This is a genomic window from Streptomyces sp. CG 926 (assembly GCF_003148825.1).
Taxonomy (GTDB): domain Bacteria; phylum Actinomycetota; class Actinomycetes; order Streptomycetales; family Streptomycetaceae; genus Streptomyces.
In genome coordinates this window covers 55,504-112,655 of record NZ_QGGZ01000017.1, presented here as the reverse complement: position 1 = coordinate 112,655, position 57,152 = coordinate 55,504, and the positions used below count along the sequence as shown (strand labels likewise).

46 protein-coding genes, 1 pseudogene and 2 CRISPR repeat arrays (2 of these 49 only partly in view) are annotated in these 57,152 nt (G+C 71.6%); of the genes and pseudogenes, 24 read left to right on the top strand and 23 right to left on the bottom strand.

Features of this window, described 5'->3' with window-relative positions; translation table 11 throughout:
• Positions 1 to 565: the 3' portion of an HAD family hydrolase gene (locus tag BCL76_RS34650; protein ID WP_109783350.1), read on the top strand. Its footprint begins 101 nt before the window's first position; only the last 565 of its 666 coding nucleotides appear in the window; the start codon falls outside the window, past its left edge; the stop codon is at positions 563 to 565.
• 3 nt (positions 566 to 568) lie between these two features.
• Here the strand turns inward: BCL76_RS34650 and BCL76_RS34645 are convergent, their stop codons facing one another.
• The 3 genes from BCL76_RS34645 to BCL76_RS34635 all read right to left on the bottom strand — a co-directional run bounded on the left by BCL76_RS34645 (position 569) and on the right by BCL76_RS34635 (position 3,822).
• Positions 569 to 1,303, bottom strand: a complete 735-nt coding sequence (locus BCL76_RS34645) for a hypothetical protein (protein WP_109783349.1) — start codon at positions 1,301 to 1,303, stop codon at positions 569 to 571.
• Between the two features lie 132 nt (positions 1,304 to 1,435).
• A complete protein-coding gene (locus BCL76_RS34640) occupies positions 1,436 to 2,263 on the bottom strand; it encodes an IclR family transcriptional regulator domain-containing protein (protein WP_258310088.1) in 828 nt (275 codons plus the stop codon).
• 980 nt (positions 2,264 to 3,243) lie between these two features.
• On the bottom strand, positions 3,244 to 3,822 hold the full coding sequence (locus BCL76_RS34635; RefSeq protein ID WP_109783348.1) for an RNA polymerase sigma factor: 579 nt from the start codon (positions 3,820 to 3,822) through the stop codon (positions 3,244 to 3,246).
• A 625-nt stretch (positions 3,823 to 4,447) separates the two neighbouring features.
• Between BCL76_RS34635 and BCL76_RS34630 the strand changes: the two genes are divergently transcribed.
• Positions 4,448 to 6,340, top strand: a complete 1,893-nt coding sequence (locus tag BCL76_RS34630; protein ID WP_109783347.1) for a hypothetical protein — start codon at positions 4,448 to 4,450, stop codon at positions 6,338 to 6,340.
• A gap of 64 nt (positions 6,341 to 6,404) precedes the next feature.
• A complete protein-coding gene (locus BCL76_RS34625) occupies positions 6,405 to 7,625 on the top strand; it encodes an FAD-dependent monooxygenase (protein ID WP_109783346.1) in 1,221 nt (406 codons plus the stop codon).
• Between the two features lie 147 nt (positions 7,626 to 7,772).
• Here BCL76_RS34625 and BCL76_RS34620 read toward each other — a convergent pair whose 3' ends face one another.
• Positions 7,773 to 8,405, bottom strand: a complete 633-nt coding sequence (locus BCL76_RS34620) for a hypothetical protein (protein WP_109783345.1) — start codon at positions 8,403 to 8,405, stop codon at positions 7,773 to 7,775.
• A 138-nt stretch (positions 8,406 to 8,543) separates the two neighbouring features.
• Here BCL76_RS34620 and BCL76_RS34615 point away from each other — a divergent pair, with 138 nt between their 5' ends.
• Both BCL76_RS34615 and BCL76_RS34610 read left to right on the top strand, forming a co-directional pair.
• The gene (locus BCL76_RS34615; protein WP_109783344.1) at positions 8,544 to 9,221 is read left to right on the top strand and encodes a response regulator transcription factor; all 678 of its coding nucleotides are present in this window, start codon (positions 8,544 to 8,546) and stop codon (positions 9,219 to 9,221) included.
• A gap of 148 nt (positions 9,222 to 9,369) precedes the next feature.
• Positions 9,370 to 10,755 carry a sensor histidine kinase gene (locus BCL76_RS34610; RefSeq protein WP_109783385.1) on the top strand — a complete coding sequence of 462 codons (1,386 nt, stop codon included), beginning with the start codon at positions 9,370 to 9,372 and terminating at the stop codon, positions 10,753 to 10,755.
• A 66-nt stretch (positions 10,756 to 10,821) separates the two neighbouring features.
• Here BCL76_RS34610 and BCL76_RS34605 read toward each other — a convergent pair whose 3' ends face one another.
• Positions 10,822 to 11,703 (bottom strand): thermonuclease family protein, encoded by an 882-nt coding sequence (locus BCL76_RS34605; protein ID WP_309136878.1) that lies wholly within the window; start codon positions 11,701 to 11,703, stop codon positions 10,822 to 10,824.
• A 680-nt stretch (positions 11,704 to 12,383) separates the two neighbouring features.
• Between BCL76_RS34605 and fusA the strand changes: the two genes are divergently transcribed.
• From fusA to BCL76_RS34575, 6 genes are all read left to right on the top strand, one after another.
• Positions 12,384 to 14,459, top strand: a complete 2,076-nt coding sequence (fusA, locus tag BCL76_RS34600; RefSeq protein WP_109783342.1) for an elongation factor G — start codon at positions 12,384 to 12,386, stop codon at positions 14,457 to 14,459.
• 116 nt (positions 14,460 to 14,575) lie between these two features.
• On the top strand, positions 14,576 to 15,118 hold the full coding sequence (locus BCL76_RS34595) for an FABP family protein (protein ID WP_109783341.1): 543 nt from the start codon (positions 14,576 to 14,578) through the stop codon (positions 15,116 to 15,118).
• Positions 15,119 to 15,304: 186 nt separating this feature from the next.
• Complete coding sequence (locus tag BCL76_RS34590) at positions 15,305 to 16,099, top strand: polysaccharide deacetylase family protein (RefSeq protein WP_258310079.1); 795 nt, start codon at positions 15,305 to 15,307, stop codon at positions 16,097 to 16,099.
• 94 nt (positions 16,100 to 16,193) lie between these two features.
• Positions 16,194 to 17,090, top strand: a complete 897-nt coding sequence (locus BCL76_RS34585) for a sigma-70 family RNA polymerase sigma factor (RefSeq protein ID WP_109783340.1) — start codon at positions 16,194 to 16,196, stop codon at positions 17,088 to 17,090.
• 857 nt (positions 17,091 to 17,947) lie between these two features.
• Entirely contained in the window at positions 17,948 to 19,954 is a 2,007-nt protein-coding gene (locus tag BCL76_RS34580; RefSeq protein ID WP_258310078.1) for an RICIN domain-containing protein, read from the top strand.
• A 115-nt stretch (positions 19,955 to 20,069) separates the two neighbouring features.
• Positions 20,070 to 20,711, top strand: a complete 642-nt coding sequence (locus BCL76_RS34575) for a hypothetical protein (RefSeq protein ID WP_109783339.1) — start codon at positions 20,070 to 20,072, stop codon at positions 20,709 to 20,711.
• Positions 20,712 to 20,777: 66 nt separating this feature from the next.
• Here BCL76_RS34575 and BCL76_RS34570 read toward each other — a convergent pair whose 3' ends face one another.
• A complete protein-coding gene (locus BCL76_RS34570) occupies positions 20,778 to 21,674 on the bottom strand; it encodes an ATP-grasp domain-containing protein (protein ID WP_109783338.1) in 897 nt (298 codons plus the stop codon).
• Between the two features lie 162 nt (positions 21,675 to 21,836).
• On the opposite strand from BCL76_RS34570, the gene BCL76_RS34565 reads away from it, so the two are divergent.
• Positions 21,837 to 22,829 (top strand): endonuclease/exonuclease/phosphatase family protein, encoded by a 993-nt coding sequence (locus BCL76_RS34565; RefSeq protein WP_258310077.1) that lies wholly within the window; start codon positions 21,837 to 21,839, stop codon positions 22,827 to 22,829.
• Here the strand turns inward: BCL76_RS34565 and BCL76_RS34560 are convergent.
• The 6 genes from BCL76_RS34560 to BCL76_RS34535 form a co-directional block, all read right to left on the bottom strand.
• Entirely contained in the window at positions 22,824 to 23,792 is a 969-nt protein-coding gene (locus tag BCL76_RS34560; protein WP_109783336.1) for an NAD(P)-dependent alcohol dehydrogenase, read from the bottom strand. The genes BCL76_RS34565 and BCL76_RS34560 overlap by 6 nt on opposite strands.
• The gene (locus tag BCL76_RS34555) at positions 23,789 to 24,022 is read right to left on the bottom strand and encodes a helix-turn-helix transcriptional regulator (protein ID WP_109783335.1); all 234 of its coding nucleotides are present in this window, start codon (positions 24,020 to 24,022) and stop codon (positions 23,789 to 23,791) included. Before BCL76_RS34555 ends, BCL76_RS34560 begins: the two co-directional genes overlap by 4 nt.
• Positions 24,016 to 24,444, bottom strand: a complete 429-nt coding sequence (locus BCL76_RS34550) for a hypothetical protein (protein ID WP_181382862.1) — start codon at positions 24,442 to 24,444, stop codon at positions 24,016 to 24,018. Before BCL76_RS34550 ends, BCL76_RS34555 begins: the two co-directional genes overlap by 7 nt.
• Positions 24,445 to 24,635: 191 nt before the next feature.
• A complete protein-coding gene (locus tag BCL76_RS34545; protein WP_109783334.1) occupies positions 24,636 to 25,379 on the bottom strand; it encodes an SOS response-associated peptidase in 744 nt (247 codons plus the stop codon).
• 37 nt (positions 25,380 to 25,416) lie between these two features.
• Positions 25,417 to 27,432, bottom strand: a complete 2,016-nt coding sequence (locus tag BCL76_RS34540) for a helix-turn-helix domain-containing protein (protein ID WP_109783381.1) — start codon at positions 27,430 to 27,432, stop codon at positions 25,417 to 25,419.
• Between the two features lie 84 nt (positions 27,433 to 27,516).
• Complete coding sequence (locus BCL76_RS34535) at positions 27,517 to 28,911, bottom strand: MFS transporter (RefSeq protein ID WP_109783333.1); 1,395 nt, start codon at positions 28,909 to 28,911, stop codon at positions 27,517 to 27,519.
• A gap of 172 nt (positions 28,912 to 29,083) precedes the next feature.
• A CRISPR array of direct repeats spans positions 29,084 to 29,784; the repeat unit is 29 nt; unit sequence GGGTTCATCCCCGCAGGCGCGGGGAGCAG.
• 1,008 nt (positions 29,785 to 30,792) lie between these two features.
• Here BCL76_RS34535 and casA point away from each other — a divergent pair.
• Genes casA through cas2e form a run of 7 tightly spaced genes read left to right on the top strand, consistent with a single transcriptional unit; the run spans position 30,793 to position 39,998 of the window.
• Positions 30,793 to 35,304, top strand: coding sequence for a type I-E CRISPR-associated protein Cse1/CasA (casA, locus tag BCL76_RS34530; protein ID WP_109783332.1), 4,512 nt, complete (start codon positions 30,793 to 30,795; stop codon positions 35,302 to 35,304).
• Complete coding sequence (gene casB, locus BCL76_RS34525; RefSeq protein WP_109783331.1) at positions 35,301 to 36,032, top strand: type I-E CRISPR-associated protein Cse2/CasB; 732 nt, start codon at positions 35,301 to 35,303, stop codon at positions 36,030 to 36,032. The genes casA and casB overlap by 4 nt, the downstream gene beginning before the upstream one ends.
• Positions 36,029 to 37,228 carry a type I-E CRISPR-associated protein Cas7/Cse4/CasC gene (gene cas7e, locus BCL76_RS34520; RefSeq protein ID WP_109783330.1) on the top strand — a complete coding sequence of 400 codons (1,200 nt, stop codon included), beginning with the start codon at positions 36,029 to 36,031 and terminating at the stop codon, positions 37,226 to 37,228. The genes casB and cas7e overlap by 4 nt, the downstream gene beginning before the upstream one ends.
• Positions 37,225 to 37,980 (top strand): type I-E CRISPR-associated protein Cas5/CasD, encoded by a 756-nt coding sequence (cas5e, locus tag BCL76_RS34515; RefSeq protein ID WP_109783329.1) that lies wholly within the window; start codon positions 37,225 to 37,227, stop codon positions 37,978 to 37,980. The genes cas7e and cas5e overlap by 4 nt, the downstream gene beginning before the upstream one ends.
• Positions 37,980 to 38,684, top strand: a complete 705-nt coding sequence (gene cas6e, locus BCL76_RS34510; RefSeq protein ID WP_109783328.1) for a type I-E CRISPR-associated protein Cas6/Cse3/CasE — start codon at positions 37,980 to 37,982, stop codon at positions 38,682 to 38,684. Before cas5e ends, cas6e begins: the two co-directional genes overlap by 1 nt.
• 4 nt (positions 38,685 to 38,688) lie before the next feature.
• The gene (cas1e, locus tag BCL76_RS34505; protein ID WP_109783327.1) at positions 38,689 to 39,654 is read left to right on the top strand and encodes a type I-E CRISPR-associated endonuclease Cas1e; all 966 of its coding nucleotides are present in this window, start codon (positions 38,689 to 38,691) and stop codon (positions 39,652 to 39,654) included.
• Entirely contained in the window at positions 39,651 to 39,998 is a 348-nt protein-coding gene (gene cas2e, locus BCL76_RS34500) for a type I-E CRISPR-associated endoribonuclease Cas2e (protein ID WP_030764188.1), read from the top strand. The genes cas1e and cas2e overlap by 4 nt, the downstream gene beginning before the upstream one ends.
• 83 nt (positions 39,999 to 40,081) lie before the next feature.
• A CRISPR array of direct repeats spans positions 40,082 to 42,555; the repeat unit is 29 nt; unit sequence CTGCTCCCCGCACCCGCGGGGGTGTTCCC.
• Positions 42,556 to 43,061: 506 nt separating this feature from the next.
• Here cas2e and BCL76_RS34495 read toward each other — a convergent pair.
• Positions 43,062 to 43,502: a hypothetical protein gene (locus BCL76_RS34495; RefSeq protein ID WP_146228488.1), complete on the bottom strand. Its 441-nt coding sequence runs from the start codon at positions 43,500 to 43,502 to the stop codon at positions 43,062 to 43,064.
• A gap of 1,255 nt (positions 43,503 to 44,757) precedes the next feature.
• Here BCL76_RS34495 and BCL76_RS39290 point away from each other — a divergent pair.
• The 3 genes from BCL76_RS39290 (at position 44,758) to BCL76_RS34480 (ending at position 46,405) form a co-directional block, all read left to right on the top strand.
• Positions 44,758 to 44,904, top strand: a complete 147-nt coding sequence (locus BCL76_RS39290; RefSeq protein WP_181382861.1) for a hypothetical protein — start codon at positions 44,758 to 44,760, stop codon at positions 44,902 to 44,904.
• A gap of 197 nt (positions 44,905 to 45,101) precedes the next feature.
• Positions 45,102 to 45,983, top strand: coding sequence for an MEDS domain-containing protein (locus BCL76_RS34485; RefSeq protein WP_109783324.1), 882 nt, complete (start codon positions 45,102 to 45,104; stop codon positions 45,981 to 45,983).
• The gene (locus BCL76_RS34480) at positions 45,980 to 46,405 is read left to right on the top strand and encodes an ATP-binding protein (RefSeq protein ID WP_109783323.1); all 426 of its coding nucleotides are present in this window, start codon (positions 45,980 to 45,982) and stop codon (positions 46,403 to 46,405) included. The genes BCL76_RS34485 and BCL76_RS34480 overlap by 4 nt, the downstream gene beginning before the upstream one ends.
• 321 nt (positions 46,406 to 46,726) lie before the next feature.
• Here the strand turns inward: BCL76_RS34480 and BCL76_RS34475 are convergent, their stop codons facing one another.
• The 3 genes from BCL76_RS34475 to BCL76_RS34465 form a co-directional block, all read right to left on the bottom strand.
• Entirely contained in the window at positions 46,727 to 47,137 is a 411-nt protein-coding gene (locus tag BCL76_RS34475; RefSeq protein ID WP_109783322.1) for an STAS domain-containing protein, read from the bottom strand.
• Complete coding sequence (locus BCL76_RS34470) at positions 47,134 to 48,144, bottom strand: cobalamin B12-binding domain-containing protein (protein WP_258310087.1); 1,011 nt, start codon at positions 48,142 to 48,144, stop codon at positions 47,134 to 47,136. The genes BCL76_RS34475 and BCL76_RS34470 overlap by 4 nt, the downstream gene beginning before the upstream one ends.
• An 89-nt stretch (positions 48,145 to 48,233) precedes the next feature.
• The gene (locus BCL76_RS34465) at positions 48,234 to 49,883 is read right to left on the bottom strand and encodes a PP2C family protein-serine/threonine phosphatase (protein ID WP_109783320.1); all 1,650 of its coding nucleotides are present in this window, start codon (positions 49,881 to 49,883) and stop codon (positions 48,234 to 48,236) included.
• A gap of 236 nt (positions 49,884 to 50,119) precedes the next feature.
• On the opposite strand from BCL76_RS34465, the gene BCL76_RS34460 reads away from it, so the two are divergent.
• Together BCL76_RS34460 and BCL76_RS34455 are read left to right on the top strand one after the other, a co-directional pair.
• Positions 50,120 to 50,467: an STAS domain-containing protein gene (locus tag BCL76_RS34460; protein ID WP_109783319.1), complete on the top strand. Its 348-nt coding sequence runs from the start codon at positions 50,120 to 50,122 to the stop codon at positions 50,465 to 50,467.
• Positions 50,464 to 50,916 carry an ATP-binding protein gene (locus BCL76_RS34455; protein WP_109783318.1) on the top strand — a complete coding sequence of 151 codons (453 nt, stop codon included), beginning with the start codon at positions 50,464 to 50,466 and terminating at the stop codon, positions 50,914 to 50,916. Before BCL76_RS34460 ends, BCL76_RS34455 begins: the two co-directional genes overlap by 4 nt.
• Before the next feature lie 12 nt (positions 50,917 to 50,928).
• On the opposite strand, the gene BCL76_RS34450 is transcribed toward BCL76_RS34455, so the two are convergent.
• The 7 genes and pseudogenes from BCL76_RS34450 to BCL76_RS34420 all read right to left on the bottom strand — a co-directional run.
• Positions 50,929 to 52,221, bottom strand: coding sequence for a phospholipase D-like domain-containing protein (locus BCL76_RS34450; RefSeq protein WP_109783317.1), 1,293 nt, complete (start codon positions 52,219 to 52,221; stop codon positions 50,929 to 50,931).
• 153 nt (positions 52,222 to 52,374) lie between these two features.
• Entirely contained in the window at positions 52,375 to 52,743 is a 369-nt protein-coding gene (locus tag BCL76_RS34445; RefSeq protein WP_109783316.1) for an STAS domain-containing protein, read from the bottom strand.
• 58 nt (positions 52,744 to 52,801) lie between these two features.
• Positions 52,802 to 53,260, bottom strand: a complete 459-nt coding sequence (locus BCL76_RS34440; protein ID WP_109783315.1) for a response regulator — start codon at positions 53,258 to 53,260, stop codon at positions 52,802 to 52,804.
• Positions 53,260 to 54,813, bottom strand: a complete 1,554-nt coding sequence (locus BCL76_RS34435) for a sensor histidine kinase (RefSeq protein ID WP_441350758.1) — start codon at positions 54,811 to 54,813, stop codon at positions 53,260 to 53,262. Before BCL76_RS34435 ends, BCL76_RS34440 begins: the two co-directional genes overlap by 1 nt.
• Positions 54,814 to 54,917: 104 nt before the next feature.
• The gene (locus tag BCL76_RS34430) at positions 54,918 to 56,213 is read right to left on the bottom strand and encodes a PP2C family protein-serine/threonine phosphatase (RefSeq protein ID WP_109783313.1); all 1,296 of its coding nucleotides are present in this window, start codon (positions 56,211 to 56,213) and stop codon (positions 54,918 to 54,920) included.
• Between the two features lie 352 nt (positions 56,214 to 56,565).
• A pseudogene (locus BCL76_RS34425) lies at positions 56,566 to 57,030 on the bottom strand (MarR family winged helix-turn-helix transcriptional regulator); the annotation flags it as partial.
• Between the two features lie 46 nt (positions 57,031 to 57,076).
• On the bottom strand, positions 57,077 to 57,152 hold the end of the coding sequence (locus BCL76_RS34420) for a PP2C family protein-serine/threonine phosphatase (protein WP_109783311.1). It continues 1,106 nt past the right edge of the window; only the last 76 of its 1,182 coding nucleotides appear in the window; the start codon falls outside the window, past its right edge; the stop codon is at positions 57,077 to 57,079.

The window sequence follows — 57,152 nt, the reverse complement described above, 5'->3', positions numbered from 1 at the left end:
GGGCTGGCCGCTCACCGAGGACGAGGTCCTGGAGCGCTTCGTCGGGCGCTCCAGCGCCTCCATCCACGAGGACATCGCGCTCCGGGTCGGGGACGAGACGGCCGGCGTCTGGCGGGAGCTCTTCGAGCAGCGGCACCGCGAGGCGGTGGACGCCGGGTTGTCCGCCGTCGAGGGGCTGCCCGAGGCGCTCGCCGCGATCACCCTGCCGACCTGCGTCGCCTCCAGCGGCTCGCACGAGAAGATGCGTCACACCCTCGGCCGCACCGGCCTCTACGGGCACTTCGAGGGCCGCATCTACAGCGCCACCGAGGTCCGCCGCGGCAAGCCGGCCCCGGACCTGTTCCTGTACGCCGCGCAGCGGATGGGCGTCGACCCGGCGGCGTGCGTGGTGGTCGAGGACAGCCGCCCCGGTGTCGAGGCCGCCCGCGCCGCCGGCATGCGGGCCTTCGGCTACGCGGGTGGACCGACCCGGGCGGAACGGCTCGAGGGCGCCGGCACCGTCGTCTTCCACGACATGCGCGACCTGCCCGGCCTCATCGCCGCGGGCACGGCGAGCACTTCGTAGGCGTCAGGCGAGCGCGTTCTGGGCCAAGGCGGTCATGACGGCCAGGGTCTTGGTCTCGCCGAATGGCGGCGGGGTGATGTCGCGTTCCCGCAGGGCCTGTTCGAGCCGTGCCTGGATCTCGGCGGCGTCGGCGATGTCCGACCGCACCGAGACCTCCAGGAAGCGCAGGCCGTCGTCGGTGCGCCATTCCTCGATCGCCACGCTGCCGGGCAGCTCGTCCCAGTCCTGCTTCCACTTCACGGCGCGTACGGGGCCGAGCGCCGTCAGGTCGGCGAGGTCGGCCTCGGTCAGCCCGGCCGCGTCCAGGAGGTCCCGCTGCTGCTCGACGAGCCGCAGTTCGGGCGGGCCGCCCTCGGCCTCCAGCGAGGCCGACAGGACCGGCGTGAACGCCGGGCCGGTCCGGTCCTCCTCGATCCTGAACTCCCAGTCCGCGCCCTCCCTCGCCTGCCGCCAGGGCACGGGCAGCACCGGACAAGGACGCAGTTTGACGGTCAGGTCGGTGTCCCGCTCGGCTGCGTGTCCCTCGTCGTCCCGGCGCAGGCGCAGGATGACGCCGCGCTCCAGCAGGGGCAGGGTCACCGTGCCGTCCGCCGCCCGCCGCGGCCCGTCCCAGAAATGGATGGCGCGCCGGTGCCCCTCGTCCCGGTCGAGATCCAGCGCGTCGAAGGCGGCCTTCGCCTCGACCCCGGCGAAGCTGATCTTGATTTCGGCGGCCGTGGCCGTCGGGAACTCCGGCATGGTGCCGTTATCCCACGCGGGGCGCGGGCCCGCATCCCGCGCGGCGCGCGTCCGTGGGTGGCGAAGGGGCCCACCGCACCCGGGTGCGGTGGGCCCCTCCCCTGCGTGACCTCGCCGGGTCCTGTACGAGTCCTAGGCGGTCGGCGACAGGATGGTGTCCTCCGGCCGACGGACCGTGGACGGGGTGCTGCCGGCGACGATCAGGGCCAGTAAGACCGCGGCCGCCTCGCTCTGCAGGATCCGGGCGGCCTGCTTCAGCCGACCGGGGTCGGGGACCGGGATGGACAGGGCCACGCATTCCGCGTTGGGGCCCGCGGTGATCGGGACCGCCGCGCACACCGTGCCGATGGCGTACTCCTGCAGGTCGAGGAGCGGAGCGTTCGGCGGGCGGTCGTCGAGCTGGTGGAAGAGGTCCTGCTGGCCGGTGAGGGTGTGGGGGGTGAACCGGGTGAGTCGGTGGCGGGCGAGGTGGTCCTTCCGGTCGTCGTAGTCGAGTTGGGTGAGGAGCGCCTTGCCCACGGCCGAGGCGTGGGCGGCGACCCGGAAGTCGACCCACTCCTCGACCACGGGTGCGGCTGGGCCGTCGACGTACTGGGTGATGGCGACCTCGCCGTCGGTGTAGCGGGCGACGTAGACGGCGGCGCCGACGGCGTCCCGCACCCAGGCGAGGGTCTCGCGCAGGTGTCCGCGCCCTTCTCCGGTCGCCGATTCGGGTAGCAGAAGGGCGTTGCCGGCGACGTACGCGTCCGGTCCGATCGGGGTGGCGAGGTTGGCGCGGATCAGCTGCTCCGTGGCCCGGGCGAGGACCAGTTGCGGCAGCGCCGTCTCCCGGGCGATCTGGGTCAGGTTGACGCCCCCCGAATATCGGTTGACGACTTCCAGCACGCGCAGTGCCTGGTGGACGGATTCCAACGGGGCCGGCGCCGGGCGGCCTTCGGGGGTCTTCCGGGCGGCGTGGATCAGGTGCGGCTGTTTCAGTGCTTCGAGGGCCCAGGCGTTCGCCTGGTCCGTCAGGTGCAGGGGGTTGAGGCGGGCGTGCTGGGCGACGGCGACCGCCACCTGGGGGCCGGGGGTGACGATCTCCCCCAGGTCGGGGTGCTCCTTGCGGGGGCGTGCCAGGAGCGCCTGGCGCAGCCGTACGGGGAGCCGGCACGGGGGCCGACCGGCGCCTCCGGGTCCGGTGGTGAGGGCGGTGAGGTCCTGGGTGGTGATGGGTGGGGTGGTCCAGATGACCGAGGCTCCGAGGGCCTCTTCCAGGTGTTCGGGGAGTTGGGGCAGGGGCGGGTGATGCTCTTCCGGGGGCAAGGTCCGGGCCTGGTGCTTCCAGTGGCGGGCGGTCACGACCTCGGCGCGGGCGAGGTGGAGGAGGTAGAGGCAGTGGGCGGCGGTCCGTGAGCCCGCCCCGGCCGCGTACTGGAACCAGAACTGGGCGCCCTCCATCCGGTCGGCCAGGTGGAGCAGGCAGCCGAACAGCAGGGCCGAGTCGGCGCCGTGGGGCCAGGAGCCGACGTCGAGCGCGAGTTCGGCGAAGGCCCGGCTCTCCACGAGGCACCAGGCGAGGTCGTCCAGCCCCCGGGCGGCGCGCACGTGGCAGGCGGCGTCCAGGACGAGGTCGTCGGCGGCCGCCACGGGTGCGAAAGCGGACCCGAAGGACGACCCGAAAGAGGACCCGAACGGAGAGCCGAACGCGGGCCCGAAGGCGAAGGCGAAGGGGGATGTGGATGTGGATGTGGCCTGCCCCCGCGGTGGCGGGGTCGCGGCGCCGGGGGGGCCGGTCGTGCCGGTCGCCGAGCGGGCGCGGTCGGCGACGATCCGGCGGGCGATCCGACGACGGGCCGCGCCCTCGTCGTATCCGGCGTATTCCTCCGCGAGTACCGACGCGTCCGCAAGGGCCGCGTCCAGTTCGCACAGCGGCATGTCGCGGTGGCGGGGCATGTCGCTCACTGGTCCTTCTCCTCTCCGGGGATCCATTCCACCCCGAGCTTGCGGGACAGGGTTCGGCGTGCGCCGCGGATGTGCGAGCGGACCGTCGCGGGGGTGATCCCCATCATCCGGGCGACCGTGTCGGAGTCGTTGCCCAGCAGGAAGGCCAGCAGCACCACGTCGTACTGCCGCTCGGACAGTCCCGCGATCGCCGCGTACAGCCCGAGCTTCGACTCCAGCAGTTCCAGCCGTTCTCTGGAGGAACGGCGCAGGGCTGCGAACCAGGCCGTCTCCACCATGGCCACCTGCCGGCCCAGGGCCGCCAGCCGTCTTGCGACGTGCTCGCGCAGCACCGCCCAGGCGAAGCCGTGGAGGCTCGCCTCCTTCAGGGCCTGGCGCCACACCTTCAGCAGGAAGGTGAACACGTCGTCGACGACTTCCTCGGCGTCCTTGGGGTTTCCCAGCTGCAGGTGGGCGTAGCGCAGGTAGGCACGGTGCTGCTGGGAGTGGAAAGCGGTGAAGTCCACCGGTAGGACGCCGGCCAGTTCGCTGGAGACCGCCTGGTCCCCCGATGGATCGAATTCGCCTTCGCTCATACGCTCCCCCCCAGCTGTTCGTCGCCGCACGCGGGGGCGGCGGGGACCTCATGGTGGCGGGCGCGGGGAGCGGCACGGCGGCCGGCGGATGGTCCGCCGGTTCCCGTCCGTACCCCCGCACCCGGTAGGCGCATGGGCGCCCTGAACACATCGATGACGAGAGGACGGACAGTGATCACTAACAGCGCGAGGGCGGCCGTCTCGGCAACATTCACGTCGGCGCGGAACCTTTCAAGTGGATCATGAGCAACGGCGGCGTGCCTACCCCCGAACCGGCAGCCGTGGAGCACCAGGCGCTCCCATCACCACCCCATCGGAAAGCCGGCCCGATCGTGCAAGGCGGTCCCTGAAATTCTTTCGGAGCAAGCGCATCCGCACAGTCGCGCGCCCCGGTCCGCCCGCGCGCGCCCCGGCGTGCCCGCCGAGCGCCGCTTCCGCCGGCATGCGCCCGAACGGGCCCACTCCGCTGTTTCTGTCACACGATCGGATGTCGCTGCGGCCCGATCCGGTGGGACACGTCCCGACTCCCCTCCTCCCGGTGCCGGATGCCTGCAAGGTGGGTCCAGCTTTCGGCGCCCCGGCCCCTGGGCCCCGCGCGCCCGTCGAGGAGGAAGGGGCTGTACAGATGGCGTTCGCGAGGACCTTGCTGCCCGGCGTGCTCTGCCTGGCACTGACCGGTGCGCCCGCCGCGCTCCCGCACGCGGCGGCGGCCGTGCCCTACGACGGCCAGGCCGACCACGAGAGCGCGCTGTTCGGCCTGAAGGCGACGAACAACGCGGCGGCCCAGGAGTTCACGGTGGACAGCACCCGGCTCTCCCGGGTGAGCGTCTGGCTGGGCAGCGGGGCGGCGACGGGAACCGTGACCGCGCAGGTCCGCCGGGACCGCGCGGACGCGGGGTCGGTGATCGCCTCGACGACCCTGGACCTCGCGGCGCTCGGCGGCGCCGGCGCCGGCTGGGTCGAATTCCCGCTGAGCGCCGCCGTCACGGCGGGCGACACCTACTACCTGCACCTCCAGGCGAGCACCACGGAGAGCGGGCCGATCGCCTGGTACGGCACCACGCGCGCGGTGCCCGGCTCGTCGACCAGCTGGAACTACGACAGGGCGTACTGGGGTGGCTGGCACGCGTACACCTCCCGGCTCGCCTTCCACATCGATCCCACCGGCAGCGAGCGCTGCGGCGAGACCGAGCCCTGCTACGTACCGACCTCGGCCCTCGCCGCCCGGACATCGGGGTTGCTGACCAACCGGGTCGCCACCGAGGCCGTCCTGCCCTCCTTCGCCGTGGGCGCCTCCTACGTCGAGGGGAGCAACGTGCTGCGCCTGCCCTCCGGCCGGTGGCGGTACCTGCCCGACGGGGCCTCGGCGTCGACGGTGGTCGAGGCGGACGACCCGGGCGCGCTGGCGCAGGTCGAGGAGAGCCGCGCGTGGCTGGCGGCGGGCAGGGTGCCGGGGGCCACAGCCGCGCAGCGGGAAGCGTCGCGGCGCGCCCTGCTGTCGATGCGGGCGCTGCTGAAGCCCAACGGGGCCTTCGCGGCGGCGTGGGCGCCGGCGTGGGAGTACTCCTGGCCCCGCGACGGGGCGTTCGCGGCGGCCGCCTTCGCCGCCACCGGGCACGACGAGGAGGCGTACCGGATCCTGGGCTACGACGCGCTCACCCAACGGGCCGACGGGACCTGGGAGGCCCGTACCGAGCTGGACGGCAGCGGGCCGCCGGACGCGCGGAAGTGGCAGCTGGACGGCAACGGCTGGGTGCCCTGGGCGACTTGGCAGTGGTACCAGGCGGCGCCGGCCGACGGAAGGGACGAGCGGCTGCGCGCGCTCTACCCGATGGTGCGCGAGGCGGCCGACCACGCCGCTCGCTCCCTGGGCCCGGACGGGCTGCCTCCGGCGTCCCCGGACTACTGGGAACTGGACACGACGACGGCCAACATCGGGACCGCGGCTCCCCTGCTGGCCGGGCTCAACGCGGCGGCCGACCTGGCCGCGCGGCTGGGGACGACCGCGGACGCGGAGCGCTGGGGGGAGGCGGCCCGGCGGCTGTCCGCGGCGATCGCCACCTCCTTCGCCCCGTTGGGGTACCAGCGGACCGTCGACGGCGAGCACGGCCGCGACAGCGCGGTGGCGTTCATGGCGCCCCCGTTCAACGCCGCCCCGGCCGGTCTCGGCGAGGCGCTGGACTCCACCTACCGGGCGCTGCTGCTCCCGAACGGCGGCGTATCGCCCGGCAACGACCCCTCCTTCAGCTGGGGTTCGTACGCGTGGACGGCCAGCACCTCCTTCTTCGCGCTCGCCTGGGCCGGTACGGGTGAGCCGGCGAAGGCGGGCCGGGTGCTGGACTGGGTGCTGTCGAAGCGGAACGGGCTGGGCGAGCTCCCCGAAACGGTGAACGGGGCCGGCCTGCCGTCCGCCGTCGCGCCCCTGGGCTGGACGGACTCGTTGGTCGTACTGACCGCGCTGGCCCTCCAGGGTTCCGCGCAGCCCACTCCGCCGGCGGCACGGTCTTCAGCGGGGTGACCCCGGCCCGGTGCGGGGCGGGGCGGGGCGGGGCGGTGAAGTGCATCGACAGGAGGCGGGTCCTATGCGGGGCGGAACGATCGCGGTGGTCGGCGGGAGCATCGCGGGCTGCGCCGTCGCCACGGCGGCGGCACGGGCGGGCGCCGGTGAAGTGGTGGTACTGGAGCGTACGGGCGGGCGGCTGCAGGACCGCGGCGTCGGGCTGTGCATCCACGACGAGCGGGCGGCCGAGCTCGGCGCGAGCGGCGCGCTGCCCGAGGGGATCGCGGCACACCGACTGGAGCGGCGCCGTTGGGTGGTGCGCGACGATGCCCACGGGGCGGGCGGTCGGGTGATCTGGGAGCAACCCTTCCCCTTCTACTCCTACCACTGGGGCCTGCTCTGGCGAGGCCTTCGGGAGTCCGTTCCCGACTCGGTGGTCTACCGGCAGGGGGCGGCGGTGACGGGGGTCGCGGAAACCGGGGCCGCCGGCGTCGAGCTGCGGCTCGCGGGTGGGTCCGTCGAGCGGTACGACCTGGTCGTCGGAGCCGACGGGTACCGGTCGGTGGTACGCGCGGCGCTCTGTCCGGACACCCGGCCGCAGTACGCCGGTTACGTGTGCTGGCGCGGCAACGTCGACGCGGCGCGGCTCGCGGAGCTCGGCGGCCTCGCGGACTCGGCTCCGGAGGCGGTGACCACGGTCTGCTTCCCGGGCGGTTCCTGTGTCATCTACCGGATTCCCGGGCCGACCGGACCCCGGGTGAACTGGGTGCTCTACGCGTCTGCGCCGCAGGACGGGCAGCTGCGCCAGGGCGATCCGACGAGTTTCCCGCCGGGCGGCCTCACTCCCGAGCTGGCCGAGCATCTGGCGGCGTTGCTCGATCGCGAGTTCCCGCCGTACTGGGGGCGGGCGCTCGCGCTGACCGGGCCGGCGGACACCTTCGTCCAGCCGATCTACGACGTGGAGGCCACGCGCACCGCGGGCGACCGGCTGCTGCTCGCGGGGGACGCGGCGAGCGTCGTACGCCCGCACAACACGAGCGGCGCCGCGAAGGCCCTCCAGGACGCCACCGCCCTCGCCGACGGCTGGCGCAGCAGCGGTTCCTTCGAGGAACTGCTGCGCGGCTACGAGGAGACCCGTGGCGCCGCCGGACGGGAGTTGGTCGCGCTGGCCCGCCGGCTGGGCCACGCCCAGGTCGAGCGGACCCCGGCCTGGGCGGGCATGGACAGCGACGCGATGGAGGCCTGGTGGCGGGGCCAACTCGGCGGGGCCCCCGGTATCGGGGGCCGCGCCATGACCTCGTAGGGCCAGGACCCGGAGTCCCTCGGACCGTGAGCCCCTCGGACGCTGGGCGCCTCGGACGCTGAGTCCCTCGGACGCTGGGCGCCTCGGACGCTGAGTCCCTCGGACCCTGGGCCCCTCGGATGCTGAGTGCCTCGGACCCTGAGCGCCTCAGCGGTCCTTGGTGGTGTTGCTGGTGATCGTCCCGTCGGTGCCGGACACGGTGACCGCGTGCCGGACCCCGTCCGAACCGATGACCACGGCCAGCCAGGCGCTGCCGCCGCCCTCCTGCGCGACCGCGCGCAGACCCGCCACCTTCCCGCCCGGTACGGCCGCGGCGGCCTTCTCGGCCGCCTCGCCGATGGCCAGGGAGGGGATGGGTGCGGGCGCCGGGGCCTCCTTGGCAAAGCCGCCTCGCCCCTCGGCGCCACCGGGACGGCCCGGCTCCCCCGGGGACTTGGAACCCGCGGGACGGCCGGGCCCGGCCTGCTCCCGGTCGTGCCGCGGCTCGGCGGCGTGCGGGCCGCCCCGCAGGCCGCCCTCGGGGCCCGGTCCGGCCCAGGCCATGTGCGGACCCCGCTCGACGCGCATGTGGCGGTCGTGGTGTCCGGCCGCGGCCACCGCCGCCACTCCGCCGACGACCACCACCGCGACGGCGCCCGCCGCCACCCAGCGGGCGCGCTTGCCGCCGGGGACGAGGCGGCCCAGGGCCGCGGACTTGCGGGACCCGGCCTCGGGGGCGGTCGCCGGTGTGGTCACGGCGGCGGTCTCGGGCTGCTCGGACGGCGGGACAGAATCAGACATACAGGCACTCCTCAGGACAACCGGGCGCGGTGCGGCGCGGCTCGTTCCCGAGCATGCTGAGCGGAACCTGAAGCCCCGCTGAAGCCACCTGAAGACCTCTTCAGCCAACCGCGGAGCGGTCCTGAGATCCTGTCCGACATGCGCGTACTGGTGGTGGAGGACGAACGGCGGCTCGCCGTGGCCCTGCAGCGAGGGCTGCAGTCGGAGGGGTTCTCGGTGGATGTGGCCCACGACGGGACCCAGGGTCTGTGGATGGCCACGGAGCACGACTACGACCTCATCGTGCTGGACATCATGCTGCCCGGACTGAACGGGTACCGGGTGTGCGCGAAGCTGCGCGCGGCCGGGAACGAGTCGGGGATCCTGATGCTCACGGCGAAGGACGGCGAGTACGACGAGGCGGAGGCCCTCGACACCGGCGCCGACGACTTCCTGTCCAAGCCGTTCTCCTACCTCGTCCTCGTCGCCCGACTGCGCGCGCTCGGCCGACGTACGGGCCGCCGACGACCGCAGGTGATGCGGTTCGGCGATCTGCTGCTCGACCCCGCCCGGCACTCCTGTTCACGTGGCGGCACGGAGATCCGGCTGACGGCGCGGGAGTTCGCGGTTCTGGAGTACCTGGCCCGACGCGCGGGCGAGGTCGTGCCCAAGCGGGACATATTGGAACAGGTCTGGGACAGCGCCTTCGACGGCGATCCCAACGTGGTCGAGGTCCATGTCAGCGCCGTCCGACGCAAGATCGACGCACCGTTCGGCCGCGCCGCGGTGGAGACCGTACGCGGAGCAGGTTATCGACTGGCGGCCGACGGTGGCTGAGGCCATGGCCGAACACCCCGGCCCGCGCGAGCGCGACCCGGACGGCGACGGCGAGCGCGAGGGTGACCGCGACCGGGAGAGTGACCTTGAGCGCGTGCGCGCCGCCCTGCGCGCGGTCCCGGGCGCGATCCTGCGCCGGTGGCCGGTGCTGCGGCGACTGTGGCCGACCACGGTACGGGCGCGGGCGACCGTCGGCGCCAGTGCGGTGGTCGCCGTGGCCTTGGCGCTCGCCTCGTTCGCCCTGCTCGGGCTGCTGGAGGCGAACCTGCTCCGCAACGCGGAGAACGACGCCCGGCGCCAGGCCGAGACGGTGGCGCAGCTCGCCGCCGCCGGGAAGCTGGGCCGCGCACGGCCGCCGGTCCGCGGCATCGACTTCGTGCAGGTGGTGGGCGCCGACGGGCGCGTCCTGTTCGCCAGCCCGAACCTGGCCGGGGTGCCCGCCTTCCCGCCGACCGTTCCCGGCGTTCCGGGAACCCGGTTCCACACGTGGCGGGTCCGCCCGCTGGACGGTGAGTACCGACAGCGGGTCGTGCAGGTCGTCACGGAGACCCCGGACGGCATGGCCACCGTCTACGCCGGCGCCTCCCTGCGGGACGCCGACGCGGCCGACGACACGACCACCGCCGCTCTCGTCATCGGCATGCCCCTGCTGCTGGCCACCGTCGCCCTCGTGACCTGGCGGGTCACCGGCCATGCGCTGCGGCCGGTGGAGGAGATCCGGGCGGAGGTCGCCGAGATCTCCGACCGCGGCCTGCACCGCCGGGTGCCGGTGCCCGCCACGCACGACGAGGTCGCCCGGCTGGCCGAGACCATGAACGCCACCCTCGACCGGCTGGAGGCCTCGGGGATCCGCCAGCAGCAGTTCATCGCCGACGCCTCCCACGAACTGCGCAGCCCCATCACGGTCCTGCGCACCCAGTTGGAGGTGGCGCTGGCCGTCCAGGACCCGGAGCTGTGGCCCGAGCTGATCTCGGGGGCCCTGGAGGACATCGAACGGCTCCAGCACCTCACGGCCGACCTGCTGCTGCTCGCCCGGATCGACGCGGCCCAGCCGGTGGTCGCGGCCCCGCTGGACCTGACCGGTCTCGTGCGCGAGGTGGTGGAGGGCCGACTCGGCGACCGGGTCCCCGTACGGCTGCGTCTGGAACCCGATGTCGAGGTCACCGCCGGCGCGCTGTGGCTCGGCCGCATCGTCACGAACCTCGTCGACAACGCACAGCGTTACGCCGATGGACGCGTGGACGTCACCCTGCGCACCACGAACGGCACGCGGCCTGGTACCGCGGTGCTGGAGGTGGTCGACGACGGTCCCGGTATCCCGGTCGCCGACCGGGAGCGGATCTTCGAACGCTTCACGCGCCTCGACGACTCGCGCAGCCGCGACCACGGCGGCGCCGGCCTGGGCCTCGCCATCGCCCGCGATCTGAGCACCCACCACGGCGGCACCCTGACGGCCGAGGGCGGCGCGGGCGGCGCGGGCGGCGCCGAGGGTGCGCGGCTGGTCCTGCGCCTGCCGACGACTCCCCGGCGCTGACGGGGCCGGGCCGGACGGGGGTTGCCGGCGTGGACCGGGCCGGTGGCCCCGGGCGCCGCGCCCCACTCACCCGTTGACGAACAGGAGGTCCTCGCTGGGGTGGGTCATCCGCAGGACCTGATCCTGCGAGATCTCGACCACCCGGTGCAGACCCATGAGCTCTTCGCCGTCCGGCAGGATGCGGAACTTGTCCCCGGCCCCGGCCAGGAAGGCGCGGAAACCCGCCAGTGAGCGATTCTCGGGGGCCGCGTCGAAGTAGTCCTTCAGCCGACGGAACAGCTTGGGGAGGATCACCACACCGGTGTCGTCCGTGATCGAGGAGATGCCGTCGATCTCGGCCCCTTCCACGGTCACGTCCTTCGCCCACAACCCCTTCGGCGGCGTGGCCTCCTTCGCCTCCACGGCGGCGGCCCTGAGCACCTCCCGCAGGTCCGCGGACAGGCCGTCGTAGAAGGTCGGGTAGGCCAGGCCGCTCTTGAGCAGGTGGTGATTGGCGGTCCGCTCCAGCCTCTCCTTGTCGACGTCGATCCGGTAGCCGCTGTAGGCGGGCGGGACACCGCGGCCGACCAGGGCCACACAGCGGCCGAACATGTCGGTGCCACTGGTGAGGATGTAGCCGGGCACCTTGTCGGGGACCGTGGTGACCGTCTCGTCGTCGTGCCGCTCGATGCTGGTGAAGCGGAGCCAGGTCAGCAGCGCGTCGGCGGCCTCGTGGGCGAACTTCCGCGGCTGGCGCCGCTCCGGCCCGTAGCTGCCGTTGGTGTAGTGGGTCTCCAGTGCGTCGATGCCCTCCAGGCGTACGGAGGCGCGTCCGTCCGCCTTGGGCAGGACCCCGGTGCACCCGGGCACGAGACGCCAGTCGGCCACGTCGTCCGGGATGAAGGGGATGGTGTCCCCGTCCGGTTTGGTTCCGCCGTTCACCCGGAACGACCCTCTGATCAGCAACATGGACACGACGACTCCCACGGACGCAACCGAGCGATTACTTTCAGTAGCAGTACATCACTCACCGTACACGCCCCGTCCGACATCTCGGCTCTCGACCGCCTGCGGAGCGCACACGGCTCACGGACATCACCCGCGCACACCGCCGCGTCGCCGCACCGCCGCCGGTGACGCGGCGTCAACTCCCGCCCCTTGGGGGCCCGGAAAACCCGGTGCCCCGGCCGCATGCGATCACTAGACTCGGCGTACGCGCTGCCGACAGGGCATCGCGCGCCTCATGCCGAGTGAAGAGAAGGGGAGCCGGGCCATGCGCACACACCGCACCGCCGCCTCCGCTCCCCCGACCCGGTACGACGTGATCCCGGTGTCTCGTAGCGCGCGGTGCCGGCTGCGCGGCCGTCACCGTATGCCCGTGACCCCCTTCTAGGGTTCCGTCCGTCCCCTCCTGCCTCCCGCACGCCGGTGAGCACTCCAGCGCGCCGGCGCGTGGGCCCGTACGTCCTCCTGCCGGACTCCTGCCCGACTCCTTCCGGACCGGGCGGCGACGCCGCTCCGCGCGGCGCCGCCGGACTCCGCACGCGGGACCGAGGACCGAGAACCAGGGGCCCGGGGACCCAGGACCGGAGCAGGTTTCCGGGAATCGCGCCGCCCTCTTCCTCAGCACACTCGAAAGGCCTCGGGCCATGCGCGCCAACAGGCAGCCCCGCACCACCTCTTCCCTCACCGCCGTCCGCAACCTGGGCATCCTCGCCCACGTCGACGCCGGCAAGACCACCATCACCGAACGGATCCTCTTCGCGACCGGTGCCATCCACAAGCGGGGCGAGGTGCATCACGGCACCACCGTCACCGACCACGACCCTCAGGAACGCGACCGCGGCATCACCATCTTCGCCGCGGCCGTGAGCTGCGCCTGGGGCGGCCATCGCGTCAACCTGATCGACACCCCGGGACACGTCGACTTCTCCGACGAGGTCGAGCGTTCCCTGCGGGTGCTGGACGGGGCGGTCGCGGTGTTCGACGCCGTCGCCGGGGTCGAACCGCAGAGCGAGACGGTGTGGCGGCAGGCCGACCGGCACGGTGTGCCGCGGATCGCGTTCGTCAACAAGCTGGACCGGGCGGGCGCCGACCTCGACACGGCCGTCGCCTCCATCCGCGGGCGCCTGGGCGTCGTACCCCTGGTGGTACAGCTGCCGATCGGGGCCGAGAACTCGTTCTCCGGCGTCGTCGACCTGCTGTCGATGCGCGCCCTGCACTGGCGGACCGGCGCCGACGGCTACCAGGTCGGACCGGTCCCCGAGCCCCTGCGCGAGGAAGCGGCCCGGCGTCGCCGACTCCTGGAGGAGACCGTGGCGGAGCTGCACGCGGACGCACTGGAGGAGTTCTGCTCGGCCTCCGCCCTGACGGAACGCACCCTGGTGCGGGCCCTGCGGGAGCTGACGCTGCGCGGCGACGGTGTCGTGGTGCTGTGCGGATCGGCGTACCGCAACCGCGGGATCGAGCCGCTGCTGGACGCGGTCCTCGCCTACCTGCCGTCGCCCGCCGACATGCCTCCGGTACGGGGCTTGGTGGAGGACGGCGTGGAGCAGGACCGCGCCCCCGACCCGGCGGAGCCGTTCACGGCCCTCGCCTTCAAGGTGACGGCCACGGCCACCGGGCGGCTCACCTACCTACGGGTCTACGCGGGCACCCTGCGCAAGGGCGCGACGGTACTGGACGCGGCCACGGGCCGTACGGAGCGGGTCGGCCGGATCCTGCGGGTCCAGGCCGACCGGCACGAGGAACGGGAGGAGGCGGTGGCCGGTGACATCGTCGCGGTGATCGGGCTGAAGGCCGCCCGGGCGGGCACGACCCTGTGCGCGCCGGGCGCCCCGCTGGTCCTCGAACCGCCGTCGGTGGCCGAACCGGTGGTGTCGGTAGCCGTCGAGGCCCGGTCGGGCGGCGACACGGGCCGGCTCTCGGCGGCGCTGGCCCGGCTCGCCGAGGAGGACCCGTCGCTGGTGGTGCGGTCCGACGCGGAGAGCGGCCAGACCGTGCTGTCGGGGATGGGCGAGCTGCATCTGGAGGTGGCGGTGGAGAAGATCCGCAGCGGCCACGGGGTGGAGGTCGTCGTCGGCCGGCCGCGGGTCTCCTACCGGGAGACCGTCGTACGCGGGGTCGACGGCCTCGTCCACCGGCACGTCAAACAGGACGGTGGCGCGGGCCAGTTCGCGCACGTCGTCCTCGACGTCGAGCCGCTGGAGGAACCGTGCTTCGAATTCCGGTCGACGGTCGTCGGCGGACGCGTACCGCAGGAGTACGCGCGCGCCGTGGAGGCCGGCTGCCGGGACGCGCTCACCGAGGGCCCGCTCGGCGGGTTCCCGGTGACGGGGCTACGGGTCACGCTCACCGACGGGGCGACCCACTCCAAGGACTCCTCGGAGATGGCGTTCCGCGCGGCGGGTCGATTCGGGCTGCGCGAGGCCCTGCGGCTGAGCACGATGGAGCTCCTGGAACCGCTCGTCGAGGTCACGGTGACGGTTCCGGAGGACGGTGTCGGTGGCGTTCTGGGTGATCTCGCCGCCCGCCGCGGCCGGGTCAGCGGGTCCACCGCCGAGGCGGGAACCGCGGTGATCACGGCGGCTGTACCGCTGGCCGAGCTGTTCGGCTACGCGTCCCGGCTGCGCGGCCGGACGCAGGGCCGGGGCACCTTCACCACCCGGCCGGCCGGTCTCGCACCGGTTCCGGCCTCGGTCGCGGCGGCCCTGCCCGCCCGGTGACGGCGGGTTGAACGCCCGCCCCGTCCCCGTTCGTCGGGGGCGGGGCGGGCTCGCCCGCGCCACCGGACACCCCTAAGCTGCGGATTCGGCGGTACTCGCAGACAGACAAGGTGACCATGTTCGAGCCGGTGCAGGACAATCCCTACCCCGACAGCCACGTCCTCGGTGAGGGCCCCGAGCCGCACCCGCAGCTTCGGCCCGTGCTGCACCTGCTGGGACGTTGGCACGGCCGGGGTCGGGGCGAGTACCCGACCCTCGAGCAGGACTTCCGCTACGAGCAGGAGATCACCTTCAGCCACGACGGCCGCCCCTTCCTGCGTTACGAGGCACGCGCGTGGCTCATCGACGCGTCCGGGGCGCCGGTGCGGCCAGCCGGCCGTGAGGCCGGGTGGTGGCGGTTGACTCCCGACGCCGGACTGGAGGTCGTGCTGGCCCACCCCACCGGCATCGTGGAGACGTACGTCGGGCGGGTGTCCGGTCCGGAGGTGGAGATCGAGACCAAGGACGTGGCGTTGACGCCGTTGGCCAAGGAGGTCACCGGCACGCGGCGGCACTACACGGTCGAGAACGGCGAGATGACGGTGGTGCACGACATGGCCGCCGTCGGACAGCCGCTGCAGCACCACCTCACGACGCACCTGCGACGGCGCCCGTCCTAGGCCGCCCCGTCCTGGACCGGGCGGGCGCGGGGGCCGGGCGGTCAGGGGCGGGCACGGCTGCTCCGGGCCGGGGGGAGATCACCCGGGTGCCCCGGCACGGCTGCGGGTGCCGCGGCCCGTGCCGACGCATAGTCGGTGGCAGGCCGGAGTCGACGGCCGCGACCGTGGGGAGTGACCGTGGTGGATGTGGAACGACGCTCCGCGCTGGCGGGCCTGCTGTGCGCGGGGTCGGCTGGGCTCGCCGGCTTCGCCTCCTCCTCCCCGGCCGCCGCGGCTGCGGCCGCGCCGGCGCCGGCGCGCCCCGCCCGGCCGGCCGCGGGTCCCCGCCCGCCGGCTTCGCTGCTGGGCGACGAGATCCGCCGGCTGCCCACCTCCCGCAAGGTGCTGGCTCTCACCTTCAACGCCGCCTGGGACGTGGACGGGATCGACACGGTGCTGGCCGAACTGCGCCGGCGGAGGCTGCCCGCCACCTTCTTCCCGACCGGCACGTTCGCCGAGGCCCGGCCCGCGGCCGTGCGCTCCATCGCCGACGCGGGGCACGGACTCGGCAACCACTCGTACAGCCACCCCTACTTCAGAAATCTGAGCACCACCGAGCGGGGCGACGAGGTACGCGCCGCCGACGAGGCCATCCGGGCGGCGGCCGGGACCGAGCCCTTGCCGTTCTTCCGTTTCCCCTACAGCGCCACCACCCCCGACGCCATCGCGGACGTCAACGACCTGGGCTACGCGGCGATCGAGTTCAGCGCCGACACGAACGGCTACCTCGGCCCGCAGGGCGGCATGAGCGTCGACAAGGCCGTCGAACGGGCCGTCGACGCCTTCGCGCCCGGGGCGATCATCCAGATGCACGTCGGCAGCAACGGCGCCGGTGTCGTCCTCGACGCCGAAGCCCTTCCCCTGATCGTCGACGCCGCCGTGGCCGACGGCTACGAGGTCGTCGACCTGCGCCAGTTCCTCGTAGCCTCGGCGCAGAGGTAGCTCCGGGTCCCCAACCCTTATGCAGGCGACGTCCGTTGCCCGGTCGATTATCGTCCGACTCGGCACTGACGGATCGGACCACGGGGATGTACGGGTGAGCGAGAAGGAAGTTCTGGCGCAGCGCTTCGAAGAGCACCGCTCGCACCTGCGGGCGGTGGCCTATCGGATGCTGGGTTCGCTCAGCGAGGCGGAGGACGCGGTACAGGAGGCCTGGTTCAAACTGAACCGCTCCGACGCGGCCGCGGTGGAGAACCTGGGCGGCTGGCTGACCACCGTGGTCGGCCGGGTGTGTCTGGACATGCTGCGCTCACGCGGCACCCGGCGCGAGGATCCCCTGCACGACCAGGACGGGCAGGTCCGCCTTCCGGACCCGATCGTCAGCCGCGCGGACGGGCTCGACCCCGAGCAGGAGATCCTGCTGGCCGACTCGGTCGGCATCGCGCTGATGGTCGTCCTGGACACCCTCGCCCCCGCGGAGCGACTGTCGTTCGTCCTGCACGACCTGTTCGCCGTGCCGTTCGACGAGATCGCCACCGTGCTGGGGCGTTCCGCCGCCACGACCCGGCAGCTCGCGAGCCGGGCCCGCCGGCGCGTCCAGGGCGCGGCGCCCGCCCCGGACCCCGACCGGTCCCGCCTGCGCGCGATCGTCGACGCCTTCCTCGCCGCCTCGCGCGGCGGCGACTTCGACGCCCTCGTCGCGGTCCTCGACCCCGATGTGGTGGCCCGCTCCGACGGCGGCACGCTCCGTCCCACGCTGCTCCGGCGCGGCGCCGCCGAGGTCGCCTCCCAGGCGATCACCTTCGCCCGGTTCGCGGAGGCCGCGCACCCGGCACTGGTCAACGGAGTTCCCGGGGTGGTGGCGATGGCGGACGGTCGGGCGCTGTCCGTCATGGCATTCACCTTCCAGGACGGCCGGATCACCGCACTCGACATCCTCACCGACCCGGAGCGTCTGGCCCGGATCGACCTGAGCATCGTCCAGGGCGGCTAGGCCGTCTCTTTCCGATCTCGTCGGCCGAGCCCGCGTCGTCCGGTGTCGGGCAGCGCGGGCCGGCAAGGCCCGGAGCATTCGACCTGGTTCCGACCGGGCACGCCCTACCGGGCCGGGTCCGGTCGGGACCGGCCCCGTACCCGCTGCGCTCGGACGGTCGGTCCACAGGGCCCGCGAACAGTCGCAGCCACTGCTTCAGCCCCTCCAGGGTCCGCTCGGTCGCAGTCGACAGCAGTTCCGTCGGTCCGTCGGACCACGCATCACGCCCGCAGGCACGTCACCGTCGACGAGGCGGCCCGCCTCGTCATCGGCGGCACGCGCCGAGAAGCCCGTCGTGACGGACACCTCGTCGACCCTGGGTGAACCGCGGGCCGACCACCCGCGCCTGCGGGACCGACCGACACCTTTCGGTCGAACTCACCCGACCTCGCACCGCCTTCAGCGGGGCTCCGGCGTGTGCCGGCGCGTTCCGGCGCGCTCCGCGGCCACCGCACCTCACGGGTCGTGACCGAGGCAATTCAGCAGGTAGTAATTAGGTGAATTCCTGACTGAATTCCCGTCAACAAGCCTCCGGTTCATATCTCGATTTGATAACAACCCGCCAGGAAAGGACTGGACCATTAGGATGCGACGCGCGTAACTCCCCTGCGGTTAATGACAGTTGAGTGTTCGTCAAATCGTGCCGACAGGTAACGGAATGATTTCCCGGTGCACGCCCCCGTTTGTCCGAATTCTCCTCGGCATTCGTCTGGCAGGCTTCCGCGCACCCAGTCTTCCGACAACGATTTGAGGTGCCCATGACAGGACGTCGCAGACGGCCTGCCGCCGCCGCCGACCACCGTCGCAAACCGCGGCGGTTGATACTCGCCACTGCCGCCACGGCAGCGGCGGGGCTGATAGCCGCAGGCATCGCCTACTCAGGAATCGGCGACGGCGCCCAGGCTGCCGCGCCCGTGGTGGAGGCCGCCGCCGAGGCGCCCGCCGCCGCGCCGGCGCGTGACCAGGAGCCGGAACCGATCGCCGCCGCGCCCGCGAACGAGACCGCGAGCGGCATGATCTACGACGGCCTCCAGGCCGCGCCGAAGGGCGACCGGTGCGTGGGTGTCTACCGCACCGACACCGGGCTGTGCACCCACGGCCCCGACGCCCCGCCCAAGGGCGTCGACATCACGAAGGACATCGCGCCCGCGGTCAAGGAGACGGCTCCGGCAGCCGATCCGGCCCGCCCCGCCGCCGATGACCCGGCCAGCAAGGAAAGCGGCGGGCGTCCTCAGGACGCGCCCGCGGCCGACGCGTCGACGGCCACCAAGGCCTCCGCACCCGAACCCGCGGCCGCCGCCGGCAGCCAGAACGTCGCCGCCGGCCCCGCCGGCCAGACCGTCCAGTGCGACGGCGACGGCAGCACCGGCAACCGCGTGCAGGTCGTCTACGTCCACGCCCCCGGCAAGGACCGCTACTCCGAGTACGTCGCCTCGTTCCGCAAGTGGGCGGCCGACGCCGACCTCATCTACTCGACGAGCGCCAAGGAGACCGGCGGAGTACGTCACATCCGCTATGTGACGGCCGCCGACTGCACCCCCACCGTGCTCAACATCGAGCTCCCGGCCTCGGCCCTGGCCGAGTTCAGCGCCACGAACAACGCGCTCGCCGGCAAGGGCCTCGACCGTCGTGACCGCAAGTACATGATCTTCGCCGACACCCAGGTCTACTGCGGCATCGGCACCTTCGCGGGCGACGAGCGGCCCGGCCAGGCCAACCAGAGCAACTTCGGCCCGTCCTACGGACGCACCGACTCCGGTTGCTGGGGCGGTCACACCGCCGCGCACGAACTCGGCCACAACCTGGGCGCGGTCAACAACAGCGCCCCGAACACCAGCCGTGGCGCGCACTGCACGGACGAGTACGACGTCATGTGCTACTCGGACACCCCGTACTACCCCCAGATGCGCAACGTCTGCACCAACCAGGCTGCCGAGAACATCCTGGACTGCAACCACGACGACTACTTCCACACCAGTCCCAAGGCCGGAAGCTACCTGGCCACGCACTGGAACATCGCCGACAACCAGTTCCTGATGAAGACCCAGGGCGGCGGCGGCACGGACCCGGGTCCGAACCCGAACCCGACGCCCACCAAGAAGCCCACGCCGACGCCGACCAAGAAGCCCACCGGCGGCCCGACCGTGACGGCGGCGCAGATCCAGTCCAACTCGGTCGTGGTGAGCTGGCCCAAGGTCGACGGCGCCTCCTGGTACGCGGTGCAGCTGAACGGCAAGCACCTGACGTGGGTCCAGTCCCAGGTGCTCCGCATCTACAACCTGCAGCCCGGCACCGCCTACAAGGTGACCGTCTCGGTCCGCGACAGCGCCGGCCGTGACAGCGGCCCCGGCAAGGCCGCGTCCTTCCGTACGACGGGCGCGGGCGGCGGCACGACCACCCCGGGCACCAAGTACGTGCTCGGCAACGGCAGCACCGGCATGGCGGCGGAGGTCTGGGGCGGCCGCACCGCCGACGGCACCGTCCTCGTCGGTGGCCGCACCAACGGCTACGCCCAGCAGCAGTGGTACTTCGACGACGCGGGCAACGGCCAGGTGCGCATCAAGTCCGTGGCCTCGGGCAAGTGCCTCCAGCCGGGCGGCACCCCCGCCGCGGGCATGTGGGTCTCCCAGCAGCCCTGCGGCAACGGCAACAAGGCGCAGGCCTGGAAGCTGACCTCGCGCGGTGGCGCGGTGACCGTGACGGACGCGAGCGGCGGCTTCGCCCTCACCGTCAGCAACCGCCCCTACTACGGGTACTGGCTGCTCGACCTCCAGCGTGCGGACGGCCGCGCGACGCAGGCCTGGACCCTGCAGAAGTCCGGCTGATCACTGCCACGGCGCAGCATTTCTGACGCCCTGACGGCGTGAACCCACCCCGGCGGACGGCCGCATCGAGCGGCCGTCCGCCGGTACCCCTCATCTTGACCGGAGCACCCCGACGATGCGCATTCGAATCGTTTTCTCGGCCGCCCTGGCCGCACTCGGCCTCATGTTCTGGCTCCCCGTCGCGGCCCACGCCCACGGTGACACCGTGAAGGTGGTGGTGACAGGGCAACGGGAGGGTCGTGTCACCGCCGACGTCACCTGGGAGAACGACGGGGACGCCATCGACGAGGCCGTCGCCGCGACCGTGAACGCGGTCAGCGTCGACGGCTCCCGCACCATGGGGCCCTGGCGCCTGGTCCGCGATGCCGCCGCGGCGCCCGCGGGCTGGACCACGGCCGAGGCGCTGCCTCCGGGTTCGTGGAAGGTGAGCGTCGACGTGGGCTTCCCGTCCCTGGGACACGGCGAACTCGAGGTGGCCGTACCCGTGGTGGACCCGGCTCCGGCTCCGGCCACCCCCACCCCGGTCGCCTCCGCGGCTGCTCCGGTCCCGTCGGCCGCCGCGCCGGTGTCCTCGTCGGCGTCCGCCGCGGCCCCGGCCGCCTCGTCGGCGCAGGGCGCCACCGAACAGGCCGCCGACACCGGGGGGTACGCCGTCTGGTGGACGACGGCGGGTGTGGCGGTGACCGCCGTGGCCGGCGCGGCCGTGGGTCTCCTGCTCCGCCGCCGCCGGCGCGTACGGCTCGACCGTCTCAACTAGACCCGGGCCGGGAGGGTCCGCGACCTTACCGGCCCCCGCTCCGGCCCCGTGGACGGGGCCGGAGCGCTACGGCGTGTCCCGGCGGCCCGCGGCCACCGCGGCCACGACCGCCTCGGCGAAGCGCTGCAGCCCCTGCGGGTTGATGCTCAGGAACAGATTCGGCTCGATGAGCTCCAGCTCCATGAGCACGGGTTCCCGGGCCTCGTTCAACGCCAGGTCCACGCGGGCGAACAGCAGCTCACCCGGAGCCGGGACCGCGGCCAGCGCCGCCCGTGCTGTACGGAGCTCCGCCTCCGAAGGCAGGTAAGGGGTGGCGCCGGGGTGCGGCACCCGGAAGTTGTCGATCAGCCCCGCCTCCGTCAACAGGGCCTGCTTGCGGATCGCGTGGCTGAAGGTGCCGGCGAAGAAGATCAGCGCCCGCTCCCCCTCCTCCACCAGCGGCAGATACGGCTGGACGATCACCGTACGGCCCTGGTCGAGCAGCATGCGCGCATGCCGCTCGGCGTCCGCCCGGCGTCCGGGCTCGTACCGCGCGGTGTCGCGCGCTCCCGAGGAGACGGCCGGCTTGACCACCACCCCGTGCGGCCCGTCGAAGTCCGCCGCATCGCGGCGATCGCCCGGGTCGACAACCCGGGTCGGTACGACGGGGACCCCACGCGCGGCCAGTTCCAGCAGATAGCGCTTGTCGCTGTTCCAGCGCACCAGCGGCGCCGGATTCCACAGCCGGGTGACCTCGGCCGCCCTGTCCGCCCAGGCCAGGAACTCGGCCGGCCGGTTCGCGTAGTCCCAGGTCGACCGGATGACCACGAGGTCGTAGCCGTCCCAGCGCGCCGATTCGGCGTCCCAGGCCACCGCCTGCGCGGACAGGCCTGCGGCGCGCAACGCCTCCAGGATCAGCGGGAGATCCGCGTCCTGGTCGGCGCCGCCCTCGCTCGTCACGACCGCGATCCTCGCCGTACCCATGCAGGTCTCCCGTCCTCGCTCCGCGGACCGCCCGGTGCGGTCGCCCCCGGACGATCACTGTTCCACATGCGGCGCGGCGGGAACCCGGCCGCCCGATCATGCGTCGTACCCGAGGTGGAAGAAGGTCCGAGGCATTCAGGTGAGGCTCCGACGGCGCCGACCGTGGCGGGGAGCGGCGCGCGACGCGCCGCCCGGTGGCGCTGGGGCGCCGACGCCCGGGGCCGTACGCGCTGGACGCGCGGGCGCGTCCTCGCGGGGCTCGCCGTACTGAGCGCCGCGCTGCTGGTGTTCCACTCCGCGGTCCCCAACACGGTGGGTCGGCTGGGCAGTGCGCTGGAGGCGTTCCTGCCCTGGCTCGGCCTCGCGGTTCCGGTCCTGCTCGTCTCGGCGCTGGTGCGCCGCTCGGTTACGGCCCTGGTGGCCGTCCTGCTGCCCGCCGCCGCGTGGGCGGGCCTCTTCGGCGAACTGCTGCTGCCGGCGGACCGCGACGGGCACGACATCACGGCCCTCCAACACAATGTGAGCGACGAGAACCCAAACCCCACGGGCACGGCGCGCGCCCTGATCGGTGGCGCCCCGGATCTCATCGCCCTGGAGGAGTTGACGCCCTCGGCGCTACCGGCCTACGAGGCGACGCTGGCGGCCGCGTACCCGTACCACGCGGTGGAGGGCACGGTCGGGCTCTGGTCCAGGCATCCGCTCACCGACGTCCGCCGCGTGGACATCCGGCCCGCCGGTATCGGGGAGGGCTGGGACCGTGGCCTGCGCTGCGGTGTGCTCACGCCACAGGGTGAGATCGCGGTGTACGTGGCGCACCTGCCGTCGGTCCGTTTCCGGGCGAGCGGATTCGGCTCGGGCCCGCGGGACGAGAGCGCGCGGCTGTTGGGTGCGGCCGTCGCCGCCGAGAAGCTGGGGCGGGTGATCCTGCTCGGTGACCTCAACAGCACGGTGGACGACCGGGGTCTCGCCCCGCTGACCTCCCGGTTGGCCGCGCCGCGTAGGGGGCTGGCCCTGAGCTGGCCCGCGGCCCTCCCGGTCGCCCGGATCGACCAGATCCTGACCCGTTCGGCGACCGCCGCCGAGGCCTGGACGTTGCCCGCCACCGGCAGCGATCACCTGCCGGTGGCCGCCCGCATCAGGTTCGACGACTCATAGCCGGATGGCGACCTTGCCGCGCACGTGGCCGTCGCGGAGGTAGCGGATGGCGTCGGGTACCTCGGCGAGCGGGTATATCCGGTCGAGGGCGGGTGTCACCGAACCGGCCTCGATGAGTTCGGTGAGGGCTTCGAGGTCGCGGCTGCGGACCAAAGTGCCGTGGGCGCGCAGTCGGTGGCCGACGAAGGGCGACAGCAGCATCGCGCCCAGCTGCCGCTGGTTGCCGCCGATCCAGTTGCCGCCGCCCTCCCCGCCGACGATGGCGAGGGTTCCGCGCGGGGTGAGGGCGCGGCGCAGCCGGGCGATGGGCCGGTTGCCGGCGATGTCCAGGATGACGTCGTAGCGGCGGCTGCCGTCGACGGGATCCTCCTGCGTGTAGTCGAGCACCTCGTCGGCGCCGAGGGAGCGGACCAGGTCGGTCTTGGCGGTGCTGCACACTCCGGTGACGTGGGCGCCGTAGGCCTTGGCCACCTGGACGGTGAAGCTGCCCACGCCCCCCGAGGCGCCGAGGACCAGGACGCGCTGACCGGCCTTGACCTGTCCGCTGTCCCGTACGGCGCCGAGCGCGGTGCACGCGGAGACGGGCACCGCCGCGGCCTGTTCGAAACCGAGGCCGGCCGGCTTGGGTGCGAGGGTGCCCTCCTTGGCGCGGGCGTACTCGGCGAACGACCCCGAGCAGTTGCCGTACACCTCGTCGCCCGGCCGGAAGCGGGTGACGTCCGGGCCGACGGCCTCGACCACCCCGGCGACGTCCATGCCGCGGACGCGGGTCCTGGGTCTGCGCAGGCCGGACACGGCGCGGACCGCGTAGGGCTTGCCCGCCATGAGGTGCCAGACGCCTTGGTCGACGCCGGCGGCGTGCACCCGTACGAGGACCTCGCCCCGGCGCGGAACCGGTCGCTCCACGTCTTCCGTCCGCAGGACCTCGGGCGGTCCGTAGATGTCCTGGACGATGGCCTTCATGAGTCGTCTCCCTCGGTGGTGGTGTACTGGAACACGGTGTCGAGCGGTACCGCGAACACGCGGGCGATCTCGAAGGCCTTCTCCAGGGAAGGCGAGTAGCGGCCCTGCTCGATGGCGATGACGGTCTGGCGGGTCACGCCGATCTGGCGGGCCAGCTCGGCCTGGGTCATCTCGCCGTTGGCGAAGCGCAGGGCCCGGATGCTGTTGGTGACCCGGGTGGGCCTCACCACGGGTGGAAGCCCAGCCGGTAGGAGGCGATCTTCGCGGTGGACGCGAGCAGCGCCGACAGGACGAACCCCAGGTAGATCGCGTTGGCGATCCAGAACTGGTCCGCCTCGGCCATCGCCAGGAGCATCGCGGTCACGGCGCCGATCGCGATGAACGACTGGCCGATGTGCTCACCGAACTGGTTGATCTCCCGGTCGCGCTGGTCCTTGACCTTGCCCTCCTCGGGCGAGAGCAGGGACACGGTGATGTGGAGCGCGATCGAGGCGACGATCGCGGCGCCGACCGTCCACAGCAGGGCGGCCGCGTAGGGCTGCTGGGTCAGGGGCTCACCACCGGACCGCCCGAGAACGATGGCCAGATACGCCCCGTACGACACGACCGTGACCACGATCATGATCCACGCGCGTTTCTCCTCGACTGCCACAGCCACTCCCCATGTAAAGAAAACCCGACATCGGCAGTGTCAAGGAATCAGGACACGGTGTCAATATTTCTTAACATCGACAGGCGGCGGACCCCGTACCTCCGCAGGATCGGGGCGACGTGGGGCGGCTCGGGGCGGCTCGGGGCGGCTCGAGGCGGCGTCGGGCAGGTGCCGTCGGCGCCAGGTGTTTCTCAGCGACCCGGGGAAGGGGGCGCTTCCAGGAGCTCGGGCCCGTTGTTGCGCACGTTGTTGACGGCGGTCGACACGGCGCGCACGTCGAGCCTGCCGCCCGCGGGAGCGGAGAGCAGGGCGCGCAGCGCGTCCGGGTCCTGGTGGGACGGGTCGAGCCAGGCCTCGTAGTCCGCCGGGGCGAGGGCCAGCGGCATCCGGGGATGGACCCGGCCGGCCGCGTCGGTGGCCTCGGTGGTGATGATCGTGCAGGTCGCCCACCATGCCGCCGGATCGTCGTCGGCGGCCACGGCGGGGTCACGCCAGAACTCGTACAGCCCGGCCATCGCCATCACGTCGCCGTCCTCGGGGCGGATGAAGTACGGCTGCTTGTACGCCTTCACGGAACCGGCGGCGGGCACGGGCTCCCACTCGTAGAACCCGTCGGCGGGCAGCAGGCAGCGGCGCTTGGCGAAGGCGCGCCGGTAGGCCGGCTTCTCGTGCACCGTCTCCACCCGCGCATTGATCATCTTCGCGCCGCCGGACAGGCTCTTCGACCACGAGGGCACCAGCCCCCAACGCAGCGGGCGCAATTGCCGCTCCAGCACCCCGCTCTCCCGGTCGGCGCGCTCCAGTACCGCCCACACCGCGTCGGTGGGGGCGACGTTCCAGCTCGGCTCCAGCGCGTGCCCCGGATCGGGGGGCGTGGCCTGGAACAGGCCGGACAGGTCCTCGGGACTGCGGGTGGAAGCGTAACGGCCGCACATACCGTCCACCCTGCCGGCTGGAGCGGGCCGGCGCGGGCTACGCCGCGAAGTCTCCCGGACCGGAGCCGTCATGGCGGTGCACCTGATGGATCCGCAGAGCGAGTTGGAGCTCCAGCGCCCGCTCCGGCCGCTGCCAGTCCCGGCCGAGCAGGCTGCCGATGCGCTCCAGGCGCTGCACGACGGTGTTGACGTGCACGTGGAGGGCTTCCGCGGCGCGGGACCGGCTGGCGCCCGCGTCGAAGTAGGCCCGCAGGGTGTGGGCGAGGTCGGTACCGCGCTTCGTGTCGTACGCGAGCACGGGGCCCAGGGTCTGCCGGACGTAGCCGCCCAGATCCGTCTGGTCGCCGAGCAGCACGCCGAGGAAGCCCAGGTCACGGAGGGCAGCGCCGGTGCCTTCGCGGCCCAGTGCGCACAGCGCCGTCCGACAGCGGCCGGCCTCGGCGTAGGCGTCGGCGAACTCCGCGGGACCGGAGACCGGTCCCGCGGCTCCGACGGTGACGGGGGCGGCGAGGGCCTGGCGCAGCTCGCCGGCGAGGCCGGCGGCGGCGGGTCCGGGGCCGACATCGGGGCCGACACCGGGGGCGTCGGTGGCAGCGTCGGTGGGGCAAACGAGGACGACGTCCTCGTGGTGCGGCCCGGCGAGTCCCTTACGGGCCTGGGCGATACGGGCGGCGGCGGCCAGCAGCCGGGCCCGGGGCACGGCGGCGGTGTGCAGGACGAACACCGCGTGCGGGTGGCCCAGGTTCACGCCGAGCCGACGGGCGCGCGCCGCCAGGCCGGCCGGGTCGGCGGCCCGGGTGAGGAGGTCGCCCAGCAGCTCACCCCGTATCCGGTCCTCGGTCTCGGCGACCGAGCGGCGTAGGAGCAGCAGCAGGGCGGTGACCAGGCTGGCGCGTTCGAAGAGCCGGCGGTCGGCGGCGTCGAGGTCGGCGCGGCCGGTCAGGGCGATGCTGCCGAGCGGCTCCTGCCCGGCGAGGACCGCGCACACCCACGTTCCGTCGACGAAGACGGCGCGTCCGCCGGCCCGCGAGGCGGCGACGGCCTCGGGGGACGGGGGCCGCGGGTCCGTGCCCGCCCGGGCGAGCTCGGACCCCTCGGCGTCGTGGACGAGGGTGCCGCCCTGCAGGACGGTGCCGATGGCGGTGGCCACGTCGGTGACGTCGCCGCCGCGCAGCACCAGGTCGGTGAGCCGGTCGTGCGCGTCCTCGGCGCGGCGCATGGCCTCGTTGTGCGCCTCGATGGTGCGCGAGGCCGCGTTGAGGTCGACGAGCGCGGTACGCGTCTCGTCCAGCAGGCGGGCGCCGTCGATGGCGATGGCGGCGTGGTCGGCGAGCGAGGACAGCAGGGCGACCTCGTCGGGCGTGAAGGTGCGGGCGGTGCGGTCGGCCGCGTAGAGGACGCCGATCACCCGGGTGCCCAGGCGCAGCGGTACGCCGAGGATGGCCCGGAGGCCCTCCTCGGTGACGGCGGTGTCGATGGTCGTGGTGTGCCGGAAGCGCGGGTCGTCGCGGTAGTCACCGGTGGAGTACGGGCGGGCGGTCTCGGCGACCAGTCCGCCCAGCCCCTCCCCCATGCCCAGGCGCACCTGCTGGAACGCGGCCGAGACCGAACCGTCCGTCACCCGCATGTACGTGTCCCCCGCCTCCTCGTCGTTGAGGGACAGGTACGTCACGTCGGTGCCGAGGAGCAGCTTGGCCCGGTGGACGATGGCCTTCAGCACCGCGTCGGGCTCGCGGAGGCGGGCGAGGTCGCCCGCGGTGTCGAAGAGGGCGGCGAGTTCGGCTTCGCGGCGGCGGTGCTGGCCGAGGGTGCGGTGGATGCGGAGCGCGACGCGGGTCGCTTCCGCGATCACCACGGCGTCCGCCTCCGCCCCTGCCTCCGCCCCCGCCCCCGCCTCCACGTCCGCGTCCGCGTCCGCGTCGGAGAGTTCGACGTCCTGGAACGCCTCGGCGGGAGCTCCCCGATCCAGCAGGTCCAGGAGGTTGCGCAGCCGCAGCAGCGCGCCGGTACCGGTGCCGGTGGCGTGGGTCCCGCTGTCTTCGGTGGTGGGCATCGGGTGCTCTCCGTGATGCTCGACGCGGACGTGGGCGGCGCCGTTCGAGCCGGCGCCGCCCACACTCAGCCTGCCTGTCGGTCCTCAGTTGTCGGCCGGCACCGGGTCGTGCCCGGCCCGCCGGCCGGCCGGCACCGGGGCCCGTACCGGGTCGGGTTCCCGGGTCAGGCTACGCCCGCGGGTCTCCTTGGCCACCAGGACGGTCAGGGTGGTGACCGCGGCCGCCACGGCGAGGTAGACCGAGACGGGCAGGGAGGAGTCGTAGTCGCGCAGCAGGGCCACGGCGATGATCGGGGCGAGCGCGCCTCCGATGATGGAGGCCAGCTGGGAACCCATCGAGGCGCCGGAGTAACGGACTTCGGTGGCGAACATCTCGGAGATGAAGGCCGCCTGCGGCCCGTACATGGCGCCGTGCAGGAGCAGCCCGGCGGTCACGGCCGCGGCGATCACCGGGAAGGACTTGGAGTCCAGCAGCGCGAAGAACGCGAAGGCCCAACCGATCATGCCCACCGAGCCGATGAGGGTGACGGTGCGGCGCCCGATGCGGTCGGAGAGCGCGCCCCAGGCCGGGATGGCCACGAAGTGGACGGCGGAGCCGATGAGTACGGCGTTCAGGCCGTCGCTCTTGGGCAGCCCGAGGTGGCTGGTGACGTAGACCAGGAGGAAGGCGGTGATGACGTAGTACGAGATGTTCTCGCCGAGGCGGGTGCCGATCGCGGTCAGGACCCCGCGCCAGTTCGTACGGAACACCTCGACCACGGGCGGCTTGGCCTCGGCCCCGGCGGCGGCCTGCTCGGCGGCCCTGGCCTGTGCCTCCAGGAAGACCGGGGACTCCGAGACCGACACCCGGATCCACAGGCCGATCATCACCAGCACCCCGGACAGCAGGAACGGGATCCGCCAGCCCCATGCGAGGAAGGCCGCGTCGGACTGCACGGCGGCCAGGACGGCGAGCACCCCGGTGGCCAGCAGATTGCCTCCGGGCGCGCCGGCCTGCGGCCAGGAGGCCCAGAAGCCGCGGCTCTTGTCGTCCCCGTGCTCGGAGACCAGCAGCACCGCCCCGCCCCACTCGCCGCCGAGCGCGAACCCCTGGATCAGGCGCAGGAGGGTGAGCAGGATCGGGGCGCCGACGCCGATGCTCGCGTGGGTGGGCAGCAGGCCCATGGCGAAGGTGGCCCCGCCCATGAGGAGCAGGCTGAGGACGAGCAGCCGCTTCCGCCCGATCCGGTCCCCGTAGTGGCCGAAGACCAGCCCGCCGAGCGGGCGGGCCGCGAAGCCGATTGCATAGGTCAGGAAGGCGAGGAGGGTACCGACCAGGGGCTCGCTGCCGGGAAAAAACAGCTCGTTGAAGACGAGTGCGGCGGCCGACCCGTAGAGGAAGAAGTCGTACCACTCGATGGTGGTGCCGATCAGGCTCGCTGCGACGATTCTCCGGATGCCGGACGGGGCCGGTGCGGCGGCCGGGGCTGGGGAGGTCATGTGCACCACTTCCGGGGGTCTGCGGGGACGTTCCATGTGGCCACACCATAGGAACACGCAGGTCAGCGGTGTATGTGGCGGACCACCACAGTTAGGGGCCCCAACATGCCCTCAACCAACACAAGGGACCCTGCCGGGCCTGTGGCGGGCGCGTCTGACGGCTCCGATGACCGGTTTCATCCCCGCAGGCGCGGGGAGCAGGGGCCCTCGGCGCGGGACGTGGACCTGCCGCCGGGTTCATCCCCGCAGGCGCGGGGAGCAGACCGACGGCTCCCATGCCGTGATCCTGCAGGAGGGTTCATCCCCGCAGGCGCGGGGAGCAGACCGGTGCGGACAGCGCCTTCGTCATGGTCGTGGGTTCATCCCCGCAGGCGCGGGGAGCAGTTCGGGAGCATCAGGGCGTTGATGGCGGGCCTGGGTTCATCCCCGCAGGCGCGGGGAGCAGAGGTTGCCGATCCCCACGCCCATCTGCAGGTGGGGTTCATCCCCGCAGGCGCGGGGAGCAGCTGATCACCGTCGAGGACACCCTGGACGGCTGGGGTTCATCCCCGCAGGCGCGGGGAGCAGGTAGCGGACCTTTCCGCGACCTGATCCGTATCGGGTTCATCCCCGCAGGCGCGGGGAGCAGGCCGTCTGCACTCGGCGCGCCCGGACGCGGTTGGGTTCATCCCCGCAGGCGCGGGGAGCAGTGGTGGATCTGCCGATCGAGAACAGGTCCCGGAAGGTTCATCCCCGCAGGCGCGGGGAGCAGGCGGTCAAGGGTGTGGCCGAGGTGCCGGTGACGGGTTCATCCCCGCAGGCGCGGGGAGCAGCCAGCGCAGGCCCGACGTGCAGCGTCGGGCCGGGGTTCATCCCCGCAGGCGCGGGGAGCAGACTGGCTGACCTGGCACTCTAGGGCGGTCACAAGCAGCTTGGGGGCACTTCACGAGATTCGGACAATCCACCCAAAGGGATCGTCCACGAGATGGGGCTGCTGGCTCCCTCGAACAATTCGATGACCAGCGGGGGCTGGTGGGTGCACACTGGGGCTACACATGGGTTCGATTGCCGGCGTGGGTAGCGGCGAGCGCACAGCACCAGAAGTCGCTACAGCCGACAGGTTCATCACGGCGACTCGACGCGAAGGCCGGCAGGGCTTTGTCCGAGTGTCTGCGACTGGCAACTACTGTCCGCTACCGTGCCCACATGTTCGCTCGACGGCGTGGGCGGCTTTGCTCCCTGCTCCGCAGGGATGATCCCTGTGCGTGCATGAGTCCATCTGTGCTCGACCACTGCTCCCCGCCACTACGGGGATGGAGATGGGTGCGTCAGGCCTACCTTCAGGTCACATCGAACTGTGCTTGTTTGAGTCCAAAATCTGGGGAATCCACTACAACCGAGCCTAGGCAAAACCCGTTGCGTGAGGGTGCGGATGCGTAGGGTGTTCTTCGTCGTGAGGCAACAACGCCTTGCAACCCCGTTCAGCAGGCCCAAGAACACAGGCCGAACCCGTGTCCTGACAAGACGTGACAGGTTCGCCCTGACCACTCCTAAAGGTGCTTGAGCGTGTTACCTCCCATGGACTCCCAGGTCAGCAGCGGGCAGCAGCCAAATTCATAGCTGTTGCCCGTTCTTGTTGCGGTACTGGCCGGCGGGGCCGGATCTCAGCTGCCCCTGGACGTCGGCGTCAGGGTCACCGTGATGTTGGTGATCGTGCTGGTCGTCGTCCGCGGTTCACTCCGACGAGGGATCGTGTAGAAGCCGCGTTCGGTACAGGGTAGGGAACGGCTCGTTCGTGGGGTCCTGGTGCTCGAGTGGAGCACGGGACCCCACTTCGGCGGCTCGCCGCTGCGCGTCCTGCCGGCTAGAGGCGACGGACAGCGGTCTCTGGGGAGGGATCCGATGCAGGAAGGCACGCCGCACTGGGGTGCACAGCTCACAGCCGCGGCGCGGAGTGTGTGGGCCAAGCACGACCGGAAGACGGAAAAGTGGCTGCCGTTGTGGCGTCACATGGCCGATTCAGCAGCCGTGGCCGACCGGTTGTGGGACGAATGGGTCCCGCGTCAGGTACGTGAACTGGTCGGCGACGACCTGCCTGGTGGCGAAGAGGACGCGAGGGCACTGGCCGTCTGGCTGGCCGCCGTTCACGACATCGGAAAGGCGACCCCGGCCTTCGCCTGCCAGGTCGACGTTCTGGCCGGCCGAATGAACGATCGCGGGCTGACGACGCCCACTCGTGAGCAGTTCGGAACTACCCGAAGCCGTGCTCCGCATGGCCTGGCCGGGCAGGTCCTCTTGGAGGAGTGGCTGGAGCAGCAGGGGTGGCCACCTCGTAACGTCATGGCGTTCGCGGTGCCGGTGGGCGGGCATCACGGGGTTCCTCCGGCGCACGAACAGTTTCATGACCTGCGCCGCCATGGTGAGCTCTTGCGGACTCCGGGGCCCAGTGAGGCTGTTTGGCGTGCGGTGCAGACCGAGCTCCTCGACGCCTGTGCGACAGGCTACGGGGTACGGGAGCGGCTGGCCCGGTGGCAGCAGGTGAAGTTGTCGCAGCCGGTCCAGGCTGTTCTGTCCGCTGTGGTGATCGTCGCTGACTGGATCGCCAGTAATCCGGATCTCTTCCTGCTCTTCCCTGAGGACCGGCATCGTGACGAGGCCGACCGGATCGATGCTGCGTGGCGCGGGATCGACCTTCCCCGCCCCTGGGTCCCGCAGATGCCAGAGGGTACGGCGCAGGAGTTCTTCGCTGCGCGATTCGATCTGGCATCCATCCGGCCGTTGCAGGAGGAGGCGGTCCGTGTCGCACGCGAGGCCGATACGCCCGGCCTGATGATCATCGAGGCGCCGATGGGAGAGGGAAAGACGGAGGCCGCGCTCGCCGTGGCGGAGGTCTTCGCCTCGCGGTCGGGGGCCGGTGGGTGCTTCGTGGCGCTGCCGACCCGTGCCACGTCGAATGCCATGTACGGGCGCGTGAGGCGGTGGTTGAAGCACCTGCCGGGGAGAGTGGACCTGGCGGTGTTCCTCGCCCATTCCAAGGGCTCGCTCAACGACGACTTCGCGAAGGACCTACGGGCCGGCGCCCGCACGGTCGCCGCAGTCGATCTGGATGCGGTGCCTGGTGTTGCAACCTCGCGCCGCGCTGACATGTGCGCTGCCTCGGGGCAGCTCGTTGCTCATCAATGGCTCAGGGGCAGGAAGAAAGGGATGCTTGCCCCCTTCGTCGTCGGCACCATCGACCAGTTGTTGTTCGCCGGGCTGAAGAGCCGGCACCTGGCACTTCGGCACCTCGCGCTCGCCGGGAAGGTCGTGGTCATCGACGAGGTCCACGCCTACGACGCATACATGAACGAGTACTTGGAGAGGGTGCTGTCCTGGCTCGGGGCGTACCGGGTGCCCGTCGTGATGCTGTCCGCCACCTTGCCCTCGGGGCGACGACGACAGCTGGCCGAGGCCTACTCCGGTGCAGCCGATCTGCGTCCTGAGTTGGAGGCCGCCGACGCCTACCCGCTGATCAGCATGGTTGCCCCCGGGCGGAACTCCGTCGTCAGGGCGCCGGAAGCGGCCGCGGACCGGCGTACGGAGGTGGTGTTGGAGCAGCTCGGTGACGACCTGGGTGTGCTCGCGGACCGGCTGGAGGAGGAACTCCTCGGCGGTGGTTGCGCGCTCGTGGTGCGCAACACCGTCGACCGTGTGCTCCAGGCTGCGGAGGTGCTGCGCGAGCGGTTCGGCACCGAGGCTGTAACCGTCACCCACTCTCGGTTCGTGGATCTGGACCGGGCGCGCAATGACGACCGGCTTGTGACCTGGTTCGGCCCTGTAGGTTCGCGGCCGCCGGGGCCCCACGTCGTCGTCGCCAGCCAGGTCGCCGAGGCGTCCCTCGACATCGACTTCGACGTGCTGGTCACCGACCTCGCTCCCGTCGACCTCGTCCTACAGCGTATGGGACGGCTCCACCGCCACCAGCGTGGCCCGGGGCAGGCGGACCGCCCGGCCCGTCTTCGGGTGGCCCGGTGCCTGGTCACGGGGGTCGACTGGGAAGCGATACCCCCGGCGCCGGTCAGCGGTTCGGTATCCGTCTATGGCCGGCACGCGCTACTGCGGTCGCTTGCGGTGCTGCTCCCGTACTGGGATGCGCAACCGCTCGTACTCCCGGATGACATCAGCCCGCTGGTGCAGACCGCCTACGCGGACCGGCTCGCTGCCCCCCGGAACGAGTGGGCCGACGCGCTGAGCGCCGCGCTCGCGGAGCACGGAGTTGCTGTCGCCAAGCAGCAGCGTGCCGCGCAGGTCTTCCGGATCGCCGAAGTCCGCAAGCCAGGACGGTCTCTGGTGGGTTGGATCGACGCCGGTGTCGGCGACGCGGACGACACCCGGGCTGGCCGGGCCCAGGTGCGGGACAGCGATGAGAGCCTTGAAGTCCTTGTCATCCAACGTCGGAGCGATGGGACATACGCAACTTTGCCCTGGCTGGACCGGGGGCAGGGCGGACTCGACGTGCCGGTCGACGCGGTGCCGCCTCCTCGGACGGCGCGTGCGATCGCGGCCAGCGCTCTGCGTCTGCCCTACCACTTCTCGAAGCCTTGGGTGATCGACCGTGCCATCGAGGAGCTCGAGAAATTCGGGCCTCAGGCGTGGCAGACGCCAGAGTGCCACTGGCTGGCCGGCGAGCTGATCCTCGTCCTCGACGAGGAACGTCAGACCCGGCTGGCAGGCTTCGAGGTCCACTACAGCAAGGCCGATGGGCTGGAAATCAACCCGGCCGGGGCCAAGGACGTGAGGTTGGTGAAGGGTGTGCCTGGTTTCGACTTGGTCTCCCGCCCGTGGTTGCCCGTCCAGTTATGCGACGGCACAGCAACGGAGCTTTCTCTGAAGGAGGTCTTCGCGCGAGCCGACGAGGTCCGCCGGCTGGTGGGGGATCTGCCGTCGCAGGAGTTCGCCCTGCTGAGGCTCCTACTGGCGGTTCTGCACGACGCGGTGGAGGGGCCGGAGGACCTTGACGCCTGGCAGGAATTGCACGACAGTACGGAACCGTTCGCGGACGTGCCTGCGTATCTCGATCGTCACCGCGACAGATTCGACCTCCTCCACCCCACACGCCCGTTCTTCCAAGTGGCGGATCTGAGGACGCACAAGGACGACGTCGCGTCCCTCAACCGCATCGTCGCGGATGTCCCCAACGGCGAGGCCTTCTTCACCATGCGCCAACCCGGCGTCGAAAGGCTCTCGTTCGCGGAGGCGGCGCGATGGCTCGTACATGCCCACGCTTTCGACACCTCCGGCATCAAGTCAGGTGCCGTGGGAGACTCCCGCGTCAAGGGCGGCAAGGGCTACCCACAAGGAGTCGGCTGGGCCGGAAACTTGGGCGGCGTCTTCGTCGAGGGTGACACGCTCCGCCAGACCCTTCTCCTGAACCTCGTGGCGTCCGACGCGAGTGCACTCACCGTCGAAAAGGACGACAAGCCGGCCTGGCGCCGGGAGCAGTGCGAGCCGGATGTGCAGCAGGGCCTGGAATCGCGGCCGACCGGCCCTCGGGATCTGTACACATGGCAGTCGCGACGCATCCGGCTGCACCACGACGGTACTGCCGTCCACGGTGTCGTCCTGTCATACGGTGATCCCCTGTCGGCGCCCGACAAGCACATGTACGAGCCGATGAGCGGCTGGCGCCGCAGCAAGCCGCAGGAGAAAAAGCTGGGCCGCACGCCGGTCTACATGCCGCGCGAACACGACCCGACACGGGCGGCCTGGCGCGGCCTGGCCTCGCTGCTCATGTCCGAGGCGCAGGAACGGGCAGGGGCACGGGATGAGCCTCCCGCCTACCTGCGAGCGGGAGTGCTGAAGTGGGTCGCCGAGCTCACCTACGAGCGCCTACTGCCCCGCGACATGCTCATCAGGCCCCGCCTGATCGGTGCGACGTACGGCACCCAGCAATCGGTCATCGACGAGGTCGTCGACGACAGCCTCACGATGTCGGTCATCCTGCTCCACGAGCAAGACCAGCGATACGCGACCGAGGCTCTGGGGGCGGTGGAGGACAGCAATGCGGGCGTCGGCGCTCTGGGTGACCTGGCAGCCGACCTTGCCAGGGCGTCGGGGCGGGATCCTGAGGCACCGCGTGAGACAGCTCGGGACCTGGGGTTCGGTCTGCTGGACGGCCCCTATCGGCAGTGGCTGACCGGGCTGGGCACGGCGATTGAGCCGGGAGCGGCCCGCCGGGCGTGGCAGGTCGCGGCCCACCGAATCCTGTGGGAAGCGGCCGACCGGCAGCTGGCTGCCGCTGGTGAGAGCGGCTGGCTGGACAACACCGCTGCCGAGCGGGTGTTCCGCGCTCGGCTCCACAAGGCCTTTCCGCTGCGCCACGCCCCGGCGCCGGATCCGGACAGGGTCGACACCAGCGAAGGAGTCTCTCCATGACCGACACCGTGCCGTCGATCCCGGCGCCTGCCGAGCCACCTAACGCGCCACAGACACCGGTCAAGGAACTCGGTCCACTCCGCCAGGCCGTCAATCAACACGTCCACACGCTGCAGATCGGCTATCTCGGCGATCGTGCCGAAGCCGTGCAGGCCCTCGCCCGCCTTCGGCGGGGCGTCGGACGTCAGCCGACCCGGACACCGGACCTTTGGGGGCTGGTCGGCGTCGAGGCATTCCACGCGGCGTACCTCACCCAGCGAAGGCACACCGCACCGGAATCCGAGGCGCTCCGGGCCGAGCGCGCCGCGCATGTCGCCATCACTCTGTGGGCCGTGCACCAGCAGTCCAACCGCTCCAGGCGCATGCACGTGCCCGACGGGCCGTCCGTGGGAACAGCAGTACGTCGGCTCATGTCGGGGACCGACGCGGACGATCCCGTCCGCAAGAGGTTCGTCCGCGCAGGGACATCCAGCACCCTCGACGTGCTGGCCCAGAGACTGCGGGATCTGGTCACGCTGATGCGCACTGCGGAGGTCCCCCTCGACTACGGCCTGCTCGCCGAGCAACTCGACCAATGGCAGCGGCCGGGCGGAGCCGGCCAGGTCCGTCAGGCATGGGGGCGCAGCTTCCACGCCTACCGTCCCCCGGCCCCCAGGACGACGCAGGACCAGGGCATTTCCGCCGTACCGCTTGTGAGCGCAACGAACGAGATGAGGGAAAACGAATGAGCCGCACCATCCTTGACGTGCACATCCTGCAGACCGTCCCACCGAGCAACATCAACCGAGATGACACCGGGGCACCCAAGAGCGCTGTCTACGGTGGGGTGCGCCGCTCCCGAGTCTCCAGCCAGGCGTGGAAGCGGGCCACCCGGAAGGCTTTCGACAGCTTGCTCGAGCCGGCCGAGCTGGGCGTACGGACCAAGAAGGTCGTCGACGCGCTGACATCCCGGATCACGGCGCTCGAACCCTCGTTGGCGCCCGAACAGGTATGGCCCATGGCAGCCGAACTCGTTCAGGTGGCCACGGGCGCGAAGATCGAAACGCCTACCCGGAAGTCCTCCGGGAAGGACGACGACGTCACGGATCCCCAGGCCCCTCAGTCCTCCTACCTTCTGTTCCTGAGCGCCCACCAGCTCGACGGACTGGCGAAGCTGGTGGTCGAGGGCATCGGCAAGAACGACGAGCCCAAGGTGTTCGTGAAGGACAAGGACATCAAGGCGCGCGCCAAGCAGATCGCCTCCACCCGCCACTCGGTCGACATCGCGCTCTTCGGCCGCATGGTCGCAGACGCCTCCGACATCAACGTCGATGCCGCGGCCCAGGTCGCCCACGCCCTCAGCGTGCACGCCGTGGACATGGAGTCGGACTACTTCACCGCCGTGGACGATCAGAACTCCAGTGCGGAACCCGGAGCTGGAATGATCGGCACGGTCGACTTCAACTCTGCCACCCTGTACCGCTACGCCGCCGTGGACGTGGACCTGCTCGCAAGGAACCTCGATGCCGGCCTCACGGAAGTGGAACGCGCGGGCGAACCCGTGCGCAGGGCGGTGGAAGCATTCGTCGAGGGATTCGCCATGTCGATGCCCACCGGGAAGGCCAACACCTTCGGCAACCACACCGTCCCCGACGCGGTGATCGTCAAGCTCCGTTCCTCCCGCCCCGTCAGCTTCGTGGGGGCCTTCGAGCGGCCTGTCGTGCAGCAGGAAACCGGCGAAGGGCACGTCCGCGCCGCCTGCGAGGCGCTGGCGGACCACATCCCTGCGGTCGAGAAGACCTTCGGCGCCACCGCCGACCGCACCTGGATCCTGCGCGTCGGGGAGCCCACGGCCGCCCTGGCCCCGCTCGGCACGCCCGTCGACCTGGGGCCACTGGTCACCGAAGTGGGCGAAGCCGTTGCTGAGCGCCTGGGGAAGGCATGAAAAGCGTCCTGGCCCTACGCCTGGCAGGCCCCCTGCAATCGTGGGGGGCCTCGGCCCGGTTTGCCCGACGCACTACCGAGTCCGCCCCCACCAAGAGCGGCGTGATCGGCCTCCTCGCCGCCGCCCTCGGGCGGGACCGTACCGCAGACCTCACCGACCTCGCCGCGCTCCGTTTTGCCGTACGCATCGACCAACCGGGCACCCGGCTGAGGGACTTCCAAACCGCCCACCATGCAGACACCGAGAAGGCGATGCCGGTGTCGGAACGCTTCTACCTCGCCGACGCCGTGTTCGTAGCGGCAATCGCCGGCCACGACGCAATGATCCGCGCCCTGCACGCCGCCGTTCAAACTCCCGTCTACCTCCCCTACCTCGGCCGCCGCTCGTGCCCACCGCAGGGCCCCCTGGACCTCGGCCTCAGGAACATCGACGATCCGGTCGAGGCCCTGAAGGCCGAGGAGTGGCAGGCGTCCGACTGGTACCGCGAGCAGCGCCGCCACGACCGCACAATCACCCTGACCATCCTGGGCGAAGGCACAGCCGACAGCCGCCTCGGCGACACGCTCAAGGACCAGCCGATCAGCTTCGACCCACGCCACCGCCGCTACGCCCTGCGCAGCGTGATATCCACTTCGATCGAGGTACACAACCCCCGCTTCAGCCCCAGCTCAGCCGGCCGCAAGCGGCGCGCTCCCGTCCCCGTACCTCGGCACGAGCCTGAGGCCCTGCTGTCCCCGATGGACGGTCCCTGATGCACCTGACCCGCTTCCGGATCAACACCGCCCGGCTCGGCGCCCGCAGTCTCCTCGCATCACCCCAGCGCCTGCACGCCGCCGTCATGTCTTCCTTCGCAGGGGCAATGCCCAGCGGCACCGACCGGCCGCGGACCCTATGGAGACTCGACCGGAACGCCAAGGCAGAGGTCCTGCTGTACATCGTGAGCCAGGAACACCCCGACCTCACACATCTGGTGGAGCAGGCCGGCTGGCCCACGACCGCCGCCTGGCAGACCTACGACTACGAACCCTTCCTCACCGGACTCCGCGCCGGCGACACATGGGCTTTCCGCCTGACCGCCAACCCGGTCCACCAGATCCGACGCAAGGAAGGCGAACCCACCAAGCGCACTGCGCACGTAACCCCCCGGCACCAAATGGGATGGCTGCTCGCACGGCAGGAAGCCGCCGGCTTCCGCATCCTGACCACACCCCCCGAGCGGCGGCGCCTGCCGCAAGGCGACGAGTACCAGCTGGCGGTACGCGACGAACACAGGCACCACTTCGAGAAGACCAGCCCGCAGGGAGGCCGGCGCAACCGTGTCCCTCTTGTCACCGTCACCTTCGACGGTCGCCTCGAAGTCACCGACCCCGACGCCCTACGGCGAACCCTCACCCAGGGCCTCGGCAAAGCGAAGGCGTACGGATGCGGCCTGATGACCCTCGCCAAGGCCGGGTGAACACATGCCCACCACAGTCGCTCAGCGCCACGCAATGTCCCCCCGTGAACTCACCCGTGTCGCGGAACGCGTCTCCTTCATCTACCTGGAGCGGTGCACGATCCACCGCGAGGACAACGCCATCACGGCCGAGGACGCCGACGGAACCACCCACATCCCGTCAGCCACCATCGGAACCCTCCTCCTCGGACCCGGCACTCGCATCACCCACCAAGCGATGAGCGTGCTCGGCGAGAGCGGTGCCGCCGTCGCATGGGTCGGTGAGCAAGGCGTCCGCTACTACGCCGGCGGCCGCTCCCTCAACCGCTCCGCCACCCTCGTCGAAGCCCAAGCCACCCAGTGGGCGAACCGGCGGACCCGCCTGGAGGTGGCACGCGCCATGTACCGGCTGCGCTTCCCGGACGAAGATCCGGCGGGGTTCAACCGGCAGGAACTCCTCGGGCACGAGGGCCGCCGTGTCAAGGACTGCTACCGCGCAGAGGCGAAGCGTACGGGTGTTTCCTGGCGTGGCCGGCAGTACATCCCCGGCGACTTCACTTCGGGCGACACCGCCAACCAGGCAGTGACTGCGGCCGCCCAGTGCATGTACGGGATCGCGCACGCGGTCGTCGCAGCGATGGGCTGCTCCCCCGGCCTCGGGTTCGTGCACTCCGGCCACGAACTGTCCTTCGTCCTGGACGTAGCAGACCTCTACAAGACCGAGATCGGCATCCCCGTCGCATTCAACGTCGCCGCCGAGGGCGGCGAGGACGTCGGATCCCGTACACGGCGCGCTCTGCGCGACAGGATCAACAAGGCCCGCCTGCTCGACCGATGCGTCGACGACATCAAAGGGCTACTACTGACCGGGCAACCCAACGCCCCGACAACCGAAGATCTCTCGGAAGGCAAGGACCAGGTCACCCTCCGCTCCGACCGTGATATCGCCGTACCCGCAGGCCGCAACTACGCCGAGACGGTGACCTGGTGACCGTTATTGTCCTGACGCAGTGTCCCATCGGGCTGCGAGGCTTCCTCACCCGCTGGCTCCTTGAGATCTCACCAGGCGTCTTCATCGGCGGACCCTCGGCACGAATCCGCGAGACGCTATGGGCGGAGGTCCGCCAGTACGCGGGAAACGGCCGGGCACTACTGGCCTACAGCACGGACAACGAGCAGGGCTTCACCTTCGACACACACGACCACAAGTGGGATCCCACCGACCTCGAAGGCGTCACTCTGATCCACCGCCCCAATGACCGCCCCACCGCCACCTCACCGACCACCCGAGGCTGGAGCAAGGCCGCGAAGCGACGACGCTTCGGAAACGGATAGCAGGCCAGACGCCCTAAATGCCCGATTCAAAGAAAGTCAGCCAAAGCTGGGGCCTCCCCCGATAGAACCCCAGGTCAGTCACTCTGCTCCCCGCACCCGCGGGGGTGTTCCCGCCCCGAAAGGGGCTCAGCGGGGCTCCTGCGGCTGCTCCCCGCACCCGCGGGGGTGTTCCCGCCACGGACCTGCGAGGCAACGCCAACGCGACCTGCTCCCCGCACCCGCGGGGGTGTTCCCCTCGGCGCGACGGCGGTTGATCTGGCCGCGGACTGCTCCCCGCACCCGCGGGGGTGTTCCCGGGTCGCACTCATTTGCACTGAGGGAGAACCACTGCTCCCCGCACCCGCGGGGGTGTTCCTGCGCCTCGGGTCGCCACAAGATCAGGTGCTGGCTGCTCCCCGCACCCGCGGGGGTGTTCCCTGGTGCAGTCGGACCGCTGGAGCTACACGGACCTGCTCCCCGCACCCGCGGGGGTGTTCCCTCGTCCCGCTCGTACCGGACGATCTCCACGTCCTGCTCCCCGCACCCGCGGGGGTGTTCCCGCAAAGCGGCCCCCCACCCGGATGGGTGGGGGGCTGCTCCCCGCACCCGCGGGGGTGTTCCCCGGGCGATCTCGTCTGCTACGGCACCCCCGCGCTGCTCCCCGCACCCGCGGGGGTGTTCCCCCCGTCGGCCGGTGGGAGCGCGAGGGTCAGCACTGCTCCCCGCACCCGCGGGGGTGTTCCCGGCGATCGGCTCGCGTTCACCATCACGTTCGGCTGCTCCCCGCACCCGCGGGGGTGTTCCCGACGTGGCCCGCCCCGGATACGTCGACGTGATCTGCTCCCCGCACCCGCGGGGGTGTTCCCGGGTCCACGGCCGTATCGGCCTCAGCCACGGACTGCTCCCCGCACCCGCGGGGGTGTTCCCTCGATGGGGATGGACCGGCCGTCGTACACCCTCTGCTCCCCGCACCCGCGGGGGTGTTCCCAGGTGCGACGCCTGCGAGTAGGCCATGAGCGGCTGCTCCCCGCACCCGCGGGGGTGTTCCCAGCAGGGGGCCCTCATGGTTTCGACGCCGGGGGCCTGCTCCCCGCACCCGCGGGGGTGTTCCCACCTGGCTGTCGCCATCCTGATCTGCGTGATCCTGCTCCCCGCACCCGCGGGGGTGTTCCCGGCCCCCGGTCGGGATGAGTCCGTGCGGGGTGCTGCTCCCCGCACCCGCGGGGGTGTTCCCGCGTACGAGTGGGACGCCTTCTGTCTCGGGAACTGCTCCCCGCACCCGCGGGGGTGTTCCCTCAATGTCCACGTCGGAGGAGTCCCGGGAGCCCTGCTCCCCGCACCCGCGGGGGTGTTCCCTGGCCCAAAGCGCTCACGATGTCCGTGTAGGACTGCTCCCCGCACCCGCGGGGGTGTTCCTGGCCCCGGGACGTGGTCCCGGGGCCTTCCAAACTGCTCCCCGCACCCGCGGGGGTGTTCCCCCTGTTCGCCATTCTCGGCTCAGATCCCGAAGCTGCTCCCCGCACCCGCGGGGGTGTTCCCGGGTCCACGGCCGTATCGGCCTCAGCCACGGACTGCTCCCCGCACCCGCGGGGGTGTTCCCTCGATGGGGATGGACCGGCCGTCGTACACCCTCTGCTCCCCGCACCCGCGGGGGTGTTCCCAGGTGCGACGCCTGCGAGTAGGCCATGAGCGGCTGCTCCCCGCACCCGCGGGGGTGTTCCCAGCAGGGGGCCCTCATGGTTTCGACGCCGGGGGCCTGCTCCCCGCACCCGCGGGGGTGTTCCCACCTGGCTGTCGCCATCCTGATCTGCGTGATCCTGCTCCCCGCACCCGCGGGGGTGTTCCCGGCCCCCGGTCGGGATGAGTCCGTGCGGGGTGCTGCTCCCCGCACCCGCGGGGGTGTTCCCGCGTACGAGTGGGACGCCTTCTGTCTCGGGAACTGCTCCCCGCACCCGCGGGGGTGTTCCCTCAATGTCCACGTCGGAGGAGTCCCGGGAGCCCTGCTCCCCGCACCCGCGGGGGTGTTCCCTGGCCCAAAGCGCTCACGATGTCCGTGTAGGACTGCTCCCCGCACCCGCGGGGGTGTTCCTGGCCCCGGGACGTGGTCCCGGGGCCTTCCAAACTGCTCCCCGCACCCGCGGGGGTGTTCCCCCTGTTCGCCATTCTCGGCTCAGATCCCGAAGCTGCTCCCCGCACCCGCGGGGGTGTTCCCCACCAGTGCGCTTCACTGGGCGGTGTGTCGCGCTGCTCCCCGCACCCGCGGGGGTGTTCCCTGGATGGGCACGTGCAGGATGTACGAGAAGCTCTGCTCCCCGCACCCGCGGGGGTGTTCCCCGCCCTCGTCCCCCAAGGGCGAGCCGCGATTCATGCTCCCCGCACCCGCGGGGGTGTTCCCCGCGTGCTGTGGCTGAGCGTGGTATTCGACCCCTGCTCCCCGCACCCGCGGGGGTGTTCCCCCGCCCCCGCCAAGATCAGAGGTAGGTACGGTCCGCTCCCCGCACCCGTGGGGGTGTTCCCGACGTGGCCCCCGGGGGTCCGATCTTCATGGACTGCTCCCCGCACCCGCGGGGATGGCCCCTCCGGGCGACAACCGAGTGAGCGCACGTACCACTGCCCAAGACCGGCGCGTCGGGATCCTCGGAGACCCCTGCTGGAAGGGGCGCAATCGATCCTTGACGCAGCTGAGGGTGCGCACCGACAGCCGGGTATATCGGCTGGCTGGGGCCGGCGGAGGCACCTGGTACCTCAAACGGCACCGCGGCCCCAAGTTCCACAACCGGGAAATGGCCGCTTGTGTACGAGCGGTCAGTGACCACCTTCGAACAGCGAGCCGTAGCCTTGCCGAATGCGTGCGTGACTCTCTGGCCTCAACTCCCCCTGAGCAATGGCGAGCACAGCCCAACAGCCATCCACCGCCGTGAGCGCGGCTGCGCCGGTGACCACATCGAGTAGGTACAGCGCCTCAGGCTCGGCGGCGCAAAACCGCGGATTCGCGCACCGGCGGCACTGCCAGGTCTGACACCACCGACGGGCACGTCTGTGAGCCACCGCCGGGCTGTCGGCAGAGGCCTCTCTGCACCCGTGTCAGCACTCCGCCCAGAGCGGGATGCTCTTGTCTGGGCAAGGGTCGTCCACATACCCGTCACCGTCCAGGTCGTCGCTCCGGCCTGCGGGGGTACGCGGCGCGGGGGCAGAGGAACCTGTTCCGTACTTCGCGGCGTACTTCTCCTTCAGCCCCGGAATCGGGACACCGCCGGGGCAGTCCGCGGTCTCGGCGACGAGGTTGAACTGGATGTTCCAGTCGTCGTCTTCGCTCCAGCGGTAGGACTTCTGCTCGCAGACCACCCACGCGCTACCGCTGCCTTGGGTTAGCCCAGCGTCAGCGGTGCCATACCCCCCGATGTTGTCGTAGCCCGCTTTCCGTGCGGCCTTGTCCGCTTCGTCGAGGCTCTTGCCGTACTGCGAGGGCAGCGCGGGCGGCGAGGCGTTCCCGCCGCAACTGGCCAGGAAGGACGACGTGATCATCAGTAATGCGGCTACGGTGGCAGTGTGGCGCGGCAACATCGACCCCTCATTGACGGTGGGGGTGATTCTCCAGGCATCGGGGGCGAAAACGGAAGATCTCTTCCCTTCGATGTGGAGGTGGCCCGATCCCTCTGCTCGCAGGTGCGGACCCGCGGCAGTGACTGAGCGGTGTCTCGCCACGTCCCCGGCGACACGGACTCCAGCTTCGGTCGCCTCTGCCGAACCCGCCGAGTGCCCTCGACGATGCCCACATCGCCTACGCCCGGCGCCGGGCGGTCGAGCTCCCCCGCAGCGCAGAGGTACGCCACCCTGCGCGCACCAACCTGCCCGAGGGAACCGCCATGGAACGTCCAGTACCCACAGGGTCGTAGGACACTCCCGCTAACCAGCGGCCGGAATCGGAGAGCGGTCGCAGCCCTTCACCTCGCTGGCGTCCAGAGGCTCGGGATGGCGGCTGGGCAACACTCTGCAGTCGGCCTCAGTCGGCCCCAGTCGGCCAGTCCACCCGTTGGCGGGCGCCACGACGCCGCTCCGTCGGTACCAGGCAGCCATGTCCTCGACCCGTGCTGGTTCCGTGCTGACCTCTGTTACCGAGATCCAGGGAAATGGCAGGTCATAGCCCTGATCGGATGAGTTGTCGTACCACTCGACGGTCGTCCCGATCAGACTGGCAGCGTCGATGCGCCTGATGTGTCTGGGCTGTGTGGATGTGGGTGTTGCGGCAGCCATGGTCACCACTTCCGAGGAGGGGCGGGGGACGTCGTTGTGTCGCCACACCATAGGAACACCCAGGTCAGCCGTGTATGTGGCGGGCCACCATAGTTGGCCGGGCCGATACCCTCGCAAACACCACACCAACCTGGGGGCCGCTTCTTCCCACGCTGCCGAACGACGCGGACACCGGGGCGTCAGATATGCACGAAAACGCCAAGGTTCGATGATGTGATGCTGACCCGGTGCTGGATCGGTGCTGACTACGGAGCGTTGAATTCGGCCTGCACCAGGCGTGTTCGGCCCCCCGCCGCTACATGGGCGGCTGGTCCTGGCGGCGTAGCCGCCGGCCCACAGCGTGATCAGCCGCCCGAGGCGCCCGTTCGACGACGCCGGAATGCGAACGGAACACTCACGTACCTTCAGCGCGCGCCGGCGCGCATCCGCCACTTCGCGGGAAGGAAGGCGCCGCTCAAGGGCAAACTGGTCAGGAACCGAATTCCGCAGATCATCCGCGAAGACGGACTCGAGTCCCCAGGTCTGTGTGGCGGAGACCGCAGAATATCGGGCCCACCTCCACGCAAACCTGACCGAGGAGGTCCGCGAAATCCAGGAGGCAGCTGCGACCACGGCGCCGGCCGAACTCGCCGACCTCATGGAGGTCGTCTACGACGGCCTCCACGGAGCGTAGTCGTGGTTCCCGCCTCGCGGCGGTTGTGGTGTTCGAGAGCTGCACGGACAGAAACCGTCCTATCCGGTTCAAGTTCCGGCGGAAACCGCTCTGAGGGCCCGTCCGGGAGCGGCCGGTTGTAGCGTCACTGTCTTCATCGTGGCCGTGCCGGTTCCCTCGGAACTGATACAGCCGGCAAGGACGGAGGAAAGGGGACCATGTCCGTTCCTGTGGACGCTCACACCCTGGCGGTCGAACAGATGGGCCTGGGGGACCACGCCTTCGCGCACTATGCGGACGACATGTTGCGATGGGGGGTGCTGGGGGTCTTCGCGCAACTGGGGCTGGCCCGGAACGAGAAGGTCGTCGTCATGGCCGATCCGGCAGTGACCCACGACGAGGCGTTCCGACAGCTTTTCCCGCACGGGGAATCCCAAGCCGCCCTGGAACGGGGCCAGCTTCGTTTCACCAGCATGCGAGAACTGATCCAGCCGCACCGGAAGTTCACGGCCGATCAGCAAATGAGCCGTCTGCGGGAGGAGACCGAGCAGGCCCGGGACGAGGGATATGCCGGGCTACGGTCGATCATCGACATGGCGTGGGTCGAGGACCTCGGCATGGACGTCGAGGGCGTGATGCACCGGGAAACGCATGCCGAAGCACTGTTTTCCGACCGGAGATATGCGGAGATCTGCACCTACGACCGCCGTCGCTTCACCCCCGAAACATTGGAGGCGATGCACATCGGGCATCCCGTGGCCCTGCTCGAGCGCCTCGGGGAGCTGGGATCCTTTCACTCCGACCAAGGGCTGCGGCTGGTCGGCGAAGCCGACTGGTCGACCCGCACACACCTACATGCGGCTCTGCACGACACCTTCAGGAGATCCTCGACAGGTCGTCCCCTGCTGCTGGACCTCACCCCGCTGTCGTTCCTGTCGGTGACCTGCGCGGCCGAGGTGATCCGGCAGGTGCAGCAAGCCGCTCCTCGGCAGCGGGTCGAAATCCACTGTTCGGTGTTCAACGCGGAGTTGCTCCGACGCCTCGGTGCCTCTGCGGTGGCAAGCCTGCTTCTCGTCGAGGTTGAAGGGACCCTTCGATGACCGTGCGACCGACCCGGGCTCCGGCAACGGAAGAACTGCTGCTCGACACGCAGTTCCACGCTGCGGACCTGGTGAGGCTACGCCTGCGGGTGCACGTGCTGGCCTCCGCCGCAGGGCTCGTCGAGCCGCGCCTTGCCGCGTTCGTCCTGGCCATGCACGAGGTGACCTGCAATGCCGTACGGCATGCCGGAGCATCAGGAACACTCAGGCTCTACCGAAGCACGGACACCCTGCGCTGCCAGGTCACCGATCAGGGCCCGGGCTTCGCCGAAGACTCGATCCCTTGCGCCTCCCCCGACCCGAGCACTGCTGCAGGCGGGCACGGTCTCTGGATCGTGCGCCAGATGACCGACGGTATGAAGGTCGATCGGCACCTGGGGGGAGCCCAGGTGACCTTCACGATGGGGCTGCTTCTCACGTAGCGACCACTTGGGCGCCGCCGGCTCGCGTGAGGACCGGCCGCCGGCTTCGACCGGCAGGAGCCGTTCGGCGGCGTCGTAGATCGGTGTGCCGGATACCGGATGCGCTTGCCGGGCGAAGCCGGTCGATCGGTTCCACTGCGGAGGTGAAACGCTTCGCTGCTCCATGCCCTGGTCCGACGAACCGGGGTGGGGCACGTCGCAGTGACCATTGCGTCATGAACCCCGGAGCAGTCGGCCGGCCGGTACGCGACACGCCCACCACCGCCGTTGCGGCACTGCCGGCAGGGTCTCGGTGCGGCACCGGGCCGCTCGTGCGGGGCGTCAGGCGCTGGGGTCCGGGGCTGCGGAGTGATTGCGGGCGGGGTCCTCGCCGGGGCCGGTCTGCGGGGCGCGGGATCCGGGGCGGTCCGTGAAATGAGCGAGGGTGCCGGTCAGTTCCAGCAGCCTCTCCAGCTGCGGGGGCCGTCCGTCGAGGTGCAGGACCGCGCCGGCCTCGTCGGTACGGCGGCGGACCATCAGCAGGGCCGACAGACCGTTCGGGTCGACGGTGGTCAGGCCGGCGCAGTCCAGCCGCACCGTGCACGGCCGACGGTGGTCGGCCAGGGCTCGACCGACGGCCTCGACGAGGAGGTCGGCGTACCGGTGGTCGAGAGCGCCCCGCAGTTCCACACGGAGGGTGTCGTCGGCGTACCGGCACGACAGGCGGAGCGGGGCGTCGGGCGAGTTCGTCATTCGGCGGTCCGGGCGGCGTTCTGGTGGGTGAGACGGGCGGCGCCTGCGCGGAGCACGGCGCAGGCTCTGGGGAAGTCCCCGAGCCGGCGGCGCAGCAGCGTCAAGGCCGGCAGCAGGGAGGCGGCCGGGACGCGGCGGGCGTTCAGGACGTCCGCGGTCCAGAGCAGGAAGCCGCAGAACAGTTCCTCGTCGCCGGTGTACAGGGCGGCGGCGAGGAACTCCACGATGTGGGAGAGGTCTTCGGCGGTGCGTTCACGCTGTACGTCCGTGTAGTCGCGCAGGGCCGGGTAGGCGTCCTCCAGCTCGGCGAGGACCTCGCGGACCAGGCGGGGCCGGCTACGGGCGACGAGGGTGTACTCCTGGTCCTTCAGGTGCGGGAGGTCGTCGATCATCTGGTGGCCGGGGCGGGGCTGGGGCAGGGGCCCGCGGGCCAGGTCGTCCGCGGCGGTGCGGGCGTCCGGCGCCCACGCGTCCGCGCCCAGCAGACGCGCGTAGCGGCCGCCGGGGCCGAACGCGGCTCCGCCGACGATGACGGGGGTTCCGACGGCCTGGCAGGCGGTGATCGTGGCGTGGGCGGTGGGCAGGCGGGTGGGGATGGAGCCGGAGAGGGCCACCGCGTCGGGCCCGGTGCGGTGCAGGTGGGTGAGCAGGTGCGGGGCGGGTACCTGGGCGCCGAGGTAGTCGACGCGCCACCCGCGCAGCCGCAGCACCTCGGCGAGCAACCGCGCGGGCAGGGCGTGCCATTCGCCGTCCACACAGGCCACGGTGATGCGGCCCCGGTGGGGCTCCGTCCGCGCCGCGGGGTGCAGGGCCAGCGCCGCGACGGCCCGGTCGTTGATGGCGGTCGCGGCGTGTTCCTGGGCGACGGTGATGCGGTTCGCGGCCCATTCCTCGCCCACCCGCCCCTGTACGGGACCGATCACGTCCAGCAGCACCGCCTCGGGGTCGAGGCGGTCCTCCAGCGCCTGGAGGACGGCCCGGACCGCGGCGGGTTCGTCGAGGGCCATGACGGCGTCCCACACCCGCTCGGCCAGGGCCTCCGTACGGGTGGTGCGGGTCGTGATGGTGGTGGTGGGGGCCGCGCCGTGCTGTGGGGTCATGCGGTGAACCTGCCCCGGGTGTGGCCGTCCACCGCGCTGAGGTGATTGGTTCGCGGTGCGGAGATCACCACGATGGCCATGTCGTCGTGCCGACCGCCGCCCACCCACTGGGCGGCGATCATCTGCACGTGTTCCACCACCGCCTCGGCGGGTATGGCGGCGCACTCCGCCAGCGCCCGCTGCAACCGGTCCTCGCCGAACATCACGTCGCCCAGCGGTCCGCCGCGCGCCTCGCTGATCCCGTCGGTGTACAGGACGCAGGCGTCGCCGGGGGCCAGGGTCACCGACACCGTCTCGGTGGAGATGTCCGGCAGCACGCCCACCAAGGTGCCTTTCGTGGGGGCCGGCTCGATCCGCCCGTCCGCGCGCAGGAGGAGGGGGGCGGGGTGGCCGGCGCTGGTCAGCCGCAGCCGTACGTTGTTGCCGTCCCGTGCCGCGGAGGCCAGCACCATCGTGGCGAACCGGGTGCTCTCGGAGTTCAGCAGCGCGGAGTTCAGCAGGCTGAGCATCCGCTGGTGGTCGTCCGCCAGGGGCAGCAGCGCGTGCAGGGTGTTGCGGATCTTCCCGGTCATGACGGCGGCCTCGAGTCCCTTGCCGCAGACGTCGCCGAACACCACGAGCGACGCATCGCCGTCGGCGGTGGCGGGGTGGACGTCGTAGAAGTCGCCGCCGACCCGTTCGTGGTCCTTCGCGGGGCGGTAGCCGCCCGCGTACTCCACTCCGGCGACCTGGTGCAGGACGGGCGGCAGCAGTTCGCGCATCAGGGTGTCGGTGATCGACGCCTGCTCCGCGTAGAGGCGGGCTGCCGACATGGCCGCGCCGGCGCGGGCGGCGAAGAGCCGCGCGAAGACCTCTTCGGCCTCGGTGAAGGCGGGGGCGCCGGTGCCGCGCAGCAGGACCAGAGCGCCGGCGGGCACCCCGTGGCCGGGCAGCGGCGTGATGACGATCGACCCCACACCGTCCAGGTCGTCCGGGACCAGCCAGGCCGGCGCGGCGCCGGGGTCGATCCATCGGGACGGGACGGGCGGGAACCCCTGGAGCGCCTCGGCCAGCCCCGGTACCGCGGCGGGGTCGACGGCCAGGAGGGCGACCGACGGGGCGCCGCCGCGGACGCAGGTCACCACCGGCAGCTCCGAGCCGCGTGCGGGGGCGATCACCAGGGCGGCGTCCGTGAGGTGCTCCGCCGCCAGCTGCGCGGTGACGTCCATGCACCGGTCGAGGTTCAGCGAGGACAGCAGCAGGTTGGACGAGCGGACCAGGAACGCCGTGCGTTCCCGCTCCGTCCGCAGTGCCTCACGGGCGAGTCGGTGGCCGGTGTCGTCCATCAGCCACCACACGACCGTGCCGTCGTCGCGCGCCGTGGAATGTGCCTCGAAGGATCCCTCGCCCACCGGTCCCCGCACGGCCCGGGCCGCCCCGTCGGCCGACCGCCGCGCCGTGGGCACGGCGTCGGCCACGTGCCGTGCGTGGGCCGACGCCAGCCACCCGGGCACCGCGTCGGCCAGGTTCACACCCGGTCGGGCCTGCGGGAAGACCAGTCTGGCCGCCTCGTTGACGAACACCAGGTGTGCCTGGGGATCGGCCGCGAGTACGGGGTAGGGGGCCTCGCTCCACCGGAGGTCTGCTGCCGGTGAACCGGATGTCATCTGCGGGGAAGGAACCACACATCGAAGGCCCGCTGTGCGAACCCCTCACCTCTTCGTGAAGACGGAAAAAACATCATTGCCCTGCGGCAACCATCCTCCATGTACCGCGCCCGCCGCAACCGGGCCCTCGTGCGACAGGGTGACGAGCCGTCACCCGAGCGGGTGGCGGGGCAGGTCCCGTACGCTCGGGAGGTACTCCGTGGCCGCCCCGGCCACGGGTGTAGGAGGATGTCGGGGTGATCGGAGAAGAAGCGGTCGTCACGACGACCATCGACCGGGGCATAGCACTCGTCAGCCTGCGCGGTGAGATCGACGAGGACCACGCGCCCACCCTGGCCCGGGCATTCGCGCAGACGGCGGCGAGTGGCCTCGCGCTCACGGTGGTGGACCTCTCCCGTATGCGATTCGCGGACTCCTCCGTCCTGCACGCCCTCTTCGACGCACAGCGGGCCCACCGGGCCGCGGGAGTGGCCCTGGTTCTCGCCGGCCCCCTGCAGGCGGCGGTGCGGCGGCTGTTCGAGGTCACCGGGGCCGCCCCCGCCTTCCGTATGGCGGACTGTCTGGAGTCAGCGATGACGTCATGAGCACCTCATCCTCATCCTCATCCGCTTCCGGGTCCGGGTCCGTCTCCGGGTCCGCTTCCGCCGAGTCCCGGAGCCCGGGCGAGCGGCGGCCGGGCCGCCTGCCGGAGTCCGCGGCCGCCGCCCGCGCACGGGTCTGCGAGGTGCTGCGGCTGGCCGGCGTGGGCCTCGACAGCGTCATCGCGGCCGACGCCCTGCTGGTCACCTCGGAACTCGTCACCAACGCGATCCGCCACGGCGGTGGCGTCACCCTCTTCCGGGCCGACGTCGCCGATGACGTCCTGCTCCTGTCCATCGGCGACGCGGACCCTCGGCTGCCCGCCCCGCGCACGGGTACGGTCGAGCGCCCGGGCGGGTACGGCTGGCCGCTCGTCCAGCGCCTCGCCGAGCGGGTGGACTGCCGTACACACCCCGACGGCAAGACGATCAATACCGTTCTGCGCCTGGCCTGAGGGCCCGGCCCCTCACAGGAAGCGGCGCAGCGGGCGTACCGACAGCTCCTGGGCGCGGTGCAGGAGGGAGCGTCGCTTCCAGCGCTGCGTGGCGATCCGCGTGCAGCCGTCCAGGTCCTGGTCGTAGTGCTCGTCCAGGGTGCGGGTGACGTCCGGGTCCATCACGGCGAGCATGACCTCCTCGTCGTGGTCCAGGGAGCGGCGGTTGAAGTTCGACGAGCCGATGAGGGAGACCACCCCGTCCATGGTCATGATCTTGGCGTGCATCATCGTCGGCTGGTACTCGTGGATCTGCACGCCGGCGGCGGTGAGCGCCTCGTAGTGGTGCCGGCCCGCGAGTTGGCACACCCGCTTGTCGGTGTGCGGACCGGGCAGCAGGATCTCGACCGTGACGCCCCTGCGGGCCGTGGCGCTGAGCAGGTCGACGAAGAAGTCGTCGGGAGCGAAGTAGGCGGTCGCCAGGCGCACGCGCTCCTCGGCCGATTCGAGAATCACCCGCATCAGCGTCTGCATGTCCTGCCAGCCGAAGGCGGCCGAGCCACGCACCACCTGGACGACGGCGGTTCCGGCGGGCTCATGGGGTACGAAGCGGTCGCGCTCGTCGAAGAGTTCGGGGTGGCACTCGGCCCAGTTCTGGGCGAAGGCCGCGGCGATCCCGTCGACGGCGGGCCCGCGGACCTCGGCGTGCGTGTCGCGCCATTCGCCCGGACCGCGGGCGTCGCCGCACCATTCCTCCGCGATGCCCACACCGCCGGTGAAGGCGGTGTGCTCGTCGACGACGAGGACCTTGCGGTGGCAGCGGTGGTTCTGCTTGAGCGGCGAGAGGAAGACGGGTCTGCGGAACCAGGCGATGTCGACCCCGGCCTCGTCCATCCGGTCCAGCAGGTCCTGCTCGATCAGGCGGCTGCCGAAGCCGTCGAGGAGCAGCCGTACCCGTACACCTTCTCGTGCGCGCTCGGCCAGGGCCTCGGCGAACCGGCGGGCGATGGCGCCCTTCCAGTAGACGAAGGTCATCATGTCGATGGTGTGGCGGGCGGAGCCGATGGCGTCGAGCATCGCGGTGAAGATCTCGTCGCCGTTGCGCAGCGGGCGTACGGAGTTCCCCTCGGTCGCGGCGATACCGATCAGCCGTTCCAGTCGGCGGCGGATGCGGTGGATGCGCTCGTCGGCCGAGGCGGCGACGGGGGTGGGCGCGGGCCGGGGCGCCGGCGTGGTGCGATCGGCTTCGGCGCCGGCCACGGCGGTGCGTATGCCGGCGCCTTCGGTGTCGGTGGCTTCGGTGTCGGTGGCTTCGGTGTGTGTCATCGAGGGCTCCTCGGGCCGGGCGCCGGGCGCCGTGGTGACGGCCCGCTCGGGTGGGACCCGCGGCGGAACCGATGGTTGTCGGATGCCCTTCTGGCCGCTATCGCGGGTCTCAAACGCCGTCGGGCGCCCTGCTCCTCTTCGTCGTGGCGTCGATCAGCCGCTGCGGGGCGGGACGACCATGGTCGTCGCCTCGGTGACGCCGGGCGCGGTGGCGAACGCCAGGTCGGCCCCGGTGATCTCCAGGATCCGGGCCAGGCGGGGCGGTACGGTGCCCGCCAGGATCACCGGCCGCTCCATCGCGGGTTGCAGCAGGACGCTGAGCGCGGTCGAGTCGATGAAGGTCACCCCGGCGACGTCCAGGACGAACCGCGCGACACCCGACGCCCGGGGGTCCATCGCGATCCGCAGCTCGGCCACGGTGTCCATGTCGAACTCACCCGCCATCACGACGATGCGCACGTCCCCTTCGGATCGCGTCTCGACGTGACTGCGTGCCTCTTCTTCGTGCGTGTCCCAGCTCATGGCCGTCTCCCCCACATTCCTTGGTGTGCTTGCCGCTCGTGGCCTGTATGTCCGGTCCTCACCGGGTGCGGGGCAGCTTGACGACGGTGATGAAGAAGTCGTCGATCTGCTGGATCGCCCTGACGAACTGGTCGAGGTCCACCGGCTTCGTCACGTAGGCGTTCGCGTGGAGCTTGTAGCTGCGCAGGATGTCCTCCTCGGCGGCCGAGGTCGTGAGGACGACCACAGGGATGTGGCTCAGGTCCGGGTCCGTCTTGATCTGTTCGAGCACCTGCCGGCCGTCGTACTTGGGCAGGTTCAGGTCGAGCAGGATCAGATCGGGGCGGGGCGCGTTCGCGTGCTCGCCCCGGCGGTAGAGGAAGTCCAGCGCCTCCAGACCGTCGCGCACCACGTGCAGCACGTTCCCGATCTTGTTGTCCTCGAAGGCCTCGCGGGTCATCAGCTCGTCGCCCGCGTCGTCCTCGACAAGCAGGACTTCGGCGGGGGCGGCCTGGGGCCGGTCGATGGGGATGCTCATCAGTGGTTTCCTTCGGTGGGTACGGGGAGCGGCGCGGCGTCCGCGGTATCGGCGGCGTCCGTGGCATCAGCGGCGTCCGCGGCGACGGGCAGGGTGAAGACGATCCGGGTGCCCCCGGTGTGGGCGGTGTCGATCCGGATCTGGCCGCCCGTGTGCTCGACGATCTTCTTGCAGAGCGAGAGGCCGATCCCCGTGCCTCCGTACGTCTCCCGGGCGTGGAGCCGTTGGAAGATGACGAAGACCTTCTCGGCGAACTCGGCCGGAACGCCGATGCCGTTGTCCGTGACGGCGAAGGTCCGGAAGCCCGGTTCCGCGGCGGGGTCGTCGACCTCCGCCACCTCGATGCGCGGAACGCGGTCGGGCGAGCGGAACTTGACCGCGTTGCCGATCAGGTTCTGCCAGAGCATCGTCAGGAGCGTGGGGTCGCCCACCACGTCCGGGAGCGCCTCGGGCCGGGTGATCTCGGCGCCGCTCTCCTCCACGGCAGCGGCCAGGTTTCGCACCGCCCGGTCCAGCGCGCCGTCCAGCGCGACCGTCTCGCGCGCGTCCTGGACCCGCCCCACCCGGGAGAAGGTCAGCAGGTCGTTGATGAGCACCTGCATGCGCTTGGCGCCGTCCACGGCGAAGTTGATGTACTGGGTACCACGGGCGTCGAGCTGGTCCCCGTAGCGCTTCTCCAGCAGCTGGCAGAAGGAAGCCACCTTGCGCAGCGGTTCCTGCAGGTCGTGCGAGGCCACGTACGCGAACTGCTCCAACTCGGCGTTGGAGCGGCGCAGCTCCGCCGCCTGCGCGTCGAGCGCGGCGGCCGTCCGGTCGAGCCGCTCGGCGTTGCGACGTGACGCCGTCAGCTCGGCGACGGTCCGGTGGCGCATGGCCTCCACCGCGCGCGCCAGGGCCCGCAGATCGGAGGGGCCCCGTAGGGGGATCTCCTCCTCGAAGGCTCCGTCCGCGACGCGCCGCGAGGCGGTCCGCACCAGGGCCAGCGGCCTCAGCACGCCCACGTGGAGCAGGACCGCGAGAGCGCCGCCGGCCAGCAGGAAGGCCACGATGATCGCCAGGAGGATGCGGTCGCGCTGTGTGCGGGCTTCGCCGAACGTGGTGCGCGCTTCGGACTGTATCCGGTCCAGGCGGGCTTGTTGCGCGGTGATCCGCCGGCGGACCTCGTCGAAGCGGTCCTTGCCGGTCTGGAGCGAGGGTGGGGGGCTCCCGCTGTCCACGGAGGTGATGGCAGGGATCGCGAACTCGTCCCGCCAGACCCGCGCGGCCTCCTCCACGGCTGCCAGGTCACCGCGTACCCCGGCCTCGCCGTCGAGGACCGTCGCCAGGCGCTCGGCGGCCACGCGCTCGTCGGCCAGGCCGCGGTCGTACGGCTCCAGCAGCGCGCGTTCGTCGGCCAGCAGGTAACCGCGGACGCCCGTCTCCTGGTCCAGGAGGGCCGTCTCCAGGCGGAGCGCGTCCCGCTGGGCGGGCAGGATCCCGTCGACGAGACGGTTTCCGGCGGTGGTCGTGTGCGAGAGGAGGGTGGCGCCGAGGGCGCCCGTGCCGACGACCATGAGGGCCAGCACGGCGAGCACGGTGGTCAGCCAGCCCTGCAGGCTGGGTACGCGGCGGTCCGGGGCCCGCACTCGGGACTCGGCGGTCGGCTCTGCGGGGGAGGTCACGTGGGGGTGTTCCATTCGAGGTGGAGTACGGCGACGTCGTCGGCCAGGCCGCCCCAGTCCGCGGCGAGGCCCTGCGCCGCCTGGATGAGGGAGTCGACGAAGGGTTCGGCGGGCAGGCCGGTGTGCCGACGGGCGATCTCCAGGAGACCGGCTTCGTCGAGGCGGTCGGAGCCGGGTCCGACGCGCCCTTCGATCAGACCGTCGGTGAACAGCATCACGGCGCCGCCGACTTCCACCGGGACGTCGGTGACGGGCCAGCCCGCGCCCCATCCGGGCATGATCCCCAGCGCGGGCCCACCGGGCACCGTCCGCAGCTCCACCCCGCCCGGGGAGCGGAGCAGGAAGCCGGGATGACCCGCGCGCTGCACGGAGACGGCGCGGCTGCCGGGAGCGCGGGTGAGGGAGACCAGAGTGGCGAAGATCTCCGGACCGGACCGCTCCGCCAGCAGGATCTGCTCCAGCAGACCGAGCAGTTCGGCGTCGCGGGCCCCGGCCATCACGAAGGACCGCCAGGCCACGCGCAGGCACACGCCGAGCGCCGCCTCGCTCGGGCCGTGTCCCGAGACGTCGCCCACGACGGCGTGCGTCGCGCCGTCGGAGGTCTGCACGACGTCGTAGAAGTCCCCGCCCAGCAGGGTCTGGGCGCGTCCGGGGTGGTAGCGGGCGCAGACGATGACGGCTTCGGCCGGGTCGTCGAGCAGCAGCGGAGTCGGCAGCAGACCACGTTCGAGGCGCGCGTTCTCCTCGGCCCGGAGTCGGCCGGCTTCGAGGGCGACCGCCGCCAGTTCGGTCCGCTTTCGCTGGATCGCGTACCGGATGGCCCGCATGAAGACGTCGGGCTCCAGGCGCCCCTTGACCAGGTAGTCCTGCGCCCCCGCCGCGACGGCGCTCAGCCCCGCCCGTTCCTCCGACAGTCCGGTCAGAACGACGACGGCGGCCTCGGCGGAAACGGCCAGGACCTTCTTCAGCCCGTCCAGGCCCTGGGCGTCGGGCAGGTGCAGGTCGAGCAGGACGCACTCGGGCGGTTCGGCCGCGAGCAGGTCGAGGGCGTCGGCGAGGGAGGCCGCGCGGCCGAGGCGGACGTCGATCCCGCTGTCGTCCACGAGCTCCTCGACGAGCACGGCGTCGCCCTCGTCGTCCTCGATGAGCAGGACGTACGGCGGGACGCCGTTCCACAGGGCCAGGGAATCGTCCGGTTCCCCGTCGGAGGCCTTCCGGGGTGCTTCCGCCGCCCGGGGAGATGGCGTGCGGGGCGCTGGGGGTCGGGCCCCCAGCCCGAGAGTGCTCGCCATGGCGTCGCGTCTGTCCTTTCTTCACCGCTGGAGGCGGACGCCCGACGGACGCCTGGTGCGCGGGCAAGCGTAGAGTGATCATTTGCCGTAGGGCAATGTTTTACGAACTCAATGATTGTGCCGTACCGGCGGACGGGAACCTGACCCGCCCCGGGAACGGCTCGCCTCAGGCGGTGTCCGCGATCCGCGCGGGCGTCCCCACCGGGCCGGCGCCGCCGGGCGCGGCGGCGCCCTCGGCCGGGCCGGCGCCCAGGGCGGGGCCGGAACCGAGGGCCGCATCGGAGTCCAGGGCGGAGCCGGAGCCCGGGGCCGGGCCTGCGGCCTCGCCCGGACCCTCGGCGGTGTCCGCGGGCGGACCGGCCGGCGGCGCGACCCCGCCGGCGGCCTCCCGGAACGCCTCCAGACCCGTCACCAGCGCGTCCACCGCTTCCGGCGCCATCCGGGCGAGGACCGCCGAGAACGCGCGCGCACGGATCACCCGCTGCTCCTCCAGCAGCGCCCGCCCACGGGGGGTGAGGCGCAGCTCCACCTCGCGCCGGCTGCTCGGGTGCGGGGAGCGGGTCAGCAGTCCCACGGCCTCCAGCCGGTCGCAGAGCCGGGTGACCGAGGGCGGGCGGGAGCCGAGCACGGCGCCCAGGGCCCGCAGGTTGATGCCCTCGGCCCCTTCGACGGCGATCAGCGCCCGCATCTGCGAGGTGGAGACGGCGGGAGACGCACCGTCCTGGCCGTGGGCGTGCAGTGCCGCGAGGAGTTCCGCCGCGGCTCCGAGAGCCGCCGCCGGGTCCTCGTGCGCACCGGATCGTCCGGGACTGGGCATACCACCACTGTGCCACCGTCCCGTTTCGGCCGGCTCCGAGACACCCCTACGGTTCGACCGGCTCCGTACCGGCCCGGCCGTGCCAGTCCAGACAGACGACCATGGCGTCGTCGGCGGCCTCG

Bases quoted from the DNA above. Each gene is read 5' to 3' on its own strand.
- BCL76_RS34645 (WP_109783349.1), bottom strand. From the start codon at position 1,303: ATGCCGGAGTTCCCGACGGCCACGGCCGCCGAAATCAAGATCAGCTTC.
- BCL76_RS34635 (WP_109783348.1), bottom strand. From the start codon at position 3,822: ATGAGCGAAGGCGAATTCGATCCATCGGGGGACCAGGCGGTCTCCAGC.
- BCL76_RS34630 (WP_109783347.1), top strand. From the start codon at position 4,448: ATGGCGTTCGCGAGGACCTTGCTGCCCGGCGTGCTCTGCCTGGCACTG.
- BCL76_RS34625 (WP_109783346.1), top strand. From the start codon at position 6,405: ATGCGGGGCGGAACGATCGCGGTGGTCGGCGGGAGCATCGCGGGCTGC.
- BCL76_RS34620 (WP_109783345.1), bottom strand. From the start codon at position 8,405: ATGTCTGATTCTGTCCCGCCGTCCGAGCAGCCCGAGACCGCCGCCGTG.
- BCL76_RS34615 (WP_109783344.1), top strand. From the start codon at position 8,544: ATGCGCGTACTGGTGGTGGAGGACGAACGGCGGCTCGCCGTGGCCCTG.
- BCL76_RS34605 (WP_309136878.1), bottom strand. From the start codon at position 11,703: ATGTTGCTGATCAGAGGGTCGTTCCGGGTGAACGGCGGAACCAAACCG.
- fusA (WP_109783342.1), top strand. From the start codon at position 12,384: ATGCGCGCCAACAGGCAGCCCCGCACCACCTCTTCCCTCACCGCCGTC.
- BCL76_RS34595 (WP_109783341.1), top strand. From the start codon at position 14,576: ATGTTCGAGCCGGTGCAGGACAATCCCTACCCCGACAGCCACGTCCTC.
- BCL76_RS34575 (WP_109783339.1), top strand. From the start codon at position 20,070: ATGCGCATTCGAATCGTTTTCTCGGCCGCCCTGGCCGCACTCGGCCTC.
- BCL76_RS34570 (WP_109783338.1), bottom strand. From the start codon at position 21,674: ATGGGTACGGCGAGGATCGCGGTCGTGACGAGCGAGGGCGGCGCCGAC.
- BCL76_RS34560 (WP_109783336.1), bottom strand. From the start codon at position 23,792: ATGAAGGCCATCGTCCAGGACATCTACGGACCGCCCGAGGTCCTGCGG.
- BCL76_RS34545 (WP_109783334.1), bottom strand. From the start codon at position 25,379: ATGTGCGGCCGTTACGCTTCCACCCGCAGTCCCGAGGACCTGTCCGGC.
- BCL76_RS34540 (WP_109783381.1), bottom strand. From the start codon at position 27,432: ATGCCCACCACCGAAGACAGCGGGACCCACGCCACCGGCACCGGTACC.
- BCL76_RS34535 (WP_109783333.1), bottom strand. From the start codon at position 28,911: ATGACCTCCCCAGCCCCGGCCGCCGCACCGGCCCCGTCCGGCATCCGG.
- casA (WP_109783332.1), top strand. From the start codon at position 30,793: ATGCAGGAAGGCACGCCGCACTGGGGTGCACAGCTCACAGCCGCGGCG.
- casB (WP_109783331.1), top strand. From the start codon at position 35,301: ATGACCGACACCGTGCCGTCGATCCCGGCGCCTGCCGAGCCACCTAAC.
- cas7e (WP_109783330.1), top strand. From the start codon at position 36,029: ATGAGCCGCACCATCCTTGACGTGCACATCCTGCAGACCGTCCCACCG.
- cas5e (WP_109783329.1), top strand. From the start codon at position 37,225: ATGAAAAGCGTCCTGGCCCTACGCCTGGCAGGCCCCCTGCAATCGTGG.
- cas6e (WP_109783328.1), top strand. From the start codon at position 37,980: ATGCACCTGACCCGCTTCCGGATCAACACCGCCCGGCTCGGCGCCCGC.
- cas1e (WP_109783327.1), top strand. From the start codon at position 38,689: ATGCCCACCACAGTCGCTCAGCGCCACGCAATGTCCCCCCGTGAACTC.
- BCL76_RS34495 (WP_146228488.1), bottom strand. From the start codon at position 43,502: ATGATCACGTCGTCCTTCCTGGCCAGTTGCGGCGGGAACGCCTCGCCG.
- BCL76_RS34485 (WP_109783324.1), top strand. From the start codon at position 45,102: ATGTCCGTTCCTGTGGACGCTCACACCCTGGCGGTCGAACAGATGGGC.
- BCL76_RS34480 (WP_109783323.1), top strand. From the start codon at position 45,980: ATGACCGTGCGACCGACCCGGGCTCCGGCAACGGAAGAACTGCTGCTC.
- BCL76_RS34475 (WP_109783322.1), bottom strand. From the start codon at position 47,137: ATGACGAACTCGCCCGACGCCCCGCTCCGCCTGTCGTGCCGGTACGCC.
- BCL76_RS34470 (WP_258310087.1), bottom strand. From the start codon at position 48,144: ATGGCCCTCGACGAACCCGCCGCGGTCCGGGCCGTCCTCCAGGCGCTG.
- BCL76_RS34465 (WP_109783320.1), bottom strand. From the start codon at position 49,883: ATGACATCCGGTTCACCGGCAGCAGACCTCCGGTGGAGCGAGGCCCCC.
- BCL76_RS34455 (WP_109783318.1), top strand. From the start codon at position 50,464: ATGAGCACCTCATCCTCATCCTCATCCGCTTCCGGGTCCGGGTCCGTC.
- BCL76_RS34450 (WP_109783317.1), bottom strand. From the start codon at position 52,221: ATGACACACACCGAAGCCACCGACACCGAAGCCACCGACACCGAAGGC.
- BCL76_RS34445 (WP_109783316.1), bottom strand. From the start codon at position 52,743: ATGAGCTGGGACACGCACGAAGAAGAGGCACGCAGTCACGTCGAGACG.
- BCL76_RS34440 (WP_109783315.1), bottom strand. From the start codon at position 53,260: ATGAGCATCCCCATCGACCGGCCCCAGGCCGCCCCCGCCGAAGTCCTG.
- BCL76_RS34435 (WP_441350758.1), bottom strand. From the start codon at position 54,813: ATGGTCGTCGGCACGGGCGCCCTCGGCGCCACCCTCCTCTCGCACACG.
- BCL76_RS34430 (WP_109783313.1), bottom strand. From the start codon at position 56,213: ATGGCGAGCACTCTCGGGCTGGGGGCCCGACCCCCAGCGCCCCGCACG.